The organism is Streptomyces olivochromogenes (genome assembly GCF_021538895.1).
Taxonomy (GTDB): Bacteria; Actinomycetota; Actinomycetes; order Streptomycetales; family Streptomycetaceae; genus Streptomyces; species Streptomyces olivochromogenes_A.
The window spans coordinates 1-57,671 of the sequence record NZ_JADDRL010000015.1 but is presented as its reverse complement, the minus strand read 5'-3'; the positions used below and the strand labels follow the sequence as shown (position 1 = coordinate 57,671).

General features: G+C 72.4%; 44 protein-coding genes, 1 tRNA gene and 1 pseudogene (1 of these 46 running past the window's edge). 23 read left to right on the top strand and 23 right to left on the bottom strand.

The features are described 5' to 3' along the window. A protein-coding gene (locus IPZ69_RS10005) for an ABC transporter substrate-binding protein (protein ID WP_235453678.1) crosses the window boundary here: on the bottom strand, positions 1-193 show its beginning. 968 nt of this gene lie to the left of the window's left edge; only the first 193 of its 1,161 coding nucleotides appear in the window; it begins with the start codon at positions 191-193; its stop codon lies off the left edge, out of view. A gap of 225 nt (positions 194-418) precedes the next feature. Between IPZ69_RS10005 and IPZ69_RS10000 the strand changes: the two genes are divergently transcribed. Beyond that, positions 419-1,159, top strand: a complete 741-nt coding sequence (locus IPZ69_RS10000) for a GntR family transcriptional regulator (protein ID WP_235453677.1) — start codon at positions 419-421, stop codon at positions 1,157-1,159. Between the two features lie 109 nt (positions 1,160-1,268). Here the strand turns inward: IPZ69_RS10000 and IPZ69_RS09995 are convergent, their stop codons facing one another. Then, on the bottom strand, positions 1,269-1,484 hold the full coding sequence (locus IPZ69_RS09995; protein WP_235453676.1) for a hypothetical protein: 216 nt from the start codon (positions 1,482-1,484) through the stop codon (positions 1,269-1,271). Between the two features lie 250 nt (positions 1,485-1,734). Here IPZ69_RS09995 and IPZ69_RS09990 point away from each other — a divergent pair, with 250 nt between their 5' ends. The 3 genes from IPZ69_RS09990 (at position 1,735) to IPZ69_RS09980 (ending at position 7,467) form a co-directional block, all read left to right on the top strand. Continuing rightward, positions 1,735-3,558, top strand: coding sequence for an RICIN domain-containing protein (locus tag IPZ69_RS09990; protein WP_308407441.1), 1,824 nt, complete (start codon positions 1,735-1,737; stop codon positions 3,556-3,558). A gap of 120 nt (positions 3,559-3,678) precedes the next feature. Beyond that, entirely contained in the window at positions 3,679-5,262 is a 1,584-nt protein-coding gene (locus tag IPZ69_RS09985; RefSeq protein ID WP_235453675.1) for a M1 family metallopeptidase, read from the top strand. Between the two features lie 180 nt (positions 5,263-5,442). After that, on the top strand, positions 5,443-7,467 hold the full coding sequence (locus IPZ69_RS09980; RefSeq protein ID WP_235453674.1) for an N-acetylmuramoyl-L-alanine amidase: 2,025 nt from the start codon (positions 5,443-5,445) through the stop codon (positions 7,465-7,467). Between the two features lie 48 nt (positions 7,468-7,515). Here IPZ69_RS09980 and IPZ69_RS09975 read toward each other — a convergent pair whose 3' ends face one another. Beyond that, positions 7,516-8,568, bottom strand: coding sequence for an alcohol dehydrogenase catalytic domain-containing protein (locus tag IPZ69_RS09975; protein WP_235453673.1), 1,053 nt, complete (start codon positions 8,566-8,568; stop codon positions 7,516-7,518). 214 nt (positions 8,569-8,782) lie between these two features. Between IPZ69_RS09975 and IPZ69_RS09970 the strand changes: the two genes are divergently transcribed. Together IPZ69_RS09970 and IPZ69_RS09965 are read left to right on the top strand one after the other, a co-directional pair. After that, positions 8,783-9,499 (top strand): beta-glucanase, encoded by a 717-nt coding sequence (locus tag IPZ69_RS09970; protein ID WP_235453672.1) that lies wholly within the window; start codon positions 8,783-8,785, stop codon positions 9,497-9,499. 215 nt (positions 9,500-9,714) lie between these two features. After that, positions 9,715-10,377, top strand: a complete 663-nt coding sequence (locus IPZ69_RS09965) for a dienelactone hydrolase family protein (RefSeq protein ID WP_235453671.1) — start codon at positions 9,715-9,717, stop codon at positions 10,375-10,377. Positions 10,378-10,419: 42 nt separating this feature from the next. Here IPZ69_RS09965 and IPZ69_RS09960 read toward each other — a convergent pair whose 3' ends face one another. Together IPZ69_RS09960 and IPZ69_RS09955 are read right to left on the bottom strand one after the other, a co-directional pair. Then, entirely contained in the window at positions 10,420-12,504 is a 2,085-nt protein-coding gene (locus tag IPZ69_RS09960; protein ID WP_235453670.1) for a SpoIIE family protein phosphatase, read from the bottom strand. Between the two features lie 181 nt (positions 12,505-12,685). Continuing rightward, a complete protein-coding gene (locus IPZ69_RS09955) occupies positions 12,686-13,375 on the bottom strand; it encodes a hypothetical protein (protein ID WP_235453669.1) in 690 nt (229 codons plus the stop codon). A gap of 223 nt (positions 13,376-13,598) precedes the next feature. Here IPZ69_RS09955 and IPZ69_RS09950 point away from each other — a divergent pair, with 223 nt between their 5' ends. After that, a complete protein-coding gene (locus IPZ69_RS09950; RefSeq protein WP_235453668.1) occupies positions 13,599-16,031 on the top strand; it encodes a SpoIIE family protein phosphatase in 2,433 nt (810 codons plus the stop codon). Between the two features lie 116 nt (positions 16,032-16,147). Here IPZ69_RS09950 and IPZ69_RS09945 read toward each other — a convergent pair whose 3' ends face one another. The 3 genes from IPZ69_RS09945 to IPZ69_RS09935 all read right to left on the bottom strand — a co-directional run bounded on the left by IPZ69_RS09945 (position 16,148) and on the right by IPZ69_RS09935 (position 19,131). Next, positions 16,148-16,798, bottom strand: coding sequence for a GAP family protein (locus IPZ69_RS09945; protein WP_235453667.1), 651 nt, complete (start codon positions 16,796-16,798; stop codon positions 16,148-16,150). Between the two features lie 52 nt (positions 16,799-16,850). Continuing rightward, the gene (locus IPZ69_RS09940; protein ID WP_235453666.1) at positions 16,851-18,059 is read right to left on the bottom strand and encodes an AI-2E family transporter; all 1,209 of its coding nucleotides are present in this window, start codon (positions 18,057-18,059) and stop codon (positions 16,851-16,853) included. A 169-nt stretch (positions 18,060-18,228) separates the two neighbouring features. Beyond that, complete coding sequence (locus IPZ69_RS09935; protein WP_235453737.1) at positions 18,229-19,131, bottom strand: SGNH/GDSL hydrolase family protein; 903 nt, start codon at positions 19,129-19,131, stop codon at positions 18,229-18,231. A gap of 88 nt (positions 19,132-19,219) precedes the next feature. Here IPZ69_RS09935 and IPZ69_RS09930 point away from each other — a divergent pair, with 88 nt between their 5' ends. Continuing rightward, entirely contained in the window at positions 19,220-19,600 is a 381-nt protein-coding gene (locus IPZ69_RS09930) for a hypothetical protein (RefSeq protein ID WP_235453665.1), read from the top strand. Here the strand turns inward: IPZ69_RS09930 and IPZ69_RS09925 are convergent. The 3 genes from IPZ69_RS09925 to IPZ69_RS09915 all read right to left on the bottom strand — a co-directional run bounded on the left by IPZ69_RS09925 (position 19,597) and on the right by IPZ69_RS09915 (position 22,964). Next, a complete protein-coding gene (locus tag IPZ69_RS09925; protein WP_235453664.1) occupies positions 19,597-20,400 on the bottom strand; it encodes a hypothetical protein in 804 nt (267 codons plus the stop codon). The genes IPZ69_RS09930 and IPZ69_RS09925 overlap by 4 nt on opposite strands. Next, positions 20,397-22,052: a serine/threonine protein kinase gene (locus tag IPZ69_RS09920; protein WP_235453663.1), complete on the bottom strand. Its 1,656-nt coding sequence runs from the start codon at positions 22,050-22,052 to the stop codon at positions 20,397-20,399. The genes IPZ69_RS09925 and IPZ69_RS09920 overlap by 4 nt, the downstream gene beginning before the upstream one ends. A gap of 144 nt (positions 22,053-22,196) precedes the next feature. Further along, on the bottom strand, positions 22,197-22,964 hold the full coding sequence (locus tag IPZ69_RS09915; RefSeq protein ID WP_235453662.1) for a polysaccharide deacetylase family protein: 768 nt from the start codon (positions 22,962-22,964) through the stop codon (positions 22,197-22,199). A 368-nt stretch (positions 22,965-23,332) separates the two neighbouring features. On the opposite strand from IPZ69_RS09915, the gene IPZ69_RS09910 reads away from it, so the two are divergent. After that, entirely contained in the window at positions 23,333-25,540 is a 2,208-nt protein-coding gene (locus IPZ69_RS09910) for a M4 family metallopeptidase (protein WP_445330169.1), read from the top strand. Between the two features lie 81 nt (positions 25,541-25,621). Here IPZ69_RS09910 and IPZ69_RS09905 read toward each other — a convergent pair whose 3' ends face one another. Next, the gene (locus tag IPZ69_RS09905; protein WP_235453660.1) at positions 25,622-27,562 is read right to left on the bottom strand and encodes a glycoside hydrolase family 5 protein; all 1,941 of its coding nucleotides are present in this window, start codon (positions 27,560-27,562) and stop codon (positions 25,622-25,624) included. A 170-nt stretch (positions 27,563-27,732) separates the two neighbouring features. Then, positions 27,733-28,383 (bottom strand): FMN-dependent NADH-azoreductase, encoded by a 651-nt coding sequence (locus tag IPZ69_RS09900; RefSeq protein WP_235453659.1) that lies wholly within the window; start codon positions 28,381-28,383, stop codon positions 27,733-27,735. 148 nt (positions 28,384-28,531) lie between these two features. Between IPZ69_RS09900 and IPZ69_RS09895 the strand changes: the two genes are divergently transcribed. Beyond that, a complete protein-coding gene (locus IPZ69_RS09895) occupies positions 28,532-28,888 on the top strand; it encodes a winged helix-turn-helix transcriptional regulator (RefSeq protein ID WP_235453658.1) in 357 nt (118 codons plus the stop codon). Between the two features lie 72 nt (positions 28,889-28,960). On the opposite strand, the gene IPZ69_RS09890 is transcribed toward IPZ69_RS09895, so the two are convergent. From IPZ69_RS09890 to IPZ69_RS09880, 3 genes are all read right to left on the bottom strand, one after another. Further along, positions 28,961-30,436, bottom strand: coding sequence for a dihydrolipoyl dehydrogenase family protein (locus IPZ69_RS09890; protein WP_235453657.1), 1,476 nt, complete (start codon positions 30,434-30,436; stop codon positions 28,961-28,963). Positions 30,437-30,537: 101 nt separating this feature from the next. Continuing rightward, positions 30,538-31,125 carry a hypothetical protein gene (locus tag IPZ69_RS09885; RefSeq protein ID WP_235453736.1) on the bottom strand — a complete coding sequence of 196 codons (588 nt, stop codon included), beginning with the start codon at positions 31,123-31,125 and terminating at the stop codon, positions 30,538-30,540. A gap of 143 nt (positions 31,126-31,268) precedes the next feature. Further along, on the bottom strand, positions 31,269-32,498 hold the full coding sequence (locus IPZ69_RS09880; protein ID WP_235453656.1) for an acyltransferase family protein: 1,230 nt from the start codon (positions 32,496-32,498) through the stop codon (positions 31,269-31,271). Between the two features lie 286 nt (positions 32,499-32,784). Between IPZ69_RS09880 and rpmG the strand changes: the two genes are divergently transcribed. The 8 genes from rpmG (at position 32,785) to sbnA (ending at position 42,957) form a co-directional block, all read left to right on the top strand. Further along, entirely contained in the window at positions 32,785-32,949 is a 165-nt protein-coding gene (gene rpmG / locus IPZ69_RS09875) for a 50S ribosomal protein L33 (RefSeq protein ID WP_235453655.1), read from the top strand. Positions 32,950-32,996: 47 nt separating this feature from the next. Next, positions 32,997-33,257, top strand: coding sequence for a type B 50S ribosomal protein L31 (locus IPZ69_RS09870; protein WP_235453654.1), 261 nt, complete (start codon positions 32,997-32,999; stop codon positions 33,255-33,257). 37 nt (positions 33,258-33,294) lie between these two features. Next, positions 33,295-33,417, top strand: a complete 123-nt coding sequence (gene ykgO / locus IPZ69_RS09865) for a type B 50S ribosomal protein L36 (protein ID WP_046586208.1) — start codon at positions 33,295-33,297, stop codon at positions 33,415-33,417. A gap of 302 nt (positions 33,418-33,719) precedes the next feature. Continuing rightward, the gene (locus tag IPZ69_RS09860; protein ID WP_235453653.1) at positions 33,720-36,407 is read left to right on the top strand and encodes a Pls/PosA family non-ribosomal peptide synthetase; all 2,688 of its coding nucleotides are present in this window, start codon (positions 33,720-33,722) and stop codon (positions 36,405-36,407) included. 13 nt (positions 36,408-36,420) lie between these two features. Further along, entirely contained in the window at positions 36,421-39,699 is a 3,279-nt protein-coding gene (locus IPZ69_RS09855; protein WP_235453652.1) for a non-ribosomal peptide synthetase, read from the top strand. A gap of 50 nt (positions 39,700-39,749) precedes the next feature. Further along, entirely contained in the window at positions 39,750-40,754 is a 1,005-nt protein-coding gene (locus IPZ69_RS09850; RefSeq protein ID WP_235453651.1) for a TauD/TfdA family dioxygenase, read from the top strand. After that, entirely contained in the window at positions 40,751-41,821 is a 1,071-nt protein-coding gene (gene sbnB / locus IPZ69_RS09845) for a 2,3-diaminopropionate biosynthesis protein SbnB (protein WP_235453650.1), read from the top strand. Before IPZ69_RS09850 ends, sbnB begins: the two co-directional genes overlap by 4 nt. A 35-nt stretch (positions 41,822-41,856) precedes the next feature. Then, the gene (gene sbnA, locus IPZ69_RS09840; RefSeq protein WP_235453649.1) at positions 41,857-42,957 is read left to right on the top strand and encodes a 2,3-diaminopropionate biosynthesis protein SbnA; all 1,101 of its coding nucleotides are present in this window, start codon (positions 41,857-41,859) and stop codon (positions 42,955-42,957) included. Positions 42,958-43,040: 83 nt separating this feature from the next. On the opposite strand, the gene IPZ69_RS09835 is transcribed toward sbnA, so the two are convergent. Together IPZ69_RS09835 and IPZ69_RS09830 are read right to left on the bottom strand one after the other, a co-directional pair. Beyond that, positions 43,041-44,555, bottom strand: a complete 1,515-nt coding sequence (locus IPZ69_RS09835; RefSeq protein WP_235453648.1) for a lysyl oxidase family protein — start codon at positions 44,553-44,555, stop codon at positions 43,041-43,043. A 229-nt stretch (positions 44,556-44,784) separates the two neighbouring features. Further along, positions 44,785-45,528 carry an ANTAR domain-containing protein gene (locus tag IPZ69_RS09830; RefSeq protein WP_235453647.1) on the bottom strand — a complete coding sequence of 248 codons (744 nt, stop codon included), beginning with the start codon at positions 45,526-45,528 and terminating at the stop codon, positions 44,785-44,787. Positions 45,529-45,660: 132 nt separating this feature from the next. On the opposite strand from IPZ69_RS09830, the gene IPZ69_RS09825 reads away from it, so the two are divergent. From IPZ69_RS09825 to selB, 3 genes and pseudogenes are all read left to right on the top strand, one after another. Beyond that, positions 45,661-46,002 (top strand): helix-turn-helix transcriptional regulator, encoded by a 342-nt coding sequence (locus IPZ69_RS09825; RefSeq protein WP_235453646.1) that lies wholly within the window; start codon positions 45,661-45,663, stop codon positions 46,000-46,002. A 156-nt stretch (positions 46,003-46,158) separates the two neighbouring features. Continuing rightward, positions 46,159-47,541: an L-seryl-tRNA(Sec) selenium transferase gene (gene selA / locus IPZ69_RS09820; protein WP_235453645.1), complete on the top strand. Its 1,383-nt coding sequence runs from the start codon at positions 46,159-46,161 to the stop codon at positions 47,539-47,541. Positions 47,542-47,546: 5 nt separating this feature from the next. Next, positions 47,547-49,295: pseudogene (selB, locus tag IPZ69_RS09815) on the top strand (selenocysteine-specific translation elongation factor); the annotation flags it as partial. 34 nt (positions 49,296-49,329) lie between these two features. Here selB and IPZ69_RS09810 read toward each other — a convergent pair. Next, a tRNA-Sec gene (locus tag IPZ69_RS09810) sits at positions 49,330-49,423 on the bottom strand. A gap of 34 nt (positions 49,424-49,457) precedes the next feature. Here IPZ69_RS09810 and selD point away from each other — a divergent pair. Then, the gene (selD, locus tag IPZ69_RS09805; RefSeq protein WP_235453644.1) at positions 49,458-50,480 is read left to right on the top strand and encodes a selenide, water dikinase SelD; all 1,023 of its coding nucleotides are present in this window, start codon (positions 49,458-49,460) and stop codon (positions 50,478-50,480) included. Positions 50,481-50,517: 37 nt separating this feature from the next. Here the strand turns inward: selD and fdh are convergent, their stop codons facing one another. Then, a complete protein-coding gene (gene fdh / locus IPZ69_RS09800) occupies positions 50,518-53,778 on the bottom strand; it encodes a formate dehydrogenase (RefSeq protein WP_235453643.1) in 3,261 nt (1,086 codons plus the stop codon). Positions 53,779-54,090: 312 nt separating this feature from the next. On the opposite strand from fdh, the gene IPZ69_RS09795 reads away from it, so the two are divergent. Further along, positions 54,091-54,789, top strand: coding sequence for a haloacid dehalogenase type II (locus IPZ69_RS09795; protein ID WP_235453642.1), 699 nt, complete (start codon positions 54,091-54,093; stop codon positions 54,787-54,789). Between the two features lie 29 nt (positions 54,790-54,818). Here the strand turns inward: IPZ69_RS09795 and nrfD are convergent, their stop codons facing one another. The 3 genes from nrfD to IPZ69_RS09780 form a co-directional block, all read right to left on the bottom strand. Then, positions 54,819-55,823 carry an NrfD/PsrC family molybdoenzyme membrane anchor subunit gene (nrfD, locus tag IPZ69_RS09790; RefSeq protein ID WP_235453641.1) on the bottom strand — a complete coding sequence of 335 codons (1,005 nt, stop codon included), beginning with the start codon at positions 55,821-55,823 and terminating at the stop codon, positions 54,819-54,821. Between the two features lie 30 nt (positions 55,824-55,853). Beyond that, positions 55,854-56,783: a 4Fe-4S dicluster domain-containing protein gene (locus IPZ69_RS09785; protein ID WP_235453640.1), complete on the bottom strand. Its 930-nt coding sequence runs from the start codon at positions 56,781-56,783 to the stop codon at positions 55,854-55,856. A gap of 515 nt (positions 56,784-57,298) precedes the next feature. Then, positions 57,299-57,671: CAP domain-containing protein (locus IPZ69_RS09780; RefSeq protein ID WP_235453639.1), on the bottom strand; the 373-nt coding region annotated here is incomplete at its 5' end.

Below are 57,671 nucleotides of genomic sequence, written 5' to 3'. Positions count from 1 at the left end.
CCTTCTTGGCCGCCTTGACGAGGGCGTCGAGGCCGCCGAAGTCGGCCGCGGAGGTGGCGGTGGCGGCGTTCTTGCCGTCCTTGGTCTTGGTGGACGCGTTGTCGGGGGCGGCGCCACAGGCGCTCAGCGCGAGCGCGGCGACGACGGCGAGGGAGCCGCCGAGGACGGCGTTTCTCGGCAGGGACACGGTCACGGTCTCTCCAGGGGTGCGCACGAGGGTTGGGCGGTGCGTTGGGGAACTGCGGAGAACTTGTATGAACAAGTTGCGTCACAGTACGCCCGCCACAGGTGTCCTGTCTGTAAACCGCGACGAAACTTTGAGCCCTTGTTGTGTGCACAATCCAGACCGTTGCAGATCACGCTCAGGTCTCGATTAGGCTGGTCACGCTGTGCACAGCGACCTGAGCAGAGGGGAAGCATGACGGCGCGACACGAGGAGATCGCCGACGAGCTGCGGCGCGCGATCGACCGCGAGGAGTACACGGTCGGCAGTCGGCTGCCCTCGGAGGCGGAACTCGCCGCGCACTACGGCGTCTCGCGCGGCACGGTCCGCCAGGCCGTCGCGGCGCTCACCGCCGAGGGCCTGATCGGTTCCCGCCAGGGCGCCCGCCGCGTGGTGCTGGCCAGCCGCCGCAGCCAGAGCTTCGCGGAACTGCGCAGCTTCGCCCAGTGGGCGCGCGCGATGGGCCGGGAGGCGACCGGGAGCGTGGTGGCGCAGGGGTACCAGCCGGCCCGCGCCGAGGACGCCGTACGCCTCCACCTGCCCGAGGGCACGCCGGTGCTGCACGTGCTGCGGGTCCGGGGGCTGGACGGGGAGCCCGTGCTGCTGGAGCGGACCGTGTACGCCGACTGGATCTCCCCGGCCGTCGAGGCGATCGAGCCCGACTGCGCCTCCGTCACCCAGCGCCTGTACGACGAGACCGGCCTGGTCTTCGCCTACGGCGAGCACGTCATCGACGCCGTCGCCGCGGGCGCGCAGGACGCCGAGCTCCTCGACATCCGCCGCACCAGCCCGCTGCTGCGGGTGCGCCGGGTGACCACGACGCGCGAGGGCCGCCCGGTGGAGTGGTCGGACGACCGCTACCGCTCGGACGCCGTGAGCTTCAGCGTCCACAACTCGATCGACAACAACGCGCTGGCCCGCAAGACCGCCGAGTGACACGGCGCAGACCGGCGCGAGCGGGGCGCCACCCCGGCGGCCGGCCCGTGCCTCGGCGGGTCGCCAGGGTGCCGGTGTCGTCCGGGTGCCGGCGTCGCCCGGGCGTCGGCTAGTCGAAGAGCCCCTTGACCACCCGCGCCGCCGCCTCGCTCTCGGCGGCGGGCGGCGACAGCTCGCTCAGCGTGTCCAGGTCGGTGTCGTCCCGCAGCTCCAGCTCCCAGGCGTCGGCGAGCCGCACCTGCTCCTCACGGGGCAGTTGCTGGACCTTCTCCCGGTCGTGGGGGCTCAGGGCGACCAGGAAACGCTCGACGGTATCGATCGGCATCCACTTCTCCTTCGTCACGAGGGGGCGGCCCCTGCGGGCACCCCTCCAGCGTGATCGGCGCGGACCGTTCGCCGTGGACGCCGTGGACACCCTGGCCCATTCGGACCCGAACGGAGCACACCGGTACGGCGGACGCGGCGCCGGGCGCACCCACGGAAGTGCAAGACCCGGCGCACTGGAGTCCATTGCCGCGGGCACCGCCGGGCCGGATCGTTCCCTGCGTCCGCCCCTTCGGCACCAAGGAGCACCCGTGCGACTCTTTCGCAGAGCGGGCGGCGCCGTGGCCGCGGCCGTCGCCCTGGTTCTGGGCGGCGGCACGCCGGCGACTCCGGCGCCGGCCGCGTCCCCTCCCGCCGCCTCCTCGTACAGCGTGACCGTCGGCGATCCCGTACCGTTCCCGCATCCCACGGACACCCCGGCGAGCCCGTACCTCGACAAGGACGGCACGTTCCACTTCCAGCAGTCCGCCGCCCTCTACGGCGCGAGCGACCCGCGCACCTGGGACTTCTACACGGGCCGCGACTTCGACACCGCCACCTTCGACCGCACGCTCAGCGAGGCCGTGAACCCGGCCAACCCCCTGGACCGCAACGACGACACCACCTGGCGGTGCAACAACAGCCCCACGGGGCGCGAGGCGACGTACGCGCCGAGCGGTTCGGGCTACGCGCAGAAGAACTACTGCGACCTGTCCGGGGTCTGGGTCGACCCGGACACCGGTGACTGGTACGGCCTGGTGCACAACGAGTTCACCCCGCAGCCCTTCGGCGACCGCCTGCACTACGACGCCATCGACTACGCCGTCTCCACCGACCAGGGCCGCACCTGGAGCATCGAGGGGCACGTCATCACGTCCCCCTTCAGCACCGGGCGCGGGGACACCGCGGCCTTCCCGCACCAGACCTACTCCTACGGCGACGGCGACCAACGCCTGTTCGTCGACACCGCGTCCGGCTACTTCTACGTGTACTACGGCTCGCGGATCGTCGAGAAGAACGGCGGCTGGAAGGCCTTCCACGAGCACGTGGCACGCGCCCCGATCTCCGCGAAGATGGCGCCCGGCTCATGGCGCAAGTGGTACGACGGCACCTGGTCGCAGCCCGGTGCCGGTGGCCGGGAGAGCAACATGGTCCCGGCGGACTCCGCCCACCCCACCGGCTACACACCGGTCCTCGGCGAGTACGACCCGGCGAACACCGGCACCGTCGACGAGCAGGTCGCGGCGGGGAAGATGCCGCCGACCTCGCCCCTGTTCGTCATGAACATCGCCTACGACGCCCATCTGGGCCTGTACATCGGCGAGCCCCAGGCCGTCGACCAGAGCGGGCGGTCACCGCAGTACTTCTACGCCACCGACGACCTGAGCAGCCAGAAGTGGCGGCTCATCGGGCACACCGGCGGCTACACCAACGCGTCCTGGTACCGCTGGTTCCTGGACGGGGAGAACCGGACCGGCTCCACCGTCGTGGGCAGGACGTTCCGCTCCTACTGCGCCTTCGGCTGCTCCGGTGACGCCTCGGGCGAGTACGTCGACGTCACGATCGACTCCGCCGCCCCCGCCGCGCCGCCCGTGGACGGCGACCGCGCCTACCGCATCGCCGACGGCGCCGGCCGCGTGCTCGCCCAAGGCACCGGCAGTGCGACCACCAGCGTCGCGCGGGCCACCGGATCCGACCGGCAGGCGTGGTTCTTCACCCCGGTAGGCGACGGCTCGTTCACGCTGACCAACGCCGCCACGGGCCGTCTGCTGGGCGTGCCGTCGACCTCCGCGGCCGGCCGCGCCTGGGGCACGCGGCCCACCGTCACCAGGGAACGGGCGAGCGGCCCGACCGTCGGGCAGGAGTGGTTCCTGATCCCCACCACGTCCGCCGACGGCGCGTGCCGCACCGGGACCTGGCGGCTCGTCAACCGCTACAGCGGCCTGACCCTCGGCCTGTCCGCCGCCCGGGGCCGCCACGCCGAGACGACACCCGTGCGCAGTTGGACGGACAGGAGCGGCGGCCCCGTCGGGGGCGGCCGCACGGCGGACGAACAGCTCCTGTCGCTCACCCCGGTCGGCGCTCCGGCGGCATGACCTCCCGCGGGCCGTGCCGGACCACGCAGGGCACGGCCCGCCCACCCGCAGTAGTCCGTTCGGCTGGGCGCGACACGGACATATTTCATAATTATGATCATCTACTGACATAGTGCGGCCATGGAGATCACGCCCCCCGGCGGCCGAGCCGGCGGACCCGTGGCGCCGCCCACGCGCCGCCGCCGGGTTCGGCGTACCCGCCGTACGGCGCTCGTCCTGGCACTCACCGGTGCCGTCGTGATCCCCGGCGCGATCGTCCTCGCCACCGGGGGGCACCGCTCCTCGACCCGCCCCGGCGCCCACGCCGGGGGCCCCTTCGCCGCCTCGTCCGGTGCGCCGCCGTCCCCCGGCGCCCCGGGCCTCGGCGACCCGCTGATGCCGCTCGACGGCAACGGCGGCTACACGGTCCGTCGCTACACGCTCGACTTCGACTGGCGGGCGGCCAAGACCCCCTTCGCGGCCGGCGCCACCATCAGCGCCACCGCCACCCAGGCCCTGTCCCGCTTCGACCTCGACTTCGCGGGCAACACCCTGCACGAGGTCACCGTCGACGGCAGAGCCGCGCGAGCCGTGCGCGACGGCGATGAACTCGTCGTCACGCCCGCCAGACCGATCCCGGACGGTGCGACCTTCACCGTACGGGTCGCCTACACCGCCGATCCGACCCAGCACCGGCACCGCGACGACGCGATCCAGGACTACGGCTGGGTGCCCACGCCCGACGGCACCGTGCTCTGCGCACAGCCCGACGGCGCCAAGATGATCTTCCCGGTGAACGACCACCCGAGCCTGCGGGCGCCGGTCACCTTCCGCATCACCACCCCACCGGGACTCGGCGCGGTGGCCAACGGCCGCCTCGTCGAGCGCGTCCGACGGCCCGACGGACGGACCCGGTGGACGTACGACTCGGAAGAACCGGTCGCCGCGCAACTGGTCCAGATGGCGATCGGGAGGTTCACCTTCGTCGACAGCACCGGCCCGCGCGGCCTGCCCGTGCGGGACGTGGTCCCGCAGGGCCTGGTCGCCGACACCGAGGAGTACCGTGCGCTGACCCCCGATCACCTCGCCTGGCTGGAACGGCGGCTCGGCCCGTACCCCTTCCGCCGCTACGGCGTCCTGGTCGGCGACACCGACCTGCCGGTGGCGGTGGAGACGCAGTCGCTGCCCGTCCTGCCGATGGCCGACCTGCTGGGCGACCGGGTCCACGCCGAGCGCGACCTGGTGCACGAGCTGACACACCATTGGACCGGCGACAGCGTCGCCATCCGGCGCTGGTCCGACCTGTGGCTGAGTGAGGGTCACGCCCGTTTCTACGAACGCCTGTACTCCGACACGCACGGCGGCCCCGACATGGAGGCGGCGATGCGGGACGCGTACGAACAGCACGACCAGTGGCGGCACGACGACGGGGCGCCCGCCGAACCTTCCGCCGAGACCCTGTTCCGGCAGATGCGGTACGACGGATCGGCGCTGGTGCTCTACGCCCTTCGGGAAAAAGTCGGAGAGGAGACCTTCGAGCGCATCGAGCGGTCCTGGGTGACGACGTATCAGGGCCGCGCCGCGGGCACGCGGGACTTCGTCGCACTCGCCTCCCGGGTGGCCGGCGAGGACCTGAAACCGTTTCTGACCTCGTGGTTGTACGGGCCGCACACCCCGCCGATGCCCGGCCATCCCGACTGGGAGGTGACTCCGGTGGAGGACTGAATCACCGCGTCTGCGACCGGCGGACGCACTGCCGCCGACCGGGTGGCCTGTGCGAGGCGTTGGTCCAGCCCGGTGAAGCTCGGCGCGACGGGACGTACGGGGCACGGAATCGTACGAGGGGTGACGTGAACGGCAACTCCTCTGTCCCGGTTGCGACGAGCATGGTTGGAGACACTTGTGATGAGAAGGCGCGTCGCCCCCCGTGTCGCCAGTGCCGTACGCGGGCATCGCCGGACGTTCTATGTGACGGCCTGTGTGACCGCGTCGACGGCACTCCTCGTTCCCCTGATGACCGGCTCGCCGGGCGATGTCGACGTGCCGCAGGACCAGCGCCTGCAGAACGACTTCTCGGCCGCGGCGGACGAATACCACGTGCCCCGCAGCGTCCTCATGGGCGTGTCCTACCTGCAGTCGCGCTGGGACTCCCACCATGGCGCCCCGAGTGTCGGCGGGGGCTACGGACCGATGCACCTGGTGGACACCCAGCAGGGCTCCACCAACATGCCCAGCTACCGGGGCAGTTCCCGCCCGCTCACCGGTGCGGCGGGGCCGTCCGCCCGGGGTGAGGCGAGCCCCTCGACCGGTGTCACCCGGCATGTGACGGGCCATCCGACGGACCTGCGCCGGGCCGCCGGTCTGATCGGAGTCCCGGCGGAGCGGCTGCGGACGGACGAGACGGAGAACGTACGCGGCGGCGCGGCGCTCCTGGCGGCCGCCCAGGGCGACCTCGGCAAGCCGCTGAGCCCCGACCCGGCGGACTGGTGGGAGGCCGTGTCCCGCTTCCCGGGCACGCTGGACAGCGTGTCGGCGGCGACGTACGCGAACGACGTCTTCGACCTGATCCGCAAGGGCGCGCACCGCACCACCGACGAGGGGCAGAACGTCACCCTCCTGGCCACCCCCGGCCTCGACCCGCACGCCCCGCGCTCACCGAGCACCGGGCGGTCCAAGGACGTCGAGTGCCCGCCGGAACTGTCCTGCTCCTGGCTCAGCGCGCCGTACACCGAGATCGACGACGACCGGTACGGCAACCACGACGTGGCCGACCGGCCGAAGGACCAGAAGATCGAGTACATCGTCATCCACGACACCGAGGCGCCCCTGCTGTCGATGTTCCAGACGGTGCAGGATCCGACGGAGGCCTCGTGGCACTACTCGGTGCGCTCCAGCGACGGCCAGATCACCCAGCACATCAAGACCAAGGACGAGGCCTGGCACTCCGGCAACCAGTTCGTGAACGCCCGTTCGATCGGCGTCGAGCATGAAGGTTTCCTCACCCAGCCCGACGCCTGGTACACCGAACAGATGTACCGGCAGTCGGCCCGGCTGGTGCGGTACCTGGCGAAGAAGTACCAGGTGCCGCTCGACCGGCAGCACATCTTCGGCCACGACAACGTGCCGGCCCCGACCACCGACTCCATCCCCGACATGCACGACGATCCCGGCCCCTTCTGGGACTGGCGGCACTACTTCGACCTGCTCGGCGCGCCCCTGCGCGCCACGGCCGGGCCGGACAGCGACATGGTGATGGTGCTGCCGGACTACCCCACGTACAAGCCGGAGTTCACGGGCTGCAGCGGCGACGGCGTGCGGTGCGCGCCGCACGGTTCCAGCGCCGTCCGCCTGCACATCGAGCCCAACGAGAACGCGCCGCTCATCCAGGACCCGGGCCGTCACCCCGACGGCGACGACTCCACCACGGACGTCAACGACCTGGGGTCGCGGGTCTCCGCCGGCCAGACCTACGCGGTCGCCGGGCGCGAGGGCGACTGGACGGCCATCTGGTACCTGGGCAACAAGGCCTGGTTCAAGAACCCGAGGAAGCACCCCACGGCGGTCGGCGCGACCGGCCGGATGGTGACGCCGAAGCCGGGCCTGAGCGAGATCCCGGTGTTCGGGCGTGCCCTCCCGGAGCCCGAGGCCTATCCCGAGGGCATGGAGGAGCAGTCCGAGTCACCGCTCCCGTACAGCCTCCTCGCCGGTCAGCGGTACGTGACCCAGTCCGACGTCACGGGGACCTACATCGACCGGTCGACCTTCGACGACGGGCCGAGCCCGGTGGTGAAGGGCCAGGAGAAGTACTACGAGATCCAGTTCGGCCACCGGCTCGCCTACGTCCGGGCCGGCGACGTGGACGTGGTGAACGGCGCGTCGGCCCTGGCGGGCGCACCGCCGCAGCCCGGCGGAGCGTCTCCGGTGCGGTGACCCGGCGGCCGGGGGCGGCGCGCGCCTTCGGCCACTGGTCGGTGCGGGTCAGTGGCCGGTGGTGAGGACCATGCGGAAGCGGGCGTGGCCGGTGGTCATCTTCTCGACCGCGGCGGCGGTGTCCTCCAGCGGCACCTCCTCCACCCAGGCCCGCACCCCGCTCTGGGCGGCGAAGCGCAGGGTGTCCTGGATGTCGACGGCCGTGCCGGAGGCGTGGGCGTAGACCTTCTTGGCCGCGGGCAGCAACTGCAAAGCGTTCACCGTGAGCGGTTCGGGCGAGACGCCCACGATGGCGAGTTCGCCCCGGCGGCCGAGCCCGTCGATGGTGGCGGACATCGCGTCGGCGTTGGTGACGGTGGCCAGCACCACCTTGGCCCCGCCCAGCGACTGCAGGGCCTGGGCGACGTCACCGGCGGTGCTGTCGATGTACTCGGCGGCGCCCAGCTTGTGCGCCAGGTCCCGCTTCTCCTGGCCGCGGGCGATGGCGACCGTGTGGAAGCCCATCTTCTGCGCGAACTGCACGCCCAGATGCCCGAGGCCGCCCAGCCCCAGGACGGCGACGACATCGCCGGGTCCCGCCGCCGAGTGGCGCAGCGCGTTGAAGACCGTGATGCCCGCGCAGGCCAGCGGCGCGGCCTCGACCGCCGTCAGCTCGTCCGGGATCGCCGCGAGCGCCACGGCCGGCACCACGACGGAGTCGGCATAGCCGCCGGGGTAGGCCACGCCCGGGATCATCAGCTCGGGGCACAGGACGCCGTCGCCCGTGCGGCAGGCGTCGCAGTGCCCGCAGCTGCCGCCGTACCAGCCGACGGCGACCCGGTCGCCGACCCGCCAACCCGTCACGCCCTCGCCGAGGGTGTCGATCCGGCCGGCGATCTCATGGCCCGGAGTGACCGGGAACGTGGTGCCCGCCAGCGCTCCGGAGCTGATCAGCAGGTCGGAGTGGCACACACCGCACGCCTCGATGGTGATCCGCGCGAACCCCGGACCGGGCTCACGCGCGGCGACCTCGACGAGCCGTGGCACTCCGTCGGGTTCGGCGACCTGCGCGGCGCGCAGCGCACCGCCGGAGAACATGGCGGGGGTGGGGGAGGCAGACATGATCGAAACCCCTTCGACGCAGGGTGGTCCTTTTCGACCATAGGCACCGGGCGACGCTCCTCGCACTCGCGCACCACGCCGGGGCGGTGCAAGCGTCGTCGCCCCGGGGCGGAGGCGGCAGCCGTGGGCCTGCGAGGTCACCCGCACGGGTTGATCCGTCGCCGGTGCGTGGGCGTGTCGGTATGGGGGCCACCGGGACGGAGAGACATCGGTCATGCAGCAACCGACAAGCGGCGGCCCACACGTGGAGCCGACGCCGGCGGCCCCGTCCGACGTGGTCTTCACCGCGGACTTCGCGTCCACGCGGCAGTGGGTCGCCGGCCGCTCGTGGGCGTACCCCGACGGCGGTCCCGACAATCCGGACGACGACAAACTGGACCACCTCGTACGGGACCCCGACTACTGCCGCTCCGGGGTCTTCAGGGCCAGGCGGCGCCGGGACGGCAGATGGAACACCGGTCTGCTGACCACGGAGGGCAGCGAGGAGGCGTTCCTGGTCCGCGCCGGGGACACGCTCCAGGCGCGGGTGCGGCTGCCGTGCGAGACCGGGGCCTGGCCGGCCATCTGGACCTGGCGGGACGGCGACCAGGAGATCGACGTCTTCGAGTACCACCCCGACAACCCCGACCTGCTGGAGTTCACCAACCACGTCCGCGGCGCCGACCTCTGCTTCCGGGACGACGCGGTCAGCCCCGGGGCCTGGGTCGATCTGCGGGTCGACCTCGGCTCCCGCTCCGTCGTGTGGTGGGTCAACGGCACCCGGGTCTTCACGGACCACCGGGGCGTGGGCCGCGGCTGGCACGCCCACCTCATCGTCAACCTCTCGGTGTGCGCCGGGCGTTACCACCCGCCGCCGGATCCCGAGACGACGGAGATGACCTTCGAGGTGAGCAGCCTGGTGGTACGCCGCCCGCTGCCGCGGCCCCGCTGACGGACACCGAACACCGGCCCGGGCGACAGCACTTGGTGACGGGGAGGGGACGCGGCGTGACTGTGCGGGCGCGGCGGGCCGGTGCGCGGCACGCTGGAGGGTGAGGGCCGCGCCCGCGCGGTGGCGGTGCGGCGACGTGGGTACGCGACGGGTAGGGCGCGCCGCGAAGGCGCGAAGCCGCGAAGAGCAGTACGCCGCGGAAGAAGCTGAGGCCGATGATCTCCGAGATGATTCTGGTGCCCGTCGAGGGAGCGACGCTCGCCGGCGACTTCGTCCTGCCGACGTCGGCCCGCGCGGTGGTGCTGTTCGCCCACGGCAGCGGCAGCTCCCGGCACAGCCGGCGCAACCGGTCGGTGGCCGCCGACCTGCGGACCGCCGGCCTCGGCACCCTGTTGATCGACCTGCTCACCGAGCAGGAGGAGCGCCGTGACGTGCGCACGGCCGAGTACCGCTTCGACATCCCGATGCTGGGCCGCCGCGTGGTGGCCGCGATCGACTGGCTCACGGCGCAGCCCGACACCCGTGACCTGCCGGTCGTCCTGTTCGGGGCCAGCACCGGCGCGGCCGCGGCCCTGCTCGCCGCCGCCGAACGTCCCGAGCGCGTGCTGACCGTGATCTCCCGGGGCGGCCGCCCCGATCTGGCCGACGAGGCGCTGGCCGCCGTACGGGCGTCGGTGCTGCTCATCGTCGGCGGTGAGGATCACGACGTGCTCGGCCTCAACGAGGACGCGGCCCGGCGCCTGCACGCACCGCACGCGCTGAGCGTGGTGCCGGGGGCCACGCATCTCTTCGAGGAGCCCGGCGCGCTGGAGCAGGTCGCGGCCACGGCCCGGCAGTGGTGCGAGGACCGGCTGCGCGCGGAGCCGGATGAGACATAGCGGGCGGAGCGGGAGGCGAGCCAGGGGCCTTTGGAGGCCCGGCTATTGGGCCCGGGCCACGAGGAGCGCGACGTCGTCGTGGTCGTCGGGGTGGCGCAGGCCGTAGAGCAGGAGGTCGCAGGTGTCCTCCAGGGGCCGTTGGGGCTCGTCCAGGAAACTGAGGAGGACGTTCAGACGGTCGTCGATGGCGTGGTGCCGGGTCTCGACGAGGCCGTCGGTGTAGAGGACCAGCAGGTCACCGGGGCCCAGTTCGGTCGTCGTGGTCTCGAAGGGGATGCCGCCGACCCCGAGCGGGGCCCCGGGCGGCAGGTCGAGCAGTTGCGGACGTCGTCCCGGGCCGGCGAGCGCGGGCGGCATGTGTCCCGCGTTGGCGATGCGGCACTTCCCGGTGTGCGGGTCGTACACGGCGTACAGGCACGTGACGATGTAGTGCTCCAGATCGCAGGTGATCTTGTCCAGGTGCTGCAGCACCGCCTCCGGTTCGAGGTCCAGGTCCGCGTAGGCGCAGGTGGCCGTGCGCAGCCGGCCCATGGTGGCGGCCGCGTCGATGCCGTTGCCCATGACGTCGCCGACGACCAGCGCGGTCTTGTCGTCGCTGAGCGGGATGACGTCGTACCAGTCGCCGCCGACCTCACTGGTGGTCTGCGCGGGCTGGTAGCGGGAGGCGAGCTCCAGGCCGGTGTGGTGCGGCGGATGGTCGGGCAGCAGGCTGCGCTGGAGCGTGAGGGCGGTGTTGCGCACGCTCTGGAACCAGCGCGCGTTGTCGATGGCCACGGCGGCCCGGCTGGCCAGCTCGCTCGCCAGCACGACGTCGTCCTGGTCGAACGGCACCGGGTTGCGGGTGCGTTTGAGGTCCAGGGCGCCCAGCACCTCGCCGTGGGCGATCAACGGCACCGCGAGATACGAGTGCACGCCGGCCCGTGCCAGCAGCTCGGTGGCCTCGGCGTCGCGGGCGATGCGCCGCAGGTCGTCCTGGCCGACGTCGCGCACCAGGACCGGGCGCCCCGTGTGCACGCACAGGGTGACCAGCCGGTCGCCGTCGTACGCGGCGAGGTCCCCGGGAGCCTCGGTGGCGCGCAGGGCCACCGTCGGGTGGGCGGCCTTGAGGGCCAGCGCGCGGAAGAGCTCCGGGCCGTTGTCCGGCTTGCGGGTACGGCGGCAGGCCAGGGCGGAGTCGAGGACGTCCACGACGACCAGGTCGGCGAGCTCGGGGGCGGCGATCTCGGCCAGCTCACGGGCGGTCTGCTCCACCTCCAGCGTGGTGCCGACGCGGGTCGAGGCGTCGGCGATGAGAGCCAGCCGGCGCCGGGCCCGGTCGGCCTCGGTGGCCGCCCGGTGCCGCTCGGTGACGTCGACGACCGAGGCGGCCGCGCCCAGGACCCGCCCGCCGGGATCCTCCAGCCGGTAGAAGGAGAGCGACCAGGCACGCTCGCGGTCGGACGGGGCGCGGCCCACGTGGTACTGGTCGAGCAACGGGGTGCCCGTGGTGAGCACCTGGTGCAGGGCGGACTCGATGGTGTCGACGTCGGAGAAGGGCAGGGTGTCCCGCAGATGGCGGCCGACGTGTTCCTCGGCCGGTATGCCGTCGATCCGCTCCAGGGCCGGGTTCACCAGGAGGAAGCGCAGGTCGGGATCCATCAGGGCCAGGCCGATGGGGGACTGGTTGATCAGCCGCTCGCACAGGGCGAGGTCGGTCTCGACGCGCTGGAGCAGCGTGTGGTCGGCCGCGAGGCCGAGGGCGTAGACCTCGCCGACGTCGTTCAGCAACCGCATGTTGCGGAACTCCATCAGGCGGGTGCTGCCGTCCTTGTGCCGGATGGGAAAGGCGCCGGCCCAGCTCCGGCCGGTCTGCAGCACCTCCGCGAACAGACCGAGGACGGACTGCAGGTGCTCCGGCCGGATCAGCAGGTGCGCCGCGAACTCGCCGAGGGCCTCCTGCGCGGTGTAGCCGTAGAGCTCCTCCGCCTGCGGCGTCCAGAACACGATGCGTCCCTGGGAGTCCAGGACGATCGCGGCGACACTCAGCACGTCCAGGAGACCGATGGGCGCGGACGACTGCGGGCCGGGCACACCGTCGCTGGGCTGGACGGGTTCGGCGTCCTTGGCCTGGAAGGATTCGGCTGTCATCCCAGATCCTCCTCCACCGGCCGACCGGGCCGGCGTCGCCGCGCACCCGCGCTCGGGCCACCGGGTACTTCCATGCTGCCCCGGAGCCATCGGCTCGCGCGAGTCGCGCCGCCATGCCCGGGGCACCGAGTACCCCCGGCGGCCCGGCCCACGCCGGGGCCGGTGCCGCCGCGGCCCCGGCTCAGGGGGTGAAGACCTGCTCCAGGCTGTCGATGGCTCCGTCGCCGCCGAGGTGGTACTTGAAGACCAGGCCGCTGTCGGGATGCGCGTCCAGCCAGTCGAGGAGTTCCTGCACGCCGATGCGCTGGTTCTTCGAGCTCTCCACGATCGGGTTGGTGGCGGTCACGTAGGCGGCCTGGTCCATGGGCAGGTAGGTCTCCTTGCCCACGGTCTCGAACGGCGCGCCGTCGGAATCCCCGGTGGGGCAGCCCCAGTTGCCGTGCTTGACGATCAGGCTGAGGGAACCGCCCTCGGGCGAGTAGCGGTAGACGGCGACCTCGTCGGGGGAGATCGGCATCTTGTGGTCGCAGCCGGCGTCCCCGCCGCCCCCCGCGGCGGACGACGCGCTCGCGGCCGGCGCGGTCGAGGCGGCCGGGGCGGATCCGGCGGTGGCGGTGCCGCCGCCCTTGCCGCTCGAACCGGTGGAGGTCTTGGCGGCGGGCGTGGCCCCGGCCGCCGGGGTGCCGCTGCCGCTCGCCGGCGCGGCGGCACTCGTGTCCCCGGCGCTCGGGGCGGACGAGGCGTTGTCGCTGTCGGCGCTGCCGTTGCAGCCGGTGAGCGCCAGGGCCAGTGCGGTCACGGTGCACAGGCTCACGGCGGTCGTGCGGAGCGCGGCCGGTCTGCGGCGGCCGGTCTTCGTGGTCGGTGCCATGGTGGGTCCCCCCTTGATACGAGCAGCCCGGGTACGGGCGATGTGATCCGGGAGGAGGGACGATCCGCGGCCGTCCGCAGTTTCACCTTCCACAGGTCGTTGCGCGCTCGTGACGTGTGCGGACGGCGGCACCGGCCGGGGCCCGCGGCGCGGTGCGGCGGGGGGTGACCCTCGGTGCAACAATGGGCTTCGTGGGGGCCCGGCCCTGGGATGGGACGTACGTATGGGCGTCAGCCGCGCGCTCGGAAGCACAGAACCGGCCGATCCGTTCGACATCGAGTCCGCGGCCGTGGCGGTCACCGATGCCAGGGGGCTGATCGTCTTCTGGAGCCCCGGAGCCGAGCGCCTGCTCGGACACCCGGCCCGTGACGTGGTGGGGCGGCCCGCGGAAACCGTCCTGGCGGGCGGCGACCTGGGCGCGGCCGTGGCAGGGCTGCGCCGCAGCGGCCGCGCCTGGCACGGCGTACTCGCCGTCCTGCACCGCGCCGGCCACACCCTCGACCTCGCGCTGCGGGCCTGCCCGCTGGCCGCCGCCGACGGACACCGCGGCTGGCTCGTGGTCGCGTGCGACGCCGAGCAGCGGATCGCGTACGACTCCTACGAGACGCTCGCCCGAGGTCTGCTCGAACGCTCACCCCTGGGCATCGCCGTCCTGGGCACCGAGGACCTGCGCTGGAGCTGGGCGAACCGCGCCCTGACCGAGATGGAGGGGCACCGGCAGGCCGGGGGCGACGGGACCGGAACCGACGCCGGCTCCGGTGAGGTGTCGCCCCTGCTGCAGCGGCACGCCCGGCGGGCGCTGGTCACCGGGCAGCCCCAGGTGTCCCTGGAATACGCGCCCATCCACGGCGCGGACCGCCGCCGGCGAGGTCAGCGGCGGGTCAGTGTGCGCTCGTTCTTCCCGGTGCGGAACTCCGAGGGGGAGACCCTGGGCATCTGCCTCGTCGCCCTGCAGGCCGTCGGCCAGGACTCGGCGCGCGACCGCCTCGCCCTGTTGAACGAGGCCGGTGAACACATCGGCACCACGCTGGACCTCGGCCGCACCGTGCAGGAACTGGCGGAGGTGATGGTGCCGAGGGTCGCCGACTTCGTGGCGATCGACGTCCTGGAAGGCGTCCGGGCGCGGGCGGACCCGTCTCGGGGAACCCAGAACGGCGAATCGACCCTGCGCCGGGCCGGTCACCTGTCCATCCAGGAGGACCTTCCCGAAGTGGTCGTGGAGATCGGAGGCGCCATCAACTATCCGCCGCCGTCCCCCCAGCAGCGCTGCCTGGGCACGGGCAGGTCCATCCGCGAGGACGTCAGCGCCGCGACGCCCTGGCTCCTCGACGACTCCGAGCGCTGGACGAAGCTCATCCGGCTGGGCGTGCACTCGCACCTGGTCGTGCCGCTGCGGGCACGCGGCATCACCATGGGCGTGGTCACCCTGCTGCGCTGGAAGAACCCGGACGCGTTCGACGAGGACGACCTGCTCCTCGTCGAGGAGCTGGTGGCGCGGGCCGGGGTGTGCGTCGACAACGCCCGGCGCTTCGCGCGGGAGCGGGAGGCGGCGCTCATGCTGCAGAAGAGCCTGCTGCCCCCCGACCTGCCCCGGCACCACGCGGTCGAGGTCGCCTGCCGGTATCTGCCGACCGATGTCGAGGCGGGGGTGGGCGGCGACTGGTTCGACGTCATCCCGCTGTCGGGGGGCAGGGTCGCCCTGGTCGTGGGGGACGTCATCGGCCACGGGCTGCACGCCGCGGCGAGCATGGGCCGGCTGCGCGCCGCCGTGCAGACGCTGGCGGACCTGGATCTGCCCCCGGACGAGCTGATGACCCACGTCGACGACCTGGTCGTACGCCTGTCGGAGGAGGCCGAGGCGGCTCCGCAGGGCCCCACCGTGGTCGGTGCCACCTGTGTGTACGCCGTCTACGACCCCGTCGCCCGCACCGTCTGCGTGGCCCGCGCCGGACACCCGAGCCCGGCGATCGCCCACCTGAGCGAGCCCGTCGAGTTCCCCGACATCCCGGCCGGTCCGCCCCTCGGACTGGGCGGACTGCCGTTCGAGTCGAAGGAGATCGCGGTGGAGGAGGGGAGCATCATCGCCCTCTACACCGACGGTCTGATCGAGGCGTCGGACCGGGACGTCGACGTGGGGATGGAGCGGCTGTGCTTCACCCTCGCCCACCCCGACCGGCCGCTGGAGGAGATCTGCGACATCATGGTCCGCACGCTGCTGCCGGACCGCCCGCGGGACGACGTCGCCTTCCTCATCGCGCGGACCCATGCGCTCAGCCCCGACCGGGTCGCCGCCTGGGACGTTCCCGCGGACCCTTCGGCCGTGCACGACACGCGGACCAAGGTCGACCAGCAGCTGTCCGTTTGGGGGCTCGACGACGTGGCCTTCACGGCGGAGTTGGTCGTGAGCGAGCTCGTCACCAACGCCATCAAGCACGCGTTCGGCCCGATCTCGCTGCGTCTGATCCATGAGCGGAACCTGATCTGCGAGGTCTCGGACGCCAGCAGCACCTCCCCGCACCTGCGCCGGGCCCTCACCACGGACGAGGGCGGGCGCGGCCTCTTCCTGGTCGCCCAGGTCGCCCAGCGCTGGGGCACCCGCCACAGCACCGACGGGAAGACCATCTGGGCGGAGCTGCAGCTGCCCGAGGAGCCGTGACCGCCGCCGGGACGCTCTCCTCGGTCCACCCCTGTGCCGCCCGGACCGCACCGAGCACGACCGAGCCGATGTACCGGAACGGCATGGGTCAGTGCCGAGGGGCGCCTCTCGGCACGTCAACCGGTGAGCTGGTAGATGCTCTTGCCCGTGAGCCAGAAGCCCACCACCAGGCAGCCGAGCACGATGGCCTGCTCCTGGTGATCCCGCATCCAGGTGCGCAGAGCCAGCAACCGGGCTGTCGCCGATCTCGGGGCGAGCACCACGTACAGCTCGGTGGCCAGCAGGCTCGCGGTGGCCAGGAGGCAGAAGCCGAACAGCGCCAGCCAGGTGGAGAAGTGGGACAGGTCCGCCGCCACCACGGTCGTCGCGGCCGCCGCGACCATGCCCCAGGGCTGCAGCAGCACGGCGAGCCCCGCCGAGGTCCAGACCGTCGGCTGCCGCTCGGGCTCCGCGGCGCTTTCGTCGGCCCGTGCTCGGCCGGCCGAGTGCCGCCGACGCCGGTATTCGCCGTAGAGGATGAGCGACACGCCGACGAGCAGCTTGGCGGCGAGGGCCGCCGTCGAGGGCGGCGACTTGGGCGGCGGCGGATGCCCGCCGGTCAGCCCGAGGACGATCGCGATCACCGCGACCAGACAGGCCAGCCAGCTCAGGATGAAGACGAGCCCCTTCCACGCTCCCCGCGGCGAGGCCACGACCAGGACGAACGCCATGACGGGCAGCGGGTCGAGCGTGATCGCCAGGGCGATGAGCAGCAGATCGAGAACCATGGCGACCCCACGCTGTCGGCACTGTCACGAGAGTGGGCGGGACCCGCGGGACTCACCTGTCGGGGCCCAGGGGATCGGGCGCCCGGGGCTGCCGGAGCGCGCTCAGCACGGCCCAGATGACCGAGATGAACGGGACGGCGACGATCGCGCCGATCACGCCCGCGACGATGCTGCCCGCGATGACGGACACGGCGACGGCGAGCGGGTGGAGCTGGACCGCCCAGCTCATCACCAGCGGATGCAGTACGTGCCCCTCCAACTGGCCGATGACCACGATGAGGATCAGTACCGCGAGTGCCGTGAGCGGGCCGCGGCCCGCGAGGGCGACCACCGTGGCCACACCGAGCGCGACGGGCGAGCCCACCAGCGGCACGAAGGTGGCGAAGAACTCCAGCAGGGTCAGCGGCAGCGCGAGCGGCACCCGCAGGATGAAAAGGGCCACGCCGACGAGTACGGCGTTGGTGGCGGCCACGATGATGATGCCGCGGGTGTACCCGGCGAACGTCCGCCAGGCCGCGTATCCGGCCCGGTCCCAGCTGTGCCGGGCCCCGCTGGGCAGCAGCTGGTCGCGAGCCCAGCCCCACAGCCGCTCCCCGGAGTGGACGAAGAAGACGGACGTGAAGAGCGCGAGCGCGGCTCCGGTGATCAACTCGACGACCCTGCCCAGTCCGCTGACGGCGCTGCTGAGCAGGCTCGCCCGGTGCGTGGTGAGGTAGTTCACCACCTGACGCTGCAGATCGGAGAGTTTGCCGGGGCTGAGCCGGAACGGCGGTTGCTGGAGCCACAGTTCGATCCGGTGGATGCCGCCGCGGAACTCACCCGCCAGCTTCGCCGACTCGCCCGCCACCGCGTTGCCCACCAGGGCGAGCAGCGTGAACAGCAGCAGCACACTGCCGACGAGCGCGACGGCGACGCTCACGGATCTGGGCAGAACGCGGTTCAGTAGATCGGCGATGGGCCGCAGGAGGGAGGTGACGACGAGCGCGAGGAACACGGCCACGGCGATGAGCTGGAAGCGGCCGAGGATGGTGAAGACGCCGTAGACGACGGCGCCGACGAGGATGAGGCGCCAGGAATAGGCCGCGGCCACGCGCAGCCACGGCACGGTCCGTTCCGCCGCCGAGGCCGTCGTGGCCGCCCGGTCCGCCGGGCCGGGGCGCGGCCGAAGACGCACCGCGTGCGCCGGCCGGCTGCCCAGCACCGCGCCGCCCGTCCGGCGCCCCCGGTCCTGCCCGGCCGTCCGACCGCCCGCATCGGCCATCGCCTCTCGCGTCTCCCCTCCGATCCTGACTGTCAGTCACGTCTAGAGCACGGTAAGGGCAAGACGGGCGGGCGACCGGGCGCAACGCGCCCGGCGGGGCCGTGATCGAGCGGAACGGGTGCGTGCCCGCCACGGGTGGTCGGGCGCGCACCAATCCCCGGTCAGGGGGTCAGTCGCGTCCGCGCGGAGTGTCGAGACGCTCCAGTACGGCGCGTGCCATCGCTTCCTCACCCTTGGCGTTGGGGTGGGCGGGCGCCGCCGGCGAGGCGGGCTGCAGCGGCTCGATCCAGCGGTCGGCGGGCGCCTTGCACATGTCGTGACCGACCGTGGGCCCGTAGGTGTCGACGTACTGCGCGTGGTTCCACTTCGCCACCAGGCGCAGCATGAGGTTCAGCCGCTTGCCGGTGTCCCGCAGATACGGGAAGTCCTTCGCCGCGAACGGCACCGACGGGAAGCAGCCGCTTCCGTCGTCGGGCAGCAGGTCCGGGTAGCCCACGACGAGGACCCGGGCGTGCGGCGCCCGCGCGTGGACGGCCCGCAGCACGCGGTCGACCTTCGGCGCGGTCTGCACGATGTTGAGCGTCAACTGGTCGAACCCGGAAGCCCCGTAATAGCGCTCGCACGGGTTGCCCGTCGGATCCTGGGCGCCGAGGCGGGCGCAGGTGCCGATGATGGAGCCGAATCCGATGTCGTTGCCGCCGATCTGGACCGTCACCAGGTCGGTGTCCCGGCGCACCGCGTTCAGTTGGGGGTCGTTGGTGCCCTGGGGCTTCCACATGTGCTCGGTCGTCGCGCCGCCGCAGCTCACGTCCTTGAACGCGGTCACCTCGCGCGCCGCCGCCACGATCGAGGGGTAGTTGTGGTCGGAGCGGGCGCAGTTCGCGTCCACCTGGGTCGGGATGAGCGGGCCCGACGTATAGGAGTCCCCGAGCGCGGCGTAGTTCATGTCGCGGCCGTGGCCGGATCCGTGGGCCGCCGCGGGCGTGGCGGACGCGGCGACGAGGACGCAACCGCCGAGCGCCGCACCCACGCTCACCGCCCGCCGCCGGCGTCTTTCCGCTTCACCCTGCATCGTGTCGTTCACCAAGGCGATCCCCCCTGGACCGAAACGGCGTGCGGAGCCGGCGACAAGCGTGTGACTCGCGCACGTTGGATCGCCCTTGTATACCGCTCGGTATGTTGAAGGGGCCAGAGGTGGGAAGCACCCGGCTGAGCGGGATTCCGGGCCGTGCGCCGCCGACGGTGACGCGGAACTGGCCGGCGCCCTGCTCCTGCCCGTCCTCGACGACTTCACGGAGGTGGACCGGCGACCGCTCTCGCAGGTGCTGGACTTCGACCTGGGGGTGCTCGTCGACCGGACCCCGCCGCGCAGTTGGCCCAGCCGGCGGCCGAGACCCGCCTCGGCACCTGTCCCGAGGTGGCCGACGCCCTGCGCCGCATCGGCCGCGAAGATCCTCCACGACCGGATGTCCCTGCACCGGCGGAGCGAACTGGCCGCCGACCTGGAGGCGGGACCGGAGAGCGCCGAGGGGTCCGGCTAGCGGCAGTCGTAGGCGAAGTGGACACGGGCCGTGCGATCGCCGGGGGACAGGACACGCAGTTCCGCCACGGCCCCGTACCGGCCCCGCCCCTGGAACGTCCACAGCAGATGCAGCCGCGTGCTCCGCTGCCCCCGGGCCATGTCCTCGCGCAGGACGCGGGAGGACGTGCCGTCGTTGCGGATCCAGCGGTAGGAGAGCGTGCCCTTGCGGCCGTTGGTCCGTACGGTCGCGACGACGTCCGCGGTCGCGTCGCATCCCACGCTCTCCTGCGCGGTCGTCACGGCGACGTCGCGGACGGCGACCGGGGCCGCGCCGTACTTCCAGCAGAGCAGGAACACGACGACGGCGATCAGCACGAGCGCGGGCAACGCCTGCCGGCGGAGCCGGTCGCCCGGACGCGGGGCGGGCGGCGCGGGTGGCGTCGGCGGAGCGGGCGGGGGCGTCGTGCTCAGGCGGTGCGCCAGCGCGGCGGTGACCCCGGGGCCGAAGCGCAGGACGGTTCCGTCGACGGGGTCGGGCGGCGTCGAGACGTTCGAGACATCCACGGTGTCCGTGGTGCCCGTGGTGCCCGTGGCGCCCGGGGTGTCCGCCACGGTGGTGTCCACCCTCGTGGCGCCCAGGCCCGTGGTGCCGAGTCTCTTCGTGTCGATCCGCGTCGTGTCCGTCTCGGGCCGTTGGAACCAGTGACTGGCCAGCGCGGTGGCGCTGTAGTCGTCGGCGTCCTCGGCCGGTGCCTTCGGCACGGGCGCGGGTCTCGGGGTGGGGTCGGATGCGGCCTGGCGGTCGTCTTGAGCGGTCATCGGATCTCGCATTGCCGGGTGAGGAGTTGCTGCGAGGCACCGCCGTCGGCGGATGCGGGGCTGGTCGTCGCCTGCACGGTCCAGTAGCAGCCGGTTCCCTGGAAGGTGTGGTCGACGGTGATCGTGTACTGCGTGGCGCCGCTGCGCTGGTACGACGTGGGCGCGCCGTCCGCCGCGCCCGGCTGCCCGCTGGTGTTCCCGGAGAACCAGCCGACGGTGACCGAGATCGGTCCGGTGCCGTCGGTGGTGACCGTGATCGTCGCGGTCGCGGTGCTGGGGCCGGTCTGCCGGAAGGCGGCGACCGTGACGTCCTTGACCGCGGGCGGGGCCGGTGGCGGGGAGGCGCTCGTCGTCGTAGTGGGGGAGGCCGACGCGGTGGGGCCGCCGGCCGTCGGCCCGGCACTTGGGGTGGCTCCCGGTGGGCCCGAAGGGGTGCCGGAGGCCGACGGGGCGCTGGTGCCGTCGGTGGCCGAAGCGGAGGGCGAGACGGTGGGGGACGCGGAGTCCGTCGTGTCCGGTGACGCGGACGGTGCCGCCGTCGTCGGGAGCGGACCGTGGCCGGAGGCCGGCGAGGCGCTCGTGGTGGCGAGAGTCTGCGCCGCCTGCCCGGTGTCCACCCGGGGGCCCCGGTCCATGCCCTGGGCCAGGACGAACGCCAGGATCAGGGCGACACCGGCCACGGCGATTCCAGGCCAGCTGGGCCGCCAGGCGTGGAGCCGGCCCGGGCCCGCGCCCTGGGCGAGCACCGTGCGGGCGGTGTCGGTGGCCGAGTCCGGGGTGCGCAGGGCGGAGGGGCGCAGGAGCAGCAGCAGGGCCACGAGTTCGCCCAGCCGGCCGCGGCCGCGCTTCTCCCAGTCGTCCCCGTACGCGGCGACGGCGGTCGCCTCCAGGTCCGCGACGAACTCCGTGGCGTCCGTGGGGCGTTCGTCCGCTGATTTGGCCAGGCCACGGCGGACCAGCGCACGCACCGCCTCGGGCACGTCCGCCACCGGGATGGGGCCCTCCACGTGCCGCAGCGCCAGTTCCGCCAGGTTGTCGCCCGAGTAGGGCTTACGGCCCGTCAGGCACTCGAAGAACGTCGCGGTGGCCGCGTACACGTCCCCGGCGGGGGAGGCCGGCGCGCCGGTCCACTGTTCGGGGGCCATGTAGGAGGGGGTTCCGGCGATGCCGGCGCTGATGCCGGCGTCCACCGCGATGCCGAAGTCGACCAGCTTGGACACGCCTTCCGGGGTGACCAGGACGTTCTCCGGCTTGTAGTCCCGGTGGACCACGCCGACCCGGTGGGCGTCGGCCAGCCCCAGCAGCGAGCCCTTGAGCACGACCAGCGCGGCCTCGGGCGAGAGCGGACCCTGCCGGCCCAGCAGGGTCCGCAGCGAGGCGCCGTCCACCAGCTCCATCACGATGGCGGCGCCGATCGTGGCCTCGACGTACTCGTAGAGGCCGGCGACGTACGGGCTGTCCAGTCCGGCGAGCAGCTGCGCCTCCGCCCGGAATCCGTGCAGGAAGTCCGGGCGCGTGCGCAGCCCCTCGCCGAGGTACTTCACGGCGACCGGCACACCGGTCTGTTCATGGACGGCGAGCACCACCCGTCCACTGGCACCACTGCCGAGCTCGAACGACTCGGAGTACCCCGGTACCGCCCATGCGTTCATCGCCGCACCCCCTGCCGTGGCACGTCCGCGGCTCCCTGCTTCCCGGGAGCTCGGCCACGCGGACAGAGACACATTTTCGGCCATCCCGGTTGCAGGTGTGCGACCGGGGGCGGACCTACATCGAACGGGAAGCGCCGCGGGGGCTCAGCGGACCGGGAAACCGAAGGTGTACCCCTGCTGCTTCAGCCACGGCAGAACCTCGCGGAGAGCTGCGACGGTCTGCGAACGGTCGCCGCCCGCGTCGTGGAAGAGGAGGGTCGGCCCGTTGGATATCTCGTTCTTGACGGTGCTGACGATGGCGGCGGAGCCGGGACGCTCGAAGTCCTTGGTGTCGACGTTCCAGCCCAGCGGGCGCATTCCGTGGGAGGCGGCGAGCTTGCGGCTGTACGGGGTGAAGGCGCCGCCCGGGGCACGGTAGTAGAGCGGGCGGACGCCGCCGGACGCCTTGGTGATCATGCGTTCGGCGTCCAGGATCTCCTGCGACTGGTAGGAGTCGGACTTGGTGTCCATGGTGGTGTCGTGCGTCACCGTGTGGTCGCACAGCCGGTGCCCGGCCGCCACGACGGCCTTGACCAGGTCCGGGTGGGCCTGGGCCTGCGTGCCGACCATGCAGAACGTGGCCTTGACTCCGTTCTCGCGCAGCACGTCCAGGACCTGTGGCGTCCAGTTCGGGTCGGGTCCGTCGTCGATGGTGATGTTGACGCCCCGGTCACCGCGGTCCGAGGCGTGGGCGATGTCCACCGATACCCGCGCCGGTGCAGCGGGACGCGCGGAGGCATTCGCCGGCCCGTGCCCTCCGCCGACGGAACCGGCCTGTGCGGTCCACACCGAGGTGGCGGCCGCCACCGCTGTCACACCGACCGCAGCCGCGAGTACCCGGCCGTGCCATCCCCGTCCCCCATGCCGCGCCATGTCCGCCCGCTCTCCCCTCGACGTGATCCATCCCGTGCACACCTCAGGACGGAGAAAGGACGCGACGGGATCCGCCTGTTACCAACCGCGGACAAACGAGGGGAACTTCCGCGACGGACCGGTCCGGTCGGACGGCCCGGGCACCCGCCAATTTGAGCCGTTACTTTGTCGCCGCCATGACAATTTGTGACCGAGGTGTCACTCTGCTGTCTCCGTGCTCACACGGTCTTCATGGTTCCCCCATCTTTTCTTCAACTTCTCACCGCTCCTTCGACTCCGATCACCCCCCACGGAAGGAGAACGCCTTGTTCCGGCAGGAACGTCATCCCCAACGATCCGGATACACCACGGCCTTGGTACTCACCGCGGTGAGTACCCTGCTCGCGGCCGGTGTCCAGACCGGCACCGCCTCCGCCGCCCCCGCCAGTCGGGGCGACGCGAAGATCCTGGCCACCCCCCGGTCCGCGGCGGCCCCCGCCCGGCTCTCGCCGCGCGAGCACGCCGCACTCGTCAGAAGGGCCGCCGCCGGCACCGTCGCCACGGCGAGGACCCTCGGCCTCGGCGCCAAGGAGAAACTCGTCGTCAAGGACGTCGCCCGGGACGCCGACGGCACCACCCACACCCGCTACGAACGGACCTACGCCGGCCTGCCGGTCCTCGGCGGCGACCTCGTCGTCCACGCCCGGCACGGCCGCCTCACCGTGTCGAAGGGCACCCGGACCGCCCTCGCCCCGCCGACCGTCACACCGAGGATCCCGTCGGCCACGGCGAGGACCACCGCGCTCGCGGCGGCCGCGAAGGCGGGCGGCGAGCACGTCTCGGTCGCCCGCGCGCCGCGGCTCGTCGTCTGGGCCGCCGGTGCCCGCCCCACCCTGGCCTGGGAGTCGGTGGTCGGCGGCTTCCAGGACGACGGAACACCCAGCGAACTCCATGTGATCACCGACGCCGCCTCGGGCAAGCCCCTGTTCCACTACCAGGGCGTCCGGACCGGCACCGGCACCGGCCAGTTCAGCGGAACGGTGCCGCTCGGCACCACGCTCTCCGGTACGACGTACCAACTCGTGGACGGCGACCGCGCCGGACACCGCACCTACGACCTGAACCAGGGCACCTCCGGCACGGGCACCCTGTTCACGGACGACAACGATGTCTGGGGCGACGGAACTGCGGGCAACCGTCAGACCGCCGGCGTGGACGTCGCCTTCGGCGCCGCGGCGACCTGGGACTACTACAAGGACGTCTTCGGCCGCAACGGCATACGCGACGACGGAGTCGCCGCCTACAGCAGGGCCCACTACGGCAGCAACTACGTCAACGCCTTCTGGTCCGACACCTGCTTCTGCATGACGTACGGCGACGGCTCGGGCAACTCGCACCCGCTGACCGCGCTCGACGTCGCCGCGCACGAGATGAGCCACGGCGTCACCAGCGCGACCGCCAACCTCACCTACTCCGGCGAGTCGGGTGGCCTCAACGAGGCCACCTCGGACATCTTCGCCGCCGCCGTGGAGTTCCACACCAACCTGCCCGCCGACGTACCCGACTACCTCGTCGGCGAGAAGATCGACATCAACGGCGACGGCACACCGCTGCGTTACATGGACAAGCCCTCCAAGGACGGCGCGTCCCGCGACTACTGGAGCTCCTCCCTCGGCGGCATCGACGTCCACTACTCCTCCGGACCGGCGAACCACTTCTTCTACCTGCTCTCCGAGGGCAGCGGCGCGAAGACCGTCAACGGGGTCGCCTACGACAGCCCCACCTACGACGGACTGCCGGTCACCGGCATCGGCATCGAGAACGCCCAGCGCGTCTGGTACCGGGCCCTCACCACGTACATGACCTCCACCACGAACTACGCGGGCGCCCGGACCGCGACCCTCCAGGCCGCCGGCGACCTCTTCGGCGTCTACAGCCCCACCTACCTCGCCGTGGCCGACGCCTGGGCGGCGATCGACGTGGGCAACCGCATCGCCCCGGGCGTCAACGTCGCCCCGATCGGCGACCAGATCAGCGGGGTCGACCAGGCGGTGTCCCTCCAGACGGAGGCGTTCACCACCAACTCCGGCGCGAAGCTCACGTACGCGGCGACCGGCCTGCCGGACGGCCTGACGATGAGCGACACCGGTCTGATCTCCGGCACGCCGACCGTCATCGGCACCAGCGACGTCACGGTCACCGTGACCGACGACACGGGAGCCTCGGCCGCCGTGCACTTCACCTGGCGGGTGGCCCACATCTACGCCAACGCCACCCGGGTCGACATCCCCGACGCCGGGGCCGCGGTGGAATCCCCGATCACCGTCACCGACCGGACCGGCAACGCCTCGGCCACCACCCAGGTCTACGTCAAGATCGTGCACACCTACCGGGGTGACCTGACCGTCGACCTGGTCGGCCCCGACGGAACCGTCTACGCACTGCTCAACCGCAGCGGCGGCTCCGCCGACAACGTCGACCAGACCTTCACCGTCGACGCCTCCGCCCAACCCGCCTCCGGAACCTGGAAGTTGCGGGTCCAGGACCACGCCGGGATCGACGTCGGCTACATCGAGCGGTGGCAGCTCACGCCCTGAGCCGCCCCACTCACCCCGGCCGTCGGCCCTCGGGACGCCTCCGGCTTCCCGGGGCCGACGGTCGTCGGACGAGAACGGCGCTCAGGGCCGCAGCGGGCCGCACAGCACGGCCGCGGGGCCCTGGGCGCTGCCCAGGCGGGTGGTGAAGGCGATGCCCGCCGCGTACTCGTCGGCGGCGCACTGCCCCTTGTAGTGGCCGGAGGCGAAGTCGCCGCCGGCGCCGTCCGCGGGCCGGTTGTCGGAGCGGTCGAACCAGACGGTCCGCCCGGCCCGGCCCAGGGCGACGCCGGCGGGTGCGCACAGCGCCGCCGACACCCGCTCACCGCGCCGGCTGTAGCCGATGAGGAACTGCCCGGCGGGACACTGGAACTTGGTGTAGCCGCCGGCCCAGTCGCCGCCCCCGGGCACGTACCGCTCGTCGGTGACGACCGTCTGCGCGGTGCCCGCGGCGCGCAGGTCGCCGCCGGTCGTGTCGGTGCACAGGCCACGGCCGCCGGTGTGGCTGAGTCCGATCAGGCGCAGGCCGTCGGGGCAGGCGGCCTTGTAGGCCCCGGAGTCCCAGTCACCACCGGCCCGCACCCGCAGCGACTCCACGGCGTCGCCGTGGTCGGTGGCGAGCATGCGCCAGACGGGCACCGGCGTGACCGGGCCGGTGCGCGTCGGTGCGCTCATCAGGTGATTCCAGGCGGTGGCGCGCCAGTCGCCGGAGTCGAGCAGGCCGGAGCGCCGCCCCGCCGTGTCGTAGCGCAGCAGGGCCCAGTCGTCGTGGCCCTCCCAGCCGACCAGCGGCCAGTAGGCGAAGTCGGTGTCGTGGTCGGCGAAGTAGTCCGTGATGTTGCCGAACCAGGTGCGGGCGGCGCCGCCGGTCTCGTTGGCCCCGATGCCGAACTCGCTGATCCACACGGGCGCCGTGTAGTGCTGTCCCTCGCTGGTCACGAAGAACGCCTGGTCGGCGAGGACTTGGTGGAGCTGGTCGCGGGACAGGTCCTGGTAGCGGGGGTCGTGGGTCTCGCCCATGCCGGTGGCGCCGCTGTGCCGGGGGCCGGTGTAGCCGTAGAAGTGGGCGGAGTAGACCAGCTTGTGGGCGTCCACGAGGGTGTGCGAGAGCGTCCGCACCGGGGCGAGGGTGGGGCGCTCGTGCGGGAGCCCGTCGACGGGTATGCCGGTCCAGTTGATGCCCTCGACCACGATCAGCAGATTCGGATTGGCCTCGGTGAGGATACGGTCCGCGGCGACCTGCGCCGCGGCGTACCAGTCGTGGCCGTCGCCCAGGCCCCAGGTGGGGTCGTCCCAGACGTCACGGCGCACCTCGTTGTAGAGGTCGGCGCCCACGACACGGGGGTCGGCGGCGTAGCGGCGGGCCATGAAGACCCAGTCGTCGGCCCACTGCTGGGTGGACTGACTGCTGTTCCAGCGCTCGTTGCCGTCGACGCCGCAGCACCAACGGGAGGTGTTGGTGTGGTTGTTGAGGATGACCGCGAAGCCGTCCCGGGTGAGGGCGGACACGACGGCGTCGTAGACCTGCAGGGGTGTGCGGCCGCGCAGCCCGGGATTGGCCGCGACGGCGGCGTCCGGCACCGGGGCCGTCGCGTGGATCATCTCGTTGGAGAACGGCAGCCGGATGCTGTTGATGCCGAGCGCGTGGAAGTCGGCGAGCAGTTGGGACAGCGGGGCCCGGTCCAGGCCGAGCGGGATGCCGTGGGAGACCTGGCCCGCGTGGTGGTCGGCGGGGTCGGCGGTGCTGCCGCTGCCCGTCCACGACCCCTGCGCGCCGTCCCAGTTGGCCGACTTCAGGCGGAAGCGGTGACCCTGGGCGTCGACGATGTACCGGCCTCGGGTGGACAGCGGCGGCTGCCAGGTGTCGGCCGCCGGGGCGGTGGCGTCGGCGACGGCGGCGGTGGTCCGGCCGGCGGTGTCGGGGGTGGCGGGCCTCTGGGCGGCGACCGCCGGCGATGCCGTGGTCAGGAGCGCGAGGGCGGCCCCTGTTGCTGTCAGGTGCTTGACAAGTTTGGCGGTCGGCATCCGTGTCCTCTGTGGGCGCGCTGGGGGCATGGCGGCGCGGTGACGCGAGAAACGGGGGCCGCGTTCTTGCGCGGCCCCCGTGTGTCACCGGCCCTGACGGGTCGCCAGCCTACGGAGGAACTACGGCCGGGTCGACGTCAGTTGGCGCCACCATCCTCTTCCGCGCGGCCCTAGGCGGCCAAGCGCTCGGCGAGGGACTTCGCCTTCGTGCTCGCTTCCTGGTGGGCCCGCTCGCGGGAGGCCTCGAAGAGCGGGACCAGCTCGGCCATGGCCGGGTTGTGCGGGGCCATGGTGAGCTCGGGGACGATGAAGTCCAGGTCCAGGGCGAGGGTGTCGGCGAGGATCGCCCGCAGGTAGTTCTGGACGAACTCGAACGACTCCCTCGGGGTGCCGGGGGCGTAGGAACCGCCGCGGCTGGCGACGACGGTGACCGGCGTGCCCTTGGCGGTGGGGGTCTCGCCCGCGGTGCGGCCGAAGAGGATCACGTTGTCCAGCCAGGCCTTGAGGGTGGACGGGATCGCGTAGTTGTACATCGGGGCGCCGATCAGCACCGCGTCCGCCCGCTCCAGCTCCTCGATGAGCCGCACGCGCTCGGCGAAGGCCGCCGCCTGCTCGGGGGAGTGCGCGGCGGGATCCGCGAACCCGGCCGTGTGCGCGTCGGCGGTGATGTGCGGCACGGGGGTGGCGGCGAGGTCTCGGTAGATCACCGTGCCCTCGGGGTGCTGCTCCTCCCAGGCCTTGCGGAAGGCGGTCGTCACCGCGCGGGACGCGGAGCCGGCGGTGGGGAACACGGACGAGTCGATGTGCAGGAGTGTGGCCATCGGGGGTCTCCCATGAGCGGTCGTTCGGGCGCACGTGCCCAGGGGTGACGGACATCCCCAGGACGTGCTGCGGTTTCGTACTCAACTATGGATATCACAGGGACTTACTTTTTTTCATCCCCGTACGACGGCACAGTATCCTGGGGGCATGGCGGTCGAGCAGACTCACGACGTGGAAGCGTGCAAGCAAGTGGACGGCGGCATCACGCGCGTCTTCCAGTTGCTCGGAAAGCGATGGACCGGCCCGATCGTGGCCGTGCTGGTGGAGCAGCCCGCGCACTTCGCGGACCTGCGCAGGGCTGTGCCCGGCATCAGCGAACGCATGCTCTCCGACCGGCTGACCGAGCTCGGCGCCGCCGGCCTCGTGGTGCGCGAGGTCGACGAGGGGCCGCCCCTGCGCGTCTCCTACCGGCTCACGGCTTCCGGCGCCGCGCTGGAACCGGCCCTGCGGGAACTGGGGGAGTGGGCCAAGGTGCACCTGCCGGACAGCGGGCCGTGCCCCTGACCGGTTCGACAGCGTAGCCGCCGCCCGCACAAAGTAGCCGCCGCCCGAGCAAATGGGACGCGGGGTGCTTCGTCACGCGTGCTGCGCCGCGTGCCGCTGCGTGCGCAGTGTCTCCAGCAGGCGCAGCCAGATCTCGCTCGCCGTGGGGTAGCTGGGTACGACGTGCCACAGCGTGGACACGGGGAGGCGGCCGACGATCGCCGTGGTCGCCGAGTGCACGAGTTCGGCGATGCCGGCGCCCGCGAACGTCGCTCCCAGCACCACGTCCGTAGCGCGGTCCACCACGAGTTTGGCCCGGCCGCGGTAGTCGGCGCGCATGACATAGGTGCCGGCGAGCGCGCCGAGGTCGTACTCGACGACCTCGACGTCGATCCCGGCGTCCCGCGCCTGCCGTTCCGTCAGGCCTGCGCTGCCGACCTCCGGGTTCGTGAAGACGACCTGGGGCAGGCCCACATGCCCGGCTGCCGAGGACGGCAGCTCCGCCGAGCCGGCGGCGCGCGCCGCGATGACCTCGCCGACGATCCGGGCCTGGTACTTGCCCATGTGTGTGAGCAGCGCCCGGCCGCACACGTCGCCGATGGCGTACAGCCAGCTGCCCGAGGCGCCCCGTACGGACTGGTGGTCGTCGACGTCGAGATAGCCGCCGGGGGAGAGGCCGACGGTCTCCAGGCCGATGTCGTCGGTGTTCGGGGTGCGGCCGGTGGCCGCGACGATCTCGTCGGCCTCGATGACGGTGCCGTCGTCGAGGGTCACGCTCACCGCTCCGCCGTGCACCCGGCCCCGGCCGGTGTCCTGCGCGTCGGCCCGCCGCACCTCGGCCAGGGTGCGGCCGAGACACAGTCGTACGCCCGTCTCGCGCAGTTCCTGAGCGACCAGCGTGCCCGCGAACGGTTCGTTCCGGGCCAGCAGCCGCTCCCCGCGATGGGCGAGGGTCACCTCGGCGGCGCCCAGCCCCCGCAGCCAGGTGGCCGCCTCGCAGGCGACCACGCCACCGCCCACGACGAGCACCCGGCGCGGCACCTCGCGCATCGTGGTCACATCGCGTGAGGTCCACGGCAGCGCGGCACGCAGCCCCGGGTTGTCCGGTACGGCCGGACAGGAGCCGGTGTCGATGACCACGGCGTGCCGGGCGGTCAGCGTCCGGTCGGAGCCGTCCGGCCCGCTGACCACGATCGTGCGCTCACCGGCCAGCCGCCCGTAGCCGCGCACCACGTCGATCCCGGTGTTCAGCGCCCAGTTCACCTGGGAGGTGTCGTCCAGGCCGTTGATCACGGCGTCGCGGCGGGCGAGCACCGGGGCGGGGTCCAGGCGCGCCGTCAGACCGGGCAGATGGTCGGCCGCGTCGACCACCTCGACCGGGCGCAGCAGCGCCTTGCTGGGCATGCAGGCCCAGTACGAGCACTCGCCGCCGACCAGGGCGTCCTCGACGAGCACCGAGGACAGGCCGGAGAACTGGCTCGCGTACTGGGCGGCGTTCTCCCCCGCCGCAGCGGCGCCGAGGACGATCACGTCCCACTCGGAGCGATCCGGGTCCACGGCTGCCGTCATGAGATCCTCCCGGGTCGCCCGTCCACCGAGGCGGCGGGGTGCGCGGAACGCATCAAATGCGATGACTGTCCGAAATGCAAATATTGCGGCGAAGCGTCAGCCTAGCCGCCCTGGCGTTCTCCCGCGCGAAGGATCTCCTCGGCCTCCGCCTCCTGCTCCAGGCCCACCGTGGTGGTGACCCGCACGACGCAGGGGCGCCGCGGCATCGACCCGAATCCGAACCGTACGGGGGGCTCGACGGGGGCGAGCGGGCCGAGGACCCGGCCCTCGTTGACGGCGGTCGCCGAGATGACCGGGCTCAGGTCGCGCGCCCCGTACCACTCGCGTCGCCCGTCCACGGCGGAGCCGCGGGTGCGCGCGCCCAGCCACAGTCGTGCGGCCGGATCGGTCACCACGGTCCAGCCCGGCCAGGCGGCGAGGGCACCGGGCACGGCCCGCAGCACGAACCCCGGGAGGCCGCGCCGTCCGACGGTCAGGCGCAGACCGAGCGAGGCCGCCTCGACGGCCCAGATCGGTCCCACGACATTCACTCGTACGGGCGTTACCTGTACGTCGTCGAAGGTGTACGTGCCGGTGATGAAGTCCGCCGTCTCCCAGGTCGGGGAGAACAGCACGCGGTGCCCGTCGGCTCGTTCCAGCATCACGTCACTGAACGGCCCGAACGGCGATCGCATCCAGTGCCCCACCATGACGCGTGTGCCGGAGGCCGTCCCGATGCCGGCGATCCAGCCGTCGAAGCGCAGTCGCGGGGAGGAGGGCACGCGGACCACCTGCCCGGCGCACGGACCGCCAAAACCGGCGGTCACGCGCTTGGCGGTGCTCGGCGCGGCCCTCAGCCGGATCCCGCGTCGGGGGCACCGCTGCCGGTCCGGGCCGGTTCCGGCCGGGTGGCAGGCGGCTTCGGGCCGGCCTTGGACGACGTACGGCGGCGGCGGAGCAGGAGCCGTCGCGCCGGGCTTTCCACCGCCTCGTACAGGACCCAGGACAGGGCGAGGGACACCGTGAACGCGGCGGCGGTGACGGCCACGCCCGTCGTGAGGCCGAAGCGGGGGCGGTTGCCGAGCACGCTGATGCCGGCGCGCAGCACCAGGAGGTGGATCATGTAGAAGGCGAACGAGAGTTCCCCCAGCCTCACCAGCGGGCGGTGCCGCCACAGCGAGGGCAGCCCCCGCAGGTCCGCCACAGCCGCCGCCGGGATGAGCAGGGCGAAGCCGATGACGGGGCAGGTGGCGGCCGGGTACCCGTCGCTGACCTGCGGGACGAGGAAGTAGCCGATGATCGCCAGGGCGAGCGAGGCCTCCAGCCCCGGTCCGCGCCAGCGGCCGAGGAGCACCAGCCGGGCCGTGCAGACGCCGAGCACGAACTCGGGCAGGCGGGCCGCCGGGAAGGAGCTGAGCTGCTGGCCCAGCCAGTGGTGCGTGTCGGCCCAGGCCATGAGCAGCACCGTCAGGACAGAGATCGCGCCCAGCGCCGCCGCGCCCCGGGCGCCGACCCGGCGCAGGACCAGGAGCAGCGCGGGGAAGGCGGCGTAGAAGAAGGCCTCGCAGGCCAGTGACCAGCTGACGGGGTTCAGCGTCTGCCACCACGGGCCCCACCAGGAGTGGATCAGCACGACGTTGGCCAGGCCCTGGGAGAGCGTGGGCAGCGGCCAGCGGGTCAGCGTGCAGGCCATGACCAGGGCGATCGCCGCGGTGGCGAGGTGGACCGGGTAGACGCGGGCGACGCGCCGTCGCCAGAAGGCGAGCGCGCGGTCGTGCGGGCGCGCTGACCACGTCAGGACGAACCCGGACAGCACGAAGAAGAACGACACTCCGGTGGCGCCGCCGCCGAAGGCCCACGTCATGATGCGACCGCCGCTGCCTCCGAAGTAGCGGAAGTTGTGCACGTGCAGCCCGAAGACCAGCAACGCGGCCATCCAGCGCAGCCCGGTGAGGGAGGGCAGCGAGGGCCGGGAGGCGGCGGACGGAGGGTTTCTCGCGGTCGCGGCGGTCGAGTCGGTCGTGGCGGTGTTCGTCGTTTCGGTGGCGGGAGGCGTCCGGGTCGCCTTGGTCGCCGTCGTCATCGTGTCCCCTGTCGGAGCGCGGTCGTCAGTGGCATGAAACGGAAGGTTGCCCGTTCCTCTCCTTTCAACCCGGTCTCACGGGAAACATCACACCGGCGCCGGGGCGCTCTGTTGACGGAACATTCCGGATGGCGCACACAGGCACCCGTACGGGCGAGCTCCCGGCATCAGAAAGCACCGGAAAGCACCCGGAAGCACCCGGGAATGCCACGAGGGCCACCGCTGTTACAGGTCATAGTTGACATGCCCGAGTCAAGATCAGGGCGTGGGTGAAGGGAGAACCCCCATGGCACGCAGCACCGTGCGCCCCGTGGTCCGTCTGAAGTCGACCGCCGGGACCGGCGTCACCTACGTGACGCGAAAGAACCGTCTCAACGACCCCGACCGACTCGTCCTGCGCAAGTACGACGCCGTGGTCGGCAAGCACGTCGCTTTCCGCGAGGAACGCTGAAACCGGCCGTCCGCCCCACGGCGGACGGCGCTGAGGAAGGAAACACCATGAGGCCCGGCATCCATCCCGTGTCCCGGCCGGTCGTCTTCCGCGACCGTGCCGCGGGCGCCCTGTTCCTGACCCGTTCGACCGCGCCCGCCTCCCGGACGATCACGTGGGAGGACGGCACCGTCTACCCGCTGATCGACGTGGAGACCTCGTCGGCCGGCCACCCGTTCTACACCGGCACCTCACGGGTCGTGGACACCGCCGGCCGCGTGGAGCGCTTCGAACGCCGCTACGGCCGCTCGGCCCCGGACCACCGGTGACCCGGGCCCGCGGCCCCCGTACGAGAAGGAGTCAGGCATGAAGGTGCGCAAGTCCCTGCGCTCGCTGAAGTCCAAGCCCGGAGCCCAGGTGGTGCGCCGCCGGGGTGTGACCTTCGTGGTCAACAAGAAGAACCCCCGCTTCAAGGCCCGCCAGGGCTGACGAACCGCTCCGAGCAGTCCACCGGCCCGGTCCCGCGACACGCGGGGCCGGGCCACCGCTCGTCGTGCCCCGGCCGGGTCCGGGCCCTGCCCGAGTGGCGCCCGTTCGGGTGATCTGCCATGCGGCTCGAAAACGCGCGCGACCAATGAATACGGGCCCGGTGAACTCTCCACCCCCGCAGTGCGATCGATCAGAAGTGGCAACGTGACGGTGGCCGACCGAAACTGAAGCTCGCGGTTCTTGATCAGCGAAGAGCGCGCGGTTCCGTGGCTTCCGATGGCACACGTCCTCCAGGAGATCGCATGGTGGAGCAATCCTCCAAGGTCCACATATCCGGGCCGGACGAAGAGGCCGTCATACCCGGGCCTGACGAAACGGCCGTCATACCCGGGCCCGACGAAACAGCCGTCATATCCCGGGCGGACGAAGCGAACGTCACCGGACGTAATGGCAAGGGCGCGGTGGGGACGGACACCGAGAGGAAACTCGCGGAGGTCCTGGCGGACGTCGTGAGCGTCGCGGAGGTTCCGGCCGACAGCCACTTCTTCCACGACCTCGGAGCCAACTCCATGGTCATGGCCCAGTTCTGCGCTCGGGTCAGGAAGCGGGCGGACCTGCCGTCCGCGTCCATGAAGGACATCTACCGGTACCCCACGATCCGCAGCCTGGCCGAGGCCCTGGCGGCCACCGCCCCGCCCGCCGCCGATGCTGTCGGTTCACCGCCCCCGGCACCGCCGTCGCAGGAGAACGCGGCGCTGCCCCCGGCGACGCGCACGCACAGGTTCAGCCATGTGCTGTGCGGGACACTCCAGTTGCTGGTCTTCCTGGGGTATTCCGTCGTCGCGGGATTCGTCACCGCCACGGGCTACGAGTGGGTCGCCACCGGCAACGGCCTGGCCGACATCTATCTGCGGTCGCTGCTGTTCGGCGGAATCGGTTTCATCGGCCTGTGCCTCTTCCCGGTCCTCGCCAAATGGATTCTCGTCGGCCGCTGGAAAGCCGCCGAATTCCCCGTCTGGGGCCCGGCCTACCTGCGCTTCTGGCTCCTGAAGGTGCTGCTGCACGCCAATCCGATGATCTTCTTCGTCGGAAGTCCGCTGTACGTGCTGTACCTGCGGGCACTGGGCGCGCGCATCGGCAAGGGAGTCACGATCCTCACCCGCTTCGTCCCGGTCTGCACCGACCTGCTGACGATCGGCGCCGGCACCGTGATCCGCAAGGACTCGTTCCTGCTCGGCTACCGGGCGCACGCCGGTCGCATCCAGATCGACGGGATCACGCTCGGCCGCGACGTGTACATCGGCGAGAAGACCGTCCTGGACATCGGCGCCTCGATGGGCGACGGCGCACAACTCGGTCACGCGTCCGCCCTGTACCGCGGCCGGGCCGTTCCGGACGGTGAGCACTGGCACGGCTCCCCGGCACAGCCCACGCGGACCGAATACGTGCGGGTCCCGCCGGCGAAGTGCGGCGCGTTCCGCCGTGCCTGGTTCTCTCTCGTCACCCTGCTGCAGCTGTTCTTCCTGTACATACCGCTGTTCGTCGGCGGGACGTACATGCTGTTCACCGCGGTGCCGGCGATCGGCAGGCGACTCGACCCCGAGACGGCCGTGCTGTCCCGGTCGCAACTGATCCCCGACGCGCTGGCCCTCTCCGCGGTGCTGTTCCTCGGCTTCCTCGTCCTCGGCCTCGTCGTCCTGTACACCGTTCCGCGGCTGCTGCACCTGACCGTCACGCCGGACCGGGTCTACCCGCTCTACGGATTCCACTACGCGATCCACCGGATGACGGCGCGCATGACGAACATCCGGTTCTTCGCCTGGCTCTTCGGTGACAGCTCCTACATCGTCCACTACCTTCGCGGCCTCGGATACGACCTGTCCCGGGTCGAGCAGACCGGGTCCAACTTCGGCACCGAGGTCCACCACGACTCACCGTTCCTGGTATCCGTCGGCAGCGGAACGATGGTGGCCGACGGCCTCTCCCTCATCAACGCCGACTTCTCCAGCACGTCCTTCCGGATGTCCAGGACGACGATCGGCCCGCACAACTTCCTCGGCAACAACATCGCCTATCCGCCGGGCGGCAGAACGGGCGACAACTGCCTGCTCGCGACCAAGGTGATGATCCCGCTCGACGGCGAGGTCCGCGAAGGCGTGGGACTCCTCGGCTCACCGTGCTTCGAGATTCCCCGGTCGGTGGAGCGCGACGCGCGCTTCGACGACCTCAGGACCGGTGACACACTGCGCCGCCGGCTGGCCGCCAAGAACCTCTACAACACCCGCTCGATGCTCCTCATGCTGTTCGTGCGGTGGCTGCACACCTTCTTCCTCACGCTGCTCGCCCTCGCGTCGGTGGACCTCTACGGTGTGCTCGGCCACGTGGTGATCGCCGGCTATCTGGCCTTCACGCTCGCATTCACCACCCTGTGGTACATCCTGCTGGAGCGCTGCATCACCTCGTTCCGCGCGCTGAGCCCCCAGTTGTGCTCCATCTACGACCCGCACTTCTGGTGGCACGAGCGGCTGTGGAAGGTTCCGGACGAGCACCTCAACATCTTCAACGGAACCCCCTTCAAGAGCCTCGTCTGGCGCATGCTCGGCGTGCGCATCGGCAGCAGGGTGTTCGACGACGGCTGCTACCTGACGGAGCGCACGCTCACCACCATCGGCGACGAGTGCACCCTCAACGCCGGCAGCAAGATCCAGTGCCACTCGCAGGAGGACGGCACCTTCAAGTCCGACGGCACCACCCTCGGTGCCGGCTGCACGCTGGGCGTCGGCGCCCATGTGCACTACGGCGTGACGATGGGCGACGGCGCGGTACTGGCCCCCGACTCCTTCCTCATGAAGGGCGAGGAAGTCCCGCCGTACGCCCGGTGGGGCGGCAACCCCGCCGAGGACCTGCCGGACCTCGTCGACCAGCCCCGTGGCAATGGCCCGGCGGCGACGACGTCTTCGGCCGACACCGCCGCCACGACGGCGCGTTGAGAGAGGCCATCCGATGGGAGCGCGTGTGGAAGCGGACCGCGAGTTCTGGAGCCGGGTGCTGACCGCCGGCGGTTACACCGCCGTGCCGCGGTGGGCGGGGGAGCCGGTGCCGGGAGTGGCCGAGCACGAGGCGGTGGTGCCGGACGACGTGTCGGCCGCGGTCCGGGGGCTGGCGCAGGAGGTGGGCGTGCCGGTCGGCGTGGTACTGCTGGCGGCGCACGCCAAGGTGCTGGCCGCGCTGTCCGGCGAGCAGGAGGTGGCGACGTGGTACGCCGCCGGGGTGCCGGGCGGACCGCTGCCCTGCCGTCTGACCGTCGCCCCGGGAACGTGGCGCGCGCTGCTGTCGAGCACCTCGCAGGCCGAGGCGGACATACGGGCGCACCGGGACTTCCCGGTGGCGGAGCTGCGCCGGGAACTCGGCGCGGCGCAGGAGCCGTACGAGATCGTGTTCGACCCGATGGGCGCCGAGGACGCGCCCGAGCACGTCGACGGCGCCGTCCTGCACACGTGGTGGCGCAACCGCAGTGGACGGTTCGTGCTGCGACTGCGGTACCGCACGGACGTGCTCGACGCCGACGGCGCGGCCCGCATCGGCGGCCATCACCTGACCGCGCTGCGCCGGATGACGGACCAGGTCGACGCCGAACACACACGGCAGAGCCTGCTGTCGGCCGACGAGGTGCGCGAGCAGCTCGAAGGGCTGGCCGGCCCCCGTCGGCCGCTGCCGCGGGCGCGGGCCCACGAGCTCTTCGAGCAGCGGGCGCGGGCACATCCGGAGGCGGTCGCCGCGGTGTGCGGCGAGCAGGAGTGGACGTACGGCGAACTCAACGCCCGGGCGAACCGGTTGGCGCGGGCGCTGCTGCGCCGGGGACTGGGCCGCGAGGACGTCGTCGCGGTGGTCACCGAACGCGACCTCGACTGGCTCGCGGCGACGCTGGCGGTCTTCAAGGCGGGCGGCGTCTATCTGCCGATCGAGCCGCACTTCCCGGCCGACCGCATCAAGGCGACGCTGTCGCGCGCGGGTTGCCGCCTGGTGCTGACCGAAGCCGGCAGCACCGACACCCTCGACCGGGCCCTGACCGGCCTGCCGCGATGCGAGCGGCTGCTGATCGAGGCGGCGTACGCGGAACCCCACCCCGACGGCGACCGCGACAGCGATGTCGCGGTGCCGGTCGACGCCGACCAACTGGCCTACATCTACTTCACCTCCGGCTCCACCGGTGAGCCGAAGGGCGCCATGTGCGAGCACGCGGGCATGCTCAACCACCTCTACGCCAAGATCGACGACCTGGGGATCGACGAGGGCGCCGTCGTGGCGCAGACCGCCCCGCAGTGCTTCGACATCTCGCTGTGGCAGTTGGTGTCCGCGCTGCTGGTGGGCGGACGCACCCTGCTGGTCGGCCAGGACGTGATCGTGGACGTGGAGCGGTTCGTCGACACGCTCGTCCGCGAACGCGCCGCTGTGGTCCAGGTCGTGCCCTCCTACCTGGAGGTGGTGGTCTCGTACCTGGAGCAGCACCCGCGCGAACTGCCGGACCTGCGGTGCGTGTCGGTCACGGGCGAGGCCCTGAAGCGGGAGCTGGTCCAGCGCTGGTTCGCGATCCGCCCCGGGATCAAGCTCGTCAACGCCTATGGGCTGACCGAGACCTCGGACGACACCAACCACGAGGTCATGGACCGGGTGCCCGAGCGCGTGCTGCTGGGCTGCGCGGTCAACAACGTGCGCGTGTACGTCGTCGACGAGCGGCTGTCGCTCGTCCCGCTGGGCGCGCCGGGCCTGATCGCGTTCTCCGGTGTCTGCGTCGGACGGGGTTACGTCAACGATCCCGAGCGCACCCGCGAGGCCTACCGCGAGGACCCGTACCGGCCGGGCGAGCGGCTCTACCTCGGCGGCGACTGGGGGCGCTGGCACCCGGGCGGCAAGCTGGAGTTCCTCGGCCGGCGGGACAACCAGGTCAAGATCCGCGGCTTCCGCATCGAGATCGGGGAGATCGAGAACGCCCTGCTGCGCGTGGACGGGGTACGGGACGGCGCGGTGGTCGTCGCCGAACGCGCCGACCAGAGCAAGCACTTGATCGCCTACTACACCGGTCGCGAGCGGCGGACGGACGAGCTGCGCGAGGCCCTGGGCGCCGTACTGCCCGCCTACATGGTCCCTTCGGCCTTCCACCGGCAGGACGGCCTGCCGCTCACCGCCAACGGCAAGATCGACCGGAAGGCCCTCACCGCGCTGGCCCAGCAGACCGCGCCCGACGCGGACGGCGAGGTCGCCGCGGAGGACCGGGCCCCGCTCACCCCGACCGAGCGGAAACTGGCGGCGGCCTGGGCCGAGCTGCTGGGCCTGCCCGAGCACCGGATCGGCCGCGACGACCACTTCTTCGACACCGGCGGCACCTCCCTGTCGGCCGTGAAACTCACCATCGCGCTGGACCGCGCGGTGTCCCTCAAGGACATCACCGGTCACCCCGTACTCGCCGACCTGGCCGCGCTCCTCGACGGCACCACCGGCACCCGCCCGGGACTGCTGCAGCCCCTGTCGGAAGCGGGCGGTACGGCGGAATGCGCCCTGGTGTGCTTCCCGTACGCGGGCGGCAACGCGGTCAACTACCAGCCGATGGCCAGTGCGTTGGCGGGCAGCGGCGTCGCCGTGTACGCCGTGGACCTGCCCGGTCACGATCTGGCCGCCCACCAGGAGCCGTTCGCGCCGATCGCCCGGGTGGCGGAGCAGGTCGTCGCCGAGATCACCGCGCGCGGTCTGACCCGGGTCATGCTGTGGGGCCATTCCTCGGGCACCGCACCGGCCTTGGAGACGGCGCGCAGGCTGCTGGAGCGCGGCGTGGACGTCCCCCGGGTGTTCCTCGGCGCGCAGCTGCTCGGCACCGTAGCCGAACGGCGCGCCGCCATCGACGAGTTGTCCGGCCGGAGCGACGCGGAGATCGCCGCGCGGCTGACCGCGGACAGCGGCTACACCGAACTCGCCGAACTGAACGCCCGGCACGCCGAACACGTCGGTGCCGCCTACCGGCACGACTGCGTGTCCGCACACCGCTATTTCGCGGGCGCCCTCGACGCCCCGCCGGCGTCGAAGCTGTCCGCACCGGTCACCGTGGTCGCCGCCGCCGACGACCCGAACATCCCCGGCCACCGCGACCGCCACCAGGACTGGCGGCTGCTGGCCGACCACGTCGACCTGCACGAACTCCCCGACGGTGGCCACTACTTCCTGCGCACCCGGCCGGCCGGTGCGGCACGGGCCGTCCAGGCCGCCACCGCACCCCTGGCCTCCTCCTGATCCTGAGGCGCACGAGCCTCCCCCTCAGCGGCAACCGAAAGGAATCCGAGATGTCGTCCTCACCCCTGACAGCACCGCCCGACGTGGAGCTGCGGCCGGACAGACCGGCGATCCTGCGCACCGAGCGCCCCGGTGACCCGGTGAACTGGGCGGCCGCGAACCGCGAGGCGCTGCGGGCACAGGTCACCGAGCACGGTGCGCTGCTCGTCCGGGGCCTGGGCCTGCGGGAGCCGGATCAGGTCGGTGCCGTGTTCGCGGAGCTGTCCGGCGGCCTGATGACGGAGCGGGAGGCCTTCGCCCCCCGGCAGACGTACGGCCCGGGGCTCTACTCCTCCTCGACCTGGCCGGCCAACCAGCCGATGTGCATGCACCACGAGCTCAGCTACACGCTGGAGGTCCCCGGCCTGATGCTGTTCGCGTGCACGACGCCGCCCGGCGAGGGCGGGGCGACCGCGGTGGCCGACGCGGAAGAGGTGCTCCAGGCGCTGCCCGCCGGGCTGGTCGAGCGGTTCGAGCGCGAGGGCTGGCTGCTGACCCGCAGTTACAACGACGAGATCGGGGCGTCCCTCGCCGAGTCCTTCGGCACCGACGACCACGCCGCCGTCGAACGCTACTGCCGTGCCAGCGCCATCGACTTCACCTGGCAGCCCGACGGCTCCCTGCACACCCGGCAGCGCCGCAGCGCCGTGGTGCGGCACCCGCTCAGCGGCCGGCGGTGCTGGTTCAACCAGATCGCCTTCCTCAACGAGTGGACCCTCGCACCGGAGGTGCGCGAGTACCTGGTCGACGTCTACGGCGAGGACGGGCTGCCCTTCAACACCCGCTTCGGGGACGGCACTCCGATCGAGGAGGACGTCGTCCAGCTGCTCAACGCCACCTACGAGAAGCACACCCGCCGCGAGCCCTGGCAGGCCGGCGACCTGATGCTCGTCGACAACATCCGCACCGCCCACAGCCGTGAGGCCTACGCCGGCGAGCGCGAGGTGCTGGTCGGCATGGCCGAGCCCCGGCGGTTGCCCGACGGCTGCCCGACCCCGGAGGCGAGCGAGCGATGAGCGACGTCCTGTCACCCGCCACCGAGCGGTCCACGAGCCGGCCGGACACGGTGCCCTCCTTCGCGGTCATCTCCGGCGGCCAGGTGGAACAAGCACTCGGTGGGCACGAGAAGGAGATCGTGGAGCTGGTCGAGGCCACCTACCGGCTGCACGGCGCCGGGTACTCGGTCAATCCGCCGTCGTACTTCCTGCGCTTCCCCGACCGGCCCACGGCCCGGATCATCGCGCTGCCCGCCTCGATCGGCGGTTCGGTCCATGTGGACGGCCTGAAATGGATCTCCAGCTTCCCGGCCAACGTGAGCGCCGGGCTGCCCCGGGCCTCCGCGGTGCTCATCCTCAACGACCACGACACGGGCTACCCGTTCGCCTGCCTGGAGAGTTCCATCATCAGCGCCACCAGGACCGCGGCGTCCGCCGCGCTGGCGGCCGACTGGCTCAGCCGCACCCGGACCCGCCCCACCCGTGTGGGCTTCTTCGGTACGGGACTGATCGCCCGCTACATCCACACGTTCCTGGCCGGTACCGGCTGGACGTTCGACACGGTCGGCGTGTACGACGTGTCCGCCGAGAGCACCGCCGGCTTCTCCGGCTATCTGCGGCAGACCGGCAGCACCGCCGAGGTCGCCGTCCACCGGAGCCCGGAGGACCTGATCCGCTCCAGCGACCTGGTGGTCTTCGCGACCATCGCCGGTGAACCCCATGTCACCGACCCGTCCTGGTTCGACCACCACCCGCTCGTCCTGCACATCTCCCTGCGCGACCTCGCCCCGGAGATCCTGCTCGACTCCGCCAACATCGTCGACGACGTCGAGCACTGCCTGAAGGCCGACACCTCCCCGCACCTGGCCGAACAACGCACCGGCAAGCGTGACTTCCTCGACGGCACCCTCGACGACGTCATGTCGGGACGGGTGACCGTGCCGGCCGACCGGACGGTGATCTTCTCGCCGTTCGGACTCGGCGTCCTCGACCTCGCCGTCGGCAAGTACGTCTACGACGAAACAGCCCGCGCGGGGGACCTCCGTCTCATCGACGACTTCTTCCACGACCTGCGCCGATACGGCTGAGGAGATGTCCTCGGCCCTGGCACCAGGAGGCCACCGTGCCCGTCATATCCGCTCCGCACGCCTTCAATGAAGGCCGGCTCTTCGTCGACCTTGAGCCGGTGCTCGGGTGCTCCCTCTATCTGAAGTGCGAGGGCTTCAACTTCGCCGGCTCCATCAAGTTGAAGGCCGCGAACGAGATGGTGGAGAACGCCGAGCGCGACGGCGTCCTGACGCGCGACTCGATCCTCGTCGAGTCCTCGTCGGGAAACCTCGGTGTGGCGCTCAGCATGATCGCCGCGAGCAAGGGTTACCAGTTCCTGTGCGTCACGGACTCCCGGTGCAATCTGTCGACCAGACTGCTGATGGAGGCGCTGGGCAGCCAGGTGCACATTGTGGCCGACCTGGACTCCAACGGCGGCTTCCTCGGCAAACGGATCGACTACGTCCGTGCGCTGTGCGCGTCCGACGACCGGTACGTGTGGCTCAGCCAGTACACCAACGCGGGCAACTGGCGGGCGCACTACCGCACGACGGCGCTGGAGATCGCCGGCCAGTTCCCGCAGCTGGACGTCCTGTTCATCGGCGCGGGTACCACCGGCACCCTGATGGGGTGCGCGCGCTACTTCCGGGAGTGGCACCGGCCGGTGCGGATCGTCGCCGTGGACAGCGTGGGCTCGGTCGCCTTCGGCGGCAAGCCGGGCCGCCGGATGATTCCCGGCCTCGGCATGAGCATGCGCCCCCCGCTGCTCGACGAGTCCTTCGTGGACGAGGTGATCCGGGTGGAGGAGCGGGACACCATCCGTACCTGCCACCGACTGGCCCGGCGCGGGTTTCTGTTCGGCGGCTCCACCGGAACCGTGGTCAGCGGTGCCTCGGACTGGCTGGCCGGGCACGACGCGCGCGGCCTCACGGCGGTCGCCATCGCCCCGGACCTCGGTGAGCGCTACCTCGACACCATCTACCAGACCAACTGGCTGCAGGATCTGTACGGCGATCACGTGCTCAACCCCGAGTACGACGGCGAATACGCCGAGAACGCTGAGGACGCCGAGAGCACCGAGGACGCCGAGACGGTCAACTCCGTGACGAAGAGGTCGGACTCGCCGGAGACGGTCGAGTCCGTACCGCAGGTGACGGACCGCCGGCGCAGATCGTAGCGCCGCGCAACCCGCGCCCACGGCCGGGGACAGGTCCGCCGCGGCGGACCGGCCCCCGGCCGTGAGTGTGCGGGGAGCGGGGATCAGTGCGAGTCGATGAGACCGTACGCGGGCACGGTCACCGTCCGGGCACCGGGCGTGCCGCCCAGGATCACCTTGCGGAGGGAGACGTTGTTGCTCTGGCTCGTCTCCAGCAGCTTGTGCTCGGGGTTGGCGAGCACCTGGATGTAGTACGTGCCGTTGGGCAGGCCGGTGACGTCGAACGACTGGCCGGGACGGTACTGGCTGTACGTGTCGCCGTTGCCGACGTCCAGCGCCTCGCGCACCGACACCGAACTCCGCTCACCGCAGGCGGTGGCCAGGTCGGTGTTCTCCGGGTGCCAGTTGGCGTTCTTCACCGTGTAGTCGATGGCGTCCGTGTCGGCCAGGCAGAAGGCCTCCTTGCCGCTGCGGACGATCTCCTTCTGGTCCGCGCCGAGCAGCCGGTAGCTGGCGAAGTCGGTGAAGTGCCAGTGCTCGTGGCCCTCCCGCGGGTCCCACTCCATGGTGCCGGTGGGGGTGTAGCCGACCTGCTTGCCCTTGGCGTCGAAGAAGTACTGGTAGGCGTCCATCTTCTCCTGGCCGGGCTTGCGGAAGCCGTCCACGACCAGCGGTGCCGGGCCCCCGTTCCACACGGTCGCGCTGAACGCCAGGTACTCCTTGCCCGTGCCGGCGAGCCCGTGGTTCCCGTCGGAGCCGTCGGTGAGCGCGATGCCGTAGGCGGGCAGCGCGCGCAGGTCGGGCTTGGGCATGACGGCCGCGTTCCCCCTGCGGCCGGTCGGACGGTGGGCGTTCGGCTTCAGTGCCGAGGACCGGGAGCCGGAACGCCCGGCGGCGACGCCGTGTCCCCCGCCGTCGTCGGTCTCACGGACCGTCACCTTGATGGTCTGCGGCTGGTCGGCCATGCCGAAGAGGTCGCGGTACTTCTTGGCCACGGACACCTTGGCCGTGTACTGACCGGCCGCCAGGTTGACGGGACCGCTGTTGTAGTCGGGGGCGAGGGAGGCCGCCCAGCCCTTCTGCGTGCCCCACACCGAGCCGAGGGTGAAGGGGTTGTCGGAGCAGCGCTCGGGATAGGGCGAGGTGGCCGGGGCGTCCGGGCGGATCCGGCCGGACGAGGTGTTCGGGCAGAACGACTGCGTTGTGCTGAGCACCTTGGCGCCCGTGGCGTCGGTGAGCGTGACCTGGAGGAACCCGGGCAGTCCCTTGAAGTCCTTGAGCAGGCCGGCGGGCAACGTCCTGGTCCGCGTGGTGCTGCCCTGCCGCATGATCTGCTGGGCCACCACGGGGTCCTTGTAGGACTTACGGGTCACCCGGAATTCGAGGGGCGCCTTGTCGACGGTGACGTACGCGCCCAGGTCCAGGTAGACGCCCGGTTCGCCCCGCCACCGGTCGACGGTGACCGAATCGGCGGCGGCGATCAGTTTGAGCTGGGGTGCGGCGGGTTGAGCGGGGTGGGGTGCCGCGGCGGCCGGCAGGGCGCCCCCGACCCCCATGGTGATGGTCGCGGCGGCCACGAGTGCCGACCGTCGTAACCGGTTGGTGTGAAGTCTCGTCATCACGTCCTCGTTCGAGTGTGCCGGAGCGGCGTCCGGCAAGCCGGTGCCGCGCGGCCGCTCCATGTGCCGTGCGGTGCGAGAGGTGCTTGAGCGGCCGACGCGGTTGTGCGTAATCCATGTGCCGCCTGTGAAGAAGGTGTTGGGCCGCTTCGGGTTGCCTCACCGCGCGACTCGATGACCACGGCACGACGGTGCCGGGTGACCCCGAGGGCGTGGGCGCCGCGGCCGGTCAGGAACCGGACCGGTCGTGCTGGGCGGTGATCTTCGCGACGGCCGCGGTCAGGTTCTTCTGGACCGGGTCGGGCAGGGGGGCGCCCTTCACGGCGGCCACCACGTCCCTGGCCAGGTGGTGCAGCTTGGTGTTGGTGTTCTGGGACGCGGTGACCAGGACCGACCACGCCTCCTCCGGGTCGAGGCCGAAGGAGGCCATGAGGATCCCGCGGGCCAGATCGATGTCCGGCCGGGTCTGCAGGGCTCGCCGGAGCTGGACGACCTCCGCCCGCAGATCGTCGCGGGCGTCCTCGGACGGCGACTCGTGCTGCTGGTGGCAGGTGGCGGAGGCGTCTGAGGCCTCCATGGGAGTCGCGGGCGTGAAGAGCGCGTACGTGTCGGTGAGGGCGAGCAGCCGTTCCGCGACGGGACTGGCCGCGACGAGGACGATCGTCTTGCCCCGCGCCAGCGCCCGTTGCCGGGCGGTGAGCAGGACGTTGAGGGCGGAGCAGTCCCAGAAGTCGACGCCGCTCAGGTCGAGGTCGACGCCCGTGGCCGAGTTGTCGAGGGCGTCGCGCAGGCTGCGCATGAGCAGTTCGCCGTCGTCGAGGCCGAGCTGTCCGGTCACGCTGACGACCACCCGGTCCCCGTCGGGGTGGGCGAAGATCAAGAGGGGGCCGGGGGCCTGGCCGCAGCCGTCCGCTCGCGCGCGGCCGACGTCGGCGTCGCGTGCGGACCGGTCCGTGCAGGGAGGCTCTGGCATGACCGCCTCTCGGTGGGTTCGGGACGGGGGTCCCTGTTCCAGGGTCACCTGTCCGTATGGAAGGCGTCAAGATATGCATGAAATCAAGTTCGCGTTTTGGATCGCGTGAAAATACGGCCGTAGAATCTCGCCATGGACGGAGTGCCTGAGCCGCATACCGGATGGACCTTCCTCACCAGTCATGCCCGGGTCCTGGCCGCCATCGCCGACAATCACAGCGCGCGCATCCGTGACATCGCGGCCCACTGCCGCCTCACCGAGCGTGCCGTACAGAAGATCATTTCCGATCTGGAGCGGGACGGGTACCTCTCCCACATCCGCGAGGGGCGGGGCAACGTCTACCGGATCGACCCGAGCAGGATCCTCCGGCACCCCGCCGAAGCCGGCCTGACCGTGGCGGCGCTCCTCACGCTGCTGGTCAAGGACGAGGCCGACCGTCATCGCCACATAGGGGAAGCCCAGCCGGAGAGCTGAGGACCCCGCGCGCGGGGGCAGGGGCGTACCCCCCGCCCGCCCGGCGTGTCGAACCAGCTGCCAGGGGCACTGGGAGACGATGGGCGTCCTCGGACAGCCGCAGGTCGAGGCAGAGGCCGGGAGAGGACGCAGAGGCCGGGAGAGGCAGGGTGCCGCATGGAGCCGCGGATCACGCCGGAGCGGGCGGGCGGGGGGAGGAGCGGGGCCGTCGAGCCCGCACCCGCGCGTACGTCCGAGAGCGCGGACGGCGACGTACGACGGCGGATTCCGCGCACCGACGCCCTCCTCGGCGAACCACGCCTGGCAGAGGCGGCCCGCCGGCTCGGCACGCCCGTGGTCAAGGCGGCGGTCCGGGAGGCGCAGGCAGGGGCGCGGGCCGGACGCGTCCCGCCCGACGCGGTCGCCGACGCGGCGGTCGCCCTCCTGCCCGACACGGCGGGCGGACTGCGCGCGGTGATCAACGCCACCGGGGTGCTGCTGCACACCAATCTCGGCCGGGCCCCGCTGTCCGCGGCGGCCCGGCAGGCGGTGGCGGAGGCGGCGGGCCCCACCGACGTGGAGCTGGACCTGGACACCGGCGTACGGGCCCGGCGCGGGCGCACGGCGTTGCGGGCGCTGCGCGAGCGGGTGCCGTCCGCGGGCGCGGCGCACGTCGTCAACAACGGCGCCGCCGCGCTGGTCCTCGCCGCCACCGTCCTCGCCGCCGGGCGGGAGATCGTCATCAGCCGGGGGGAGATGGTGGAGATCGGGGACGGGTTCCGGCTGCCGGACCTCCTCGTGTCCACCGGGGCCCGGCTCCGCGAGGTCGGCACGACCAACCGCACCACCGCCGCCGACTACGCCGCCGCGATCGGCCCCGGCACGGGCTTCGTACTGAAGGTGCACCCCTCCAACTTCCGCATCACCGGCTTCACCCGTACCGCCGATGTCGGTGAACTCGCCGCTCTGGGCGTCCCGGTGGTCGTCGACATCGGTTCCGGCCTGCTCGCGCCGCATCCGCTACTGCCCGAGGAACCGGACGCCGAGACCCAGCTGCGAGCCGGTGCCCGGCTTGTCACCGCGAGCGGCGACAAGCTGCTGGGCGGACCCCAGTGCGGGCTCCTCCTCGGCGAGGAGGACGTCGTGCGCACCCTGGCCCGCCATCCGCTGGCCCGGGCCCTGCGCGTCGACAAGCTGACGCTGGCCGCCCTGGAGGCCACGCTCACCGGCCCGCCGACGCCGACCGCCGCCGCGCTGGCCGCCGACCCCACCGTGCTGCGCGCCCGCGCCCACCGGCTCGCCGCCGCCCTGCGCGCGCACGGCGTCGACGTACAGGCCGTCGAGAGCGCGGCGACGGTGGGCGGGGGCGGCGCGCCCGGCGTGACCCTGCCCAGCGGCGCGCTGTCCCTACCGGAGTCGTACGCGGTCGCCCTGCGCACAGGACACGTCCCGGTCGTCGGGCGGCTGGAGGCGGGGCGCTGTCTGCTCGACCTGCGGGCGGTGCCGCCGGAAGACGACGAACGGCTCGCCGAGGCGGTGCGGGCGGCCGCGGGAAGGTAGGCGTCATGCGGGTCCTGGCCACCGCCGGACACGTCGACCACGGCAAGTCCGCCCTGGTCCGGGCGCTGACCGGCATGGAGCCCGACCGCTTGGAGGAGGAGCGGCGCCGGGGGCTCACCCTCGACCTGGGCTTCGTGTGGACCCGGCTCGGCGCGGACGGGGAGCACCTCGCCTTCGTGGACGTACCGGGCCACGAGAAGTTCGTCCCGACCATGCTGGCCGGGGTCGGGCCGGTGCCCGCGGTGCTGTTCGTGGTGGCCGCCGACCAGGGCTGGCAGCCCCAGTCCGCGGAGCACCTGGCGATCCTCGACGCGCTGGGCGTCCGCCACGCCGTCCTCGCGGTGACGCGCGCCGACCTGGCCGACCCCGAACCCGCCCGCGCGGACGCCCTGGAACGCATGGCCGCCACCTCGCTGGGCGCCGTGCCGTCCGTGGCGGTCAGCGCGGTGACCGGCGCCGGGCTGGACGAACTGCGCCTCGCCCTGGCCCGGTTGGCGGACACGCTGCCGGACCCGCCCGCCGACGCGGACGTGCGGCTGTGGCTGGACCGGGCCTTCACCGTGCGCGGCCACGGCACCGTCGTGACCGGCACGCTCGGGGCGGGCACCCTGCGCGTGGGAGACCGGCTGGCGACGGGCGAGGGGACGGCCGTGCTGCGGGTGCGCGGTCTGCAGTCCCTGCACGAGGAGCGCCCCGCCGTGCGCGGGGTGGCGCGGGTGGCGGTCAACGTGCACGGTCCCGGGGCCGGCGCGCTGCGGCGGGGCGAGGTCCTGCTGGCGCCGGAACGCTGGCTGCTCACCGGCCTCGTCGACGTACGCATCGTGGGCGAACCCGTCGACGACCTCCCCCGCGCGGTCACCCTGCACCTCGGCACCGCGGCCGTCCCGGCGACCGTCCGCCCCCTGGGCCGGGACACCGCCCGCCTCACCCTGTCCCGAGAGCTTCCCCTGCGCGTCGGCGACCGCGCCGTGCTGCGCGAACCGGGCGGCCGGCGCGTCCCCTGCGGCGTCACCGTGCTGGACGTGCGCCCGCCACGGCTGGCCCGACGCGGCGCCGCCCGTGCCAGGGCGGAGCACCTCGCGGCCATGACCGGCACCCCGGACGGCCCGGGGGAGCTGCGCCGGCGCGGGCTCGTCACGCGCTCCGAACTCCTCGCGATGGGAGTGCCGCCACCGGCCGCACCCGTCGCGGGTGACTGGCTCGCCGACCCGGCCCATTGGGCGGACCTGCGCGCACGCATGGTCGCCGAGGTGGACCGGTACGCGAAGGAGCACCCCTTGGAACCCGGCCTGCCCACGGAGGCCGCCCGCCATCTGCTCGGCCTGCCCGACCGGGCCCTGGTCGACGCCCTCGCCGAGACGCCCGGCCACCGGCGACCGGAACGCCGGCAGGGGCGGCTGTACGGTCCCGACGACCTCCGGCCGACCCTGCCGCCCGGCGTCGCCGAGGCTGTGGACGCCGTACGCCGGGACCTGGAGCGGGCACCGTTCCACGCGCCGGAGGCCGACCGCCTGGCCGCGCTGGGCCTGAACCGCAAGGCCGTGGCCGCCGCCGTCGCGGCCGGAGCGCTGCTGCGCGTGGCCGAGGGCATCGTGCTGCTGCCGGGCGCGGACACCCGGGCCGCCACCCTGCTCGCCCAGCTGCCCCAGCCGTTCACGCCGAGCGAGGCCCGGCGGGCCCTGGACACCACGCGCCGGGTGGCCGTGCCCCTGCTGGAGCACCTGGACGCCCAGGGGTACACCGAGCGCGTGGACGACCGGCGCAGACGCTGTCGCCACGACGGGGGAAGCGGAGGCGGACGGGAATCGAACCCGCCTGCCCGAGATCCTCGGGCACCTCGGTTTTGAAGACCGGGAGGGCCACCAGGCACCCACACGCCTCCAACGGCCGCAAGGCTACTCGACCAGGAGACCCGTATGACCACGACCCACCAAGCGCCCGTCCGGCTCACGCGGTTCGCCCACGGCGGCGGCTGTGCCTGCAAGATCCCGCCCGGTGAACTGGAGGAGGTGCTCGGCGCGCTCTCGGCGCCGCCGGCCGCCACCGACACACCGCTCCTCGTCGGCCTGGCCACCGGCGACGACGCCGCCGTCGTCGCGCTGCCCGCGGCGGGCGACACGCCCGCACAGGCGGTGGTGTCCACCGCCGACTTCTTCACCCCGGTCGTCGACGACCCCTACGACTGGGGACGCATCGCCGCCGCCAACGCCCTGTCCGACGTGTACGCGATGGGCGGCCGGCCGGTGCTCGCTGTCAACCTCCTGGCCTGGCCCCGCGGCGTGCTGCCGTTCGAGCTCGCCCGCGAGGTCCTGCGCGGCGGGCTGCACATCGCCACCGAGGCGGGCTGTCACGTGGGCGGCGGTCACAGCGTCGACGACCCCGAGCCCAAGTACGGCATGGCCGTCACCGGACTCGCCGACCCGGCCCGGCTGCTGCGCAACGACGCCGGTCGGCCCGGACTGCCCCTGTCGCTGACCAAGCCCCTCGGCCTCGGCGTCCTCAACAACCGCCACAAGGCCACCGGCGAGCGCTTCGAGCAGGCCGTCACCACGATGACCACCCTCAACCGGGACGCCTCGGCCGCGGCCCTGGCGGCCGGCGCGAGCTGCGCCACCGACGTCACCGGCTTCGGTCTCCTCGGCCATCTCCACAAGCTGGCCCGGACCTCGGGCGTCACCGCGGTGATCGACACCGCCGCCGTGCCCTACCTGGACGGCGCCCGGGAGGCCGTACGCGACGGGTACGTCAGCGGGGGCACCCGGCGCAACCTGGAGTGGGTGGCGCCGTTCACGGACTTCGGCGCCACCGACGCCGACACGCGGCTGCTCCTGGCCGACGCCCAGACCTCGGGCGGGCTGCTGATCGCCGGTGAGGTGCCGGGCGCGCCGGTGATCGGGGAACTGGTGCCGAGCGGGGCGCACTCCCTCGTGCTCCGGTAGCTCCGGTGCGCGGTGGGAGCCCGGTGCCGGCACAGGGTCAGAGTTCGGTGCCCGTGCGCGCGTCGATGCCCGCCCGTGTCCGGTAGGAGCGCACCAGCTCCACCGACGCCGGACCCCGGGGACGCCGGCCGGCCCGAATGTCGACGGCGAACGCCTTGGACTCCTGGATCTGGCTGTTGGGGTCCATCGCCAGGTGGAGCAGTTCGTTGGCCGCATCACCGGTGCTGTAGCCGTTCGGCCCCCAGTGATACGGCAGCCCGACCTGGTGCAGGGTCCGCCCCTGCACGGTCAGGGGCGGCATGCGGTCGGTGACGAGCACCCGCGCCTCGATGACCCCCCGCGCGCTGACGATCGTCGCCCAGCCGGTGTGCTCCAGACCGCACTCCGCGGCCAGTTCGGGAGAGACCTCGCAGAAGAACTCCGGTTGCAGCTCCGCCAGGTACGGCAGCCAGCGCGACATGCCGCCCGCCGTGTGGTGCTCGGTCAGCCGGTAGGTGGTGGCGACGTACGGGAACACCTCCGTGCCCGGGTCGCCGCCGCTGGGCTGGTAGCGGTTGTCGGGGTGCGGGGCCAGCAACTGCCGGACGGGGTTGCGCTGGTGGCCGTACAGCAGGTTCCGGAACGGGGAGTCCTGCGGCTCGTAGTGCGCGGGCAGCGGCCCGTCGGTCAGCCCGGTGGGCACGTACAGCCAGGCCTTGCCGTCCGCCTGCATGATGAACGGGTCGACGCCCGACAGGGCCCCGGGCCCGGTCGCGTCCGGCGGCGGCCGGTCGCCGGGGGACTTGTCGACGTCGATGTCGGGGACGTCGTGGCCGACCCAGCGCGCCTGGTGCTCGTCCCACCACACCAGAGCCTTGCGGTCGCTCCACGGCCTGCCCTCCGGGTCGGCCGAGGCCCGGTTGTACAGGGTGCGGCGGTTCGCCGGCCAGGCCCACGCCCACTCGGCCGCCACCCAGTCCTGCTCCGCGCCGGGCTTGCGGCGCGCCGCCTGGTTGACGCCGTCGGCGTACACCCCGCAGTAGATCCAGCAGCCGCACGCCGTGGAGCCGTCGGCCTTGAGCTGCGCGTAGGACGCCAGGGGGTTGCCGTCGGCGTCGTAGCCGTTGATCTCGGCGAGGACCGCCTCGGCGTCCGGCTCGACGAGCTCGCCCTTGGTGGGGTAGTCCCAGGTCAGATCGAGCACCGGCCGGTCCATCGGGTCGCTGGAGCCGGCCAGCTTCTGCCGGATGAGCCGCCCGAGGTGGAAGGTGAACCACAGGTCGCTGCGGGCCTCGCCGGGCGGCGCGACGGCCTGGTGGTGCCACTGCAGCAGCCGCTGGGTGTTGGTGAAGCTGCCGTCCTTCTCGGTGTGCGCGGCGGCCGGCAGGAAGAACACCTCGGTACGGATGTCCTCCGTGCGCAACTCACCCGTCTCGATCTCCGGGCCGTCCAGCCACCAGGTGGCCGACTCGACGAGGGAGAAGTCCCGTACGACGAGCCAGTCCAGGTTGGCCATCGCCAGGCGCTGCAGTTTGGAGTTGCCGTGGCCGACCGCCGGGTTCTCACCGAGTACGAAGTAGCCCTTGCAGGTGCCCTCCAGCTGGGCCATGGCGGTCTCGTACGTGGCGTGGGAGCCCGTCAGCCGTGGCAGGTAGTCGAAGCAGAAGTCGTTGTCGGGCGTGGCCGCCTCGCCCCAGTACGCCTTGAGCAGGCTCACCAGGTACTCGCGCATCGGGGCCCAGTACCCCTTGTGCGCCGCCTCCGCCTGGACGAAGGCGGACAGGTCCTGTTGCCGGTGCGCGTGCGGGAGCGGGATGTAGCCGGGCAGCAGGTTGAACAGGGTGGGGATGTCCGTGGACCCCTGGATGGAGGCGTGCCCGCGCAGCGCGAGGATGCCGCCGCCCGGCCGGCCGATGTTGCCCAGCAGGGTCTGCAGGATGGAGGCCGCGCGGATGTACTGCACGCCCACCGTGTGCTGCGTCCAGCCGACCGAGTAGACGAAGGCCGTGGTCCGCTCCCGCCCCGAGTTGTCGGCGACGAGCTCGCACACCTGGCGGAAGACCGCCTGCGGCACCCCGCATACCTCCTCGACCAGTTCCGGCGTGTAACGGGCGTAGTGCCGCTTGAGGACCTGGAAGACACAGCGCGGATGGGTCAGCGTCTCGTCCCGCTCCGGCTCGCCCTCGCCCAGCGGCGGGCCGCCCGCGCCATGGGCCTCGCCGCGCGCGGCCTCCGCCACCGAACTGCCGCCCTCGGTGCGCTTCTCGTACTCCTGGTCGCGGGCGCCGGAGGCTGCCTGGATCTCCGTGCCCTCGTACTGCCAGGTGCTGTTGTCGTACGTGCGGTGGTCGGGGTCGAGTCCGGAGAAGACGCCGTCGAGGTCCTCCGTGTCGCGGAAGTCCTCCCGCAGCAGGACGGGCGCGTTGGTGTACGCGACCACGTAGTCACGGAAGTACCGGTCGTTGTGCAGCACGTGGTTGATGATCCCGCCGAGGAAGGCGATGTCCGTGCCCGCGCGCAGCGGCACGTGCAGATCGGACAGCGCGCTGGTGCGGGTGAACCGGGGGTCGATGTGGATCACCTTCGCGCCCCGGGCCTTGGCCTCCATCACCCACTGGAACCCGACGGGATGGCACTCGGCCATGTTCGAGCCCTGGATGACGATGCAGTCGGAGTACTGCAGGTCCTGCTGGAAGGTGGTCGCGCCGCCGCGCCCGAACGAGGTTCCCAGACCGGGAACGGTGGAGGAGTGTCAAACGCGCGCCTGGTTCTCGATCTGGATGGCGCCGAGCGCGGTGAACAACTTCTTGATCAGGTAGTTCTCTTCGTTGTCGAGCGTGGCCCCGCCCAGGCTCGCGATGCCGAGCGTGCGCCGGGTCCGCGTCTCGTCGACCTGCCACTGCCAGCCCGCCCGCCGGGCCTCGATCACCCGGTCGGCGATCATGTTCATGGCCGTGTCGAGGTCGAGGCGCTCCCACCCGGTGCCGTGCGGCCGCCGGTGGAGCACATAGTGCTCGCGGGCGTCGCCGGTGGTCAGCTGGAGGCTCGCCGAGCCCTTGGGGCACAGGCGGCCGCGCGAGATGGGGGAGTCCGGGTCACCCTCGATCTGGGTGACGCGCTCGTCCTGGACGTAGACGTTCTGGCCACAGCCCACCGCGCAGTAAGGGCAGACCGACTTCACCACGCGGTCCGCGCTCGCCACCCGGGGCGTGAGCCGCTCGCTGCGCCCGCTCTTGGCCGCGGCCCCACGCCCCAGCGGGTCGGTCCCCGTGAGCTGGCGGTACACCGGCCAGGAGTCGATCCATGTGCGGACGCCCACGAGTCACTCCTCCCGCGCGGTTGACCTGCGGTCGGCCGGACGCAGGCCGGGCCTGTCCTGCCGGACCGCCGCGACGTCGGTGCGGGGCCGGGTCCCGGCCTCCTGCGCAAGATTCTCCCGCAGCCGGGTGCCCACGGCATCCGCATGAACGCCTGCCTCCCTCGGATCCCCGCGTCCGTGTTCCGGCCGAGCCGGGGTACCCGCCGCCCGAGCTCCGAAACGGGTGCCCGGGGGCCGGCCGCGCGAGCGGGTCGGGCCACCCGCGCTTCGTACGACGGCTGCCGGGCACTCGGCGGCCAGGGGGTGATCCCGTTGGCACACGACCGCACGCCGCCGGCACCGGACCGCGCACCGAGTGTCCTCGTCTTCGACGTCAACGAAACGCTCACCGACATGACCCCGCTCGCCGCGCGCCTGGCCGACGTCGGCCTGCCCGGCCATCTGCTGCCCGCCTGGTTCGCGGGTGTCCTGCGCGACGGAACGGCCCTGACCCTGGCGGGCACGTACGCCTCATTCGCGGACGTCGCCCGGGACGTGCTGCGCACGCTGCTCGCCCGGCACGCGCCCGCGTCGGCCGCGGAAGAGGCCGTGGCACATGTGCTGGCCGGAATGCCCGAACTGCCCGTCAATCCGGACGTACCCGACGGCATCAGCGCGCTGCACACGGCCGGCCGGCGCCTGTTGACCCTGACGAACGGCTCGGCCGACACCACTCGCGCGGTGCTCGACCGGGCCGGTCTGACGGACTGCTTCGAGGCCCTACTGGACGTCAGCGCGGCGGGAGCCTGGAAGCCCGCACCCGCTGCCTACGCCCACGCGCTGCGCACGGCGGACGTGCCGGCGGGGGAGGCGATGCTGGTCTCCGTGCACCCGTGGGACGTGAACGGCGCGGCGCGCGCCTGCCTGGCGACCGCCTGGCTGCGCCGGACGGCGGGCCCCTATCCGTCGGTGATGTGCCCGGCCGACGTCACGGCCGACGACCTGCCGGACCTCGCCCGGCGACTCGCTTGACGAGATGCCCGGCGCGTCCGCCCAGCGCGTCAGCCCTCCCGGTCCCGCAGGCGCTCCCGCTGCGGTACGACCGTGTACTTCGGGTCCCCGGCGGAGGCGACCCCCGCGAGGAACACGCCGAACCGCAACGCCGCCGACCCGGTCAGCAGGGCGGCCCCGGCCACCGCCGCGAGACGCCGCCCGTGCCGCCGCTGTCCCGCGCATCCGGCGAGCGCCGCGCCACCCGCCGTGAGCACCTCCGCGGCGCGCAGCAGCGTGTGCGGCCGGCCCTCCTCGAACGGCTCGGCCACCAGCCCCATCCGCCGCTTCATCGACCGGAAGGCGCCCAGCTCCAGGGCCGCGCCGAGGACCGCCATCCGGCGGGCGGGTCCCGTCTGCGCGACGGGCGCCGCCACCAGCGCGAGTCCGGCCGCCGCGGTCGCCGCCGAGCCCGCGAAGACGAACGGCAGCTCCCGGTGTCCTTCGTGCCAGGAGGGCACCGCCGTGTCCGAGATCAGGACGGCGGTGTACGTGGCGACCGCCGGCCCGAGCACGCCGGCGGCCCCCGTGGCGGCCGAGCCGACGAGCCGGTACCGGCCGACGACGTCGCTCGCCGCGGCGGCCAGCGTCAGCGGGGCGTAACCGACCAGCAGCCACGACCCCATGCTCATCGGGGAGGTGGGCTTGACGACCCGGAGCATGTTGAGGAAGCGGGTGGGCCGGCCCAGGTCGTGCACGAGCGCGGCCAGCGACAGGGAGATGGCACCCGCCGCGCCGAGCTTCGCCGACCGGGCCAGGGCGGGGCGTCCGGTGGCGTGGCCCCCGGCGGCCAGCAGCGAGGAGGCGCCGGCGAGTCCGCCGAGGTAGAGGTACCCGGCGATGTCGAGGGGCCGCCAGGTCGGCGGCTTCAGGATCGGCCTGCCGTAGTACGAGGAGAACCGCGCGTCGGGCACCATGGCCCGTTCGCCGCGGCCACGGCGGCGTCGGGGGCGCCCGGAGTGCGCCGCGCCGGGGGCGTCTCCTCCGGGCTCCGCGTCCCAAGGGCTTCCGGTCATCGTGGCCTCTTGGTCATCGTGGCCTCCGGGTCATCGCGGCCTCTTGAGGAAACTGGCCACGGCCAGCGCGCCGAGCGACACGGCCGCCATCGCCGCGTGCCGCCACATGTCCGGCAGGTCCCGGGTGGTGACCACCGGGTCGGGAGGCAGCCCGTAGACCTCCGGCTCGTCCAGCAGCAGGAAGAACGCGCCGTCGCCGCCGACCCCGTCGTCCGGGCTCGCTCCGTACAGGCGGGCGTCGGTGACACCGGCCGCCTGCAGCCGCGATACCCGGTCCGCCGCCCGGTCCCGCAGCTCCTCCAGCGGGCCGAACTGGATGGAGTCGGTCGGGCAGGCCTTGGCGCAGGCCGGTTCCATGCCGGCGCCGAGCCGGTCGTAGCACAGGGTGCACTTCCAGGCGCGCCCGTCGTCCCGGCGCTGGTCGATGACGCCGTAGGGGCAGGCGGGCACGCAGTAGCCGCAGCCGTTGCAGATGTCCTCCTGGACGACGACCGTGCCGAACTCGGTGCGGAACAGCGAACCCGTGGGGCACACGTCGAGGCAGGCCGCGTGCGTGCAGTGCTTGCACACGTCCGAGGACATCAGCCAGCGCAGTTCGGTACGTCCTTCGGGCTGCACCGGGGAGATCTGTCCGGCCGCCGCGGCCGGGGGAGCGGTGTCGAGGCGGCGGGCGGCGTCGAACACGTCGACGTCCTCGCCAACAGTGGTGCGCTGCTCGATGAAGGCCACGTGGCGCCAGGTGTCGGCGCCGAGGCCCTGGGTGTTGTCGTAGGACATGCCCGTCAGCTCCAGGCCATCCTCGGGGACCGCGTTCCACTCCTTGCAGGCCACCTCGCACGCCTTGCAGCCGATGCACACGGAGGTGTCCGTGAAGAAGCCCATGCGCGGCGGGGCGTCGGCGTACCCGGCCGCGCCCGCCACGTCCGGCTGCGGACCGTACAGCTGATTGCCGTGGGTCATGGCCAGACCTCCGTCTGCCGCCCGCTGCGCCCGGGCCGTCACGTTCAGCGCTCCGCTTCGAGCCTGACACGGGTGCCCGGGCCGCGCGCGCTCGAAACGGCGGCGAGGAGAGGGCGGAGGAGAGACGGGGGCGAGGGGAGGGATCGGAGGTGGAAGCGCAGGAGACACCGAGCGCCGGGTTCCCCGGCCGACCCTGCCGCCGCAGCGGCAGGGTCGGCCGGGGAACCCGGCGAGGGTGGCGACACCGGTGAACCGAGACCGGTGGCTCGGTGACGTCCGGGGTGGTCAGGTCACCCCGGTCGAAACACCTAGGTCCTGTCGTCAAACTCGCGTCGTCCGCCCGAAGGGCGGGCCTCGCGGCGTCAGGTGCGTGCTCTCGGCGTGCCGGGCCTCGTCCCTCGTACTGGATGTACTTGGGTCGGGGCCCGGTGCGGCGAGTGGGGGTCCCCCCTGCTCGAAGAGCTTGGGGGAGCGTGCATGGCGTCGCGGGGCAGACGGGAGTTTGACGACAGGGCCTAGCGCGCGGTGCCGAAGTCCTGGGTCCAGTAGCTGTTGGGCTGGGCCAGGCCGACGCCTATCTCCTTGAACGTGCAGTTGAGGATGTTCGCCTTGTGGCCGGGGCTGGACATCCAGCCCGCCATGACCTGCTCCGGGGTGGAGTAGCCGTAGGCGACGTTCTCTCCGTAGGCGCTCCAGTTGTAGCCGGCCCGCGTGATGCGGTCGCCCGGCGAGGAGCCGTCCGACCCGGTGTGCGACATGTTCTGGTGCGACGCCATGTCCGCGCTGTGTGCCTGGGCGGCCTTGGTCAGGGTCGCGTTCAGCTTCAGGGCCGAGCAGCCGACCTTGCTGCGCTCGGCGTTGACGAGCTGCACGATGCGGGCGACGGTC

What these genes read in the sequence shown, in the direction of transcription:
- IPZ69_RS09850 (WP_235453651.1), top strand. Translation starts at nt 39,750, where the DNA reads ATGTCGTCCTCACCCCTGACAGCACCGCCCGACGTGGAGCTGCGGCCG.
- IPZ69_RS09785 (WP_235453640.1), bottom strand. Translation starts at nt 56,783, where the DNA reads ATGACCCACGGCAATCAGCTGTACGGTCCGCAGCCGGACGTGGCGGGC.
- IPZ69_RS09825 (WP_235453646.1), top strand. Translation starts at nt 45,661, where the DNA reads ATGGACGGAGTGCCTGAGCCGCATACCGGATGGACCTTCCTCACCAGT.
- IPZ69_RS09935 (WP_235453737.1), bottom strand. Translation starts at nt 19,131, where the DNA reads ATGCAGGGTGAAGCGGAAAGACGCCGGCGGCGGGCGGTGAGCGTGGGT.
- IPZ69_RS09970 (WP_235453672.1), top strand. Translation starts at nt 8,783, where the DNA reads ATGCAGCAACCGACAAGCGGCGGCCCACACGTGGAGCCGACGCCGGCG.
- IPZ69_RS09915 (WP_235453662.1), bottom strand. Translation starts at nt 22,964, where the DNA reads ATGGCGCGGCATGGGGGACGGGGATGGCACGGCCGGGTACTCGCGGCT.
- IPZ69_RS10000 (WP_235453677.1), top strand. Translation starts at nt 419, where the DNA reads ATGACGGCGCGACACGAGGAGATCGCCGACGAGCTGCGGCGCGCGATC.
- IPZ69_RS09965 (WP_235453671.1), top strand. Translation starts at nt 9,715, where the DNA reads ATGATCTCCGAGATGATTCTGGTGCCCGTCGAGGGAGCGACGCTCGCC.
- IPZ69_RS09880 (WP_235453656.1), bottom strand. Translation starts at nt 32,498, where the DNA reads ATGACGACGGCGACCAAGGCGACCCGGACGCCTCCCGCCACCGAAACG.
- IPZ69_RS09925 (WP_235453664.1), bottom strand. Translation starts at nt 20,400, where the DNA reads ATGACCGCTCAAGACGACCGCCAGGCCGCATCCGACCCCACCCCGAGA.
- IPZ69_RS09945 (WP_235453667.1), bottom strand. Translation starts at nt 16,798, where the DNA reads ATGGTTCTCGATCTGCTGCTCATCGCCCTGGCGATCACGCTCGACCCG.
- IPZ69_RS09985 (WP_235453675.1), top strand. Translation starts at nt 3,679, where the DNA reads ATGGAGATCACGCCCCCCGGCGGCCGAGCCGGCGGACCCGTGGCGCCG.
- IPZ69_RS09995 (WP_235453676.1), bottom strand. Translation starts at nt 1,484, where the DNA reads ATGCCGATCGATACCGTCGAGCGTTTCCTGGTCGCCCTGAGCCCCCAC.
- sbnB (WP_235453650.1), top strand. Translation starts at nt 40,751, where the DNA reads ATGAGCGACGTCCTGTCACCCGCCACCGAGCGGTCCACGAGCCGGCCG.
- IPZ69_RS09890 (WP_235453657.1), bottom strand. Translation starts at nt 30,436, where the DNA reads ATGACGGCAGCCGTGGACCCGGATCGCTCCGAGTGGGACGTGATCGTC.
- selA (WP_235453645.1), top strand. Translation starts at nt 46,159, where the DNA reads ATGGAGCCGCGGATCACGCCGGAGCGGGCGGGCGGGGGGAGGAGCGGG.
- IPZ69_RS09975 (WP_235453673.1), bottom strand. Translation starts at nt 8,568, where the DNA reads ATGTCTGCCTCCCCCACCCCCGCCATGTTCTCCGGCGGTGCGCTGCGC.
- IPZ69_RS09860 (WP_235453653.1), top strand. Translation starts at nt 33,720, where the DNA reads ATGGTGGAGCAATCCTCCAAGGTCCACATATCCGGGCCGGACGAAGAG.
- IPZ69_RS09980 (WP_235453674.1), top strand. Translation starts at nt 5,443, where the DNA reads ATGAGAAGGCGCGTCGCCCCCCGTGTCGCCAGTGCCGTACGCGGGCAT.
- IPZ69_RS09960 (WP_235453670.1), bottom strand. Translation starts at nt 12,504, where the DNA reads ATGACAGCCGAATCCTTCCAGGCCAAGGACGCCGAACCCGTCCAGCCC.
- IPZ69_RS09940 (WP_235453666.1), bottom strand. Translation starts at nt 18,059, where the DNA reads ATGGCCGATGCGGGCGGTCGGACGGCCGGGCAGGACCGGGGGCGCCGG.
- IPZ69_RS09885 (WP_235453736.1), bottom strand. Translation starts at nt 31,125, where the DNA reads ATGGTGGGGCACTGGATGCGATCGCCGTTCGGGCCGTTCAGTGACGTG.
- IPZ69_RS09905 (WP_235453660.1), bottom strand. Translation starts at nt 27,562, where the DNA reads ATGCCGACCGCCAAACTTGTCAAGCACCTGACAGCAACAGGGGCCGCC.
- ykgO (WP_046586208.1), top strand. Translation starts at nt 33,295, where the DNA reads ATGAAGGTGCGCAAGTCCCTGCGCTCGCTGAAGTCCAAGCCCGGAGCC.
- IPZ69_RS09950 (WP_235453668.1), top strand. Translation starts at nt 13,599, where the DNA reads ATGGGCGTCAGCCGCGCGCTCGGAAGCACAGAACCGGCCGATCCGTTC.
- selD (WP_235453644.1), top strand. Translation starts at nt 49,458, where the DNA reads ATGACCACGACCCACCAAGCGCCCGTCCGGCTCACGCGGTTCGCCCAC.
- nrfD (WP_235453641.1), bottom strand. Translation starts at nt 55,823, where the DNA reads ATGACCGGAAGCCCTTGGGACGCGGAGCCCGGAGGAGACGCCCCCGGC.
- IPZ69_RS09900 (WP_235453659.1), bottom strand. Translation starts at nt 28,383, where the DNA reads ATGGCCACACTCCTGCACATCGACTCGTCCGTGTTCCCCACCGCCGGC.
- IPZ69_RS09895 (WP_235453658.1), top strand. Translation starts at nt 28,532, where the DNA reads ATGGCGGTCGAGCAGACTCACGACGTGGAAGCGTGCAAGCAAGTGGAC.
- rpmG (WP_235453655.1), top strand. Translation starts at nt 32,785, where the DNA reads ATGGCACGCAGCACCGTGCGCCCCGTGGTCCGTCTGAAGTCGACCGCC.
- IPZ69_RS09920 (WP_235453663.1), bottom strand. Translation starts at nt 22,052, where the DNA reads ATGAACGCATGGGCGGTACCGGGGTACTCCGAGTCGTTCGAGCTCGGC.
- IPZ69_RS09955 (WP_235453669.1), bottom strand. Translation starts at nt 13,375, where the DNA reads ATGGCACCGACCACGAAGACCGGCCGCCGCAGACCGGCCGCGCTCCGC.
- IPZ69_RS09855 (WP_235453652.1), top strand. Translation starts at nt 36,421, where the DNA reads ATGGGAGCGCGTGTGGAAGCGGACCGCGAGTTCTGGAGCCGGGTGCTG.
- IPZ69_RS09870 (WP_235453654.1), top strand. Translation starts at nt 32,997, where the DNA reads ATGAGGCCCGGCATCCATCCCGTGTCCCGGCCGGTCGTCTTCCGCGAC.
- IPZ69_RS09830 (WP_235453647.1), bottom strand. Translation starts at nt 45,528, where the DNA reads ATGCCAGAGCCTCCCTGCACGGACCGGTCCGCACGCGACGCCGACGTC.
- IPZ69_RS09835 (WP_235453648.1), bottom strand. Translation starts at nt 44,555, where the DNA reads ATGACGAGACTTCACACCAACCGGTTACGACGGTCGGCACTCGTGGCC.